Origin of the sequence: Streptomyces sp. NPDC048584, from assembly GCF_043199595.1 — a bacterium.
Taxonomy (GTDB): domain Bacteria; phylum Actinomycetota; class Actinomycetes; order Streptomycetales; family Streptomycetaceae; genus Streptomyces; species Streptomyces edwardsiae.
On record NZ_JBICWF010000007.1, the window covers coordinates 68,033 to 125,703 of the forward strand.

General features: G+C 70.1%; 34 protein-coding genes (1 of these 34 cut by a window edge). 27 read left to right on the forward strand and 7 right to left on the reverse strand.

Going from position 1 to position 57,671, the window contains the following annotated elements; translation table 11 throughout:
- Positions 1-129: 129 nt before the first annotated feature.
- The gene (gene aztA / locus ACGFR9_RS17225; protein WP_393208756.1) at positions 130-873 is read right to left on the reverse strand and encodes a zinc ABC transporter ATP-binding protein AztA; all 744 of its coding nucleotides are present in this window, start codon (positions 871-873) and stop codon (positions 130-132) included.
- A gap of 15 nt (positions 874-888) precedes the next feature.
- Between aztA and aztB the strand changes: the two genes are divergently transcribed.
- The 5 genes from aztB to ACGFR9_RS17250 all read left to right on the forward strand — a co-directional run bounded on the left by aztB (position 889) and on the right by ACGFR9_RS17250 (position 5,957).
- Entirely contained in the window at positions 889-1,773 is an 885-nt protein-coding gene (aztB, locus tag ACGFR9_RS17230) for a zinc ABC transporter permease AztB (protein WP_393208759.1), read from the forward strand.
- 10 nt (positions 1,774-1,783) lie between these two features.
- A complete protein-coding gene (locus tag ACGFR9_RS17235) occupies positions 1,784-3,019 on the forward strand; it encodes a hypothetical protein (RefSeq protein WP_393208762.1) in 1,236 nt (411 codons plus the stop codon).
- Entirely contained in the window at positions 3,016-3,966 is a 951-nt protein-coding gene (aztC, locus tag ACGFR9_RS17240; RefSeq protein WP_393208765.1) for a zinc ABC transporter substrate-binding protein AztC, read from the forward strand. Before ACGFR9_RS17235 ends, aztC begins: the two co-directional genes overlap by 4 nt.
- A gap of 88 nt (positions 3,967-4,054) precedes the next feature.
- Positions 4,055-5,254 carry a zinc metallochaperone AztD gene (gene aztD, locus ACGFR9_RS17245; protein ID WP_393208768.1) on the forward strand — a complete coding sequence of 400 codons (1,200 nt, stop codon included), beginning with the start codon at positions 4,055-4,057 and terminating at the stop codon, positions 5,252-5,254.
- Positions 5,255-5,327: 73 nt separating this feature from the next.
- Positions 5,328-5,957, forward strand: coding sequence for a class I SAM-dependent methyltransferase (locus ACGFR9_RS17250; RefSeq protein ID WP_393208771.1), 630 nt, complete (start codon positions 5,328-5,330; stop codon positions 5,955-5,957).
- Between the two features lie 38 nt (positions 5,958-5,995).
- Here the strand turns inward: ACGFR9_RS17250 and ACGFR9_RS17255 are convergent, their stop codons facing one another.
- Entirely contained in the window at positions 5,996-6,883 is an 888-nt protein-coding gene (locus tag ACGFR9_RS17255) for an NAD(P)H-binding protein (RefSeq protein WP_393208774.1), read from the reverse strand.
- A 63-nt stretch (positions 6,884-6,946) separates the two neighbouring features.
- On the opposite strand from ACGFR9_RS17255, the gene ACGFR9_RS17260 reads away from it, so the two are divergent.
- The 5 genes from ACGFR9_RS17260 to ACGFR9_RS17280 all read left to right on the forward strand — a co-directional run bounded on the left by ACGFR9_RS17260 (position 6,947) and on the right by ACGFR9_RS17280 (position 15,821).
- Positions 6,947-7,543, forward strand: coding sequence for a TetR/AcrR family transcriptional regulator (locus tag ACGFR9_RS17260; protein WP_393208777.1), 597 nt, complete (start codon positions 6,947-6,949; stop codon positions 7,541-7,543).
- Positions 7,544-7,759: 216 nt separating this feature from the next.
- Positions 7,760-10,879: a discoidin domain-containing protein gene (locus ACGFR9_RS17265; RefSeq protein WP_393208780.1), complete on the forward strand. Its 3,120-nt coding sequence runs from the start codon at positions 7,760-7,762 to the stop codon at positions 10,877-10,879.
- 280 nt (positions 10,880-11,159) lie between these two features.
- A complete protein-coding gene (locus tag ACGFR9_RS17270; protein ID WP_393208783.1) occupies positions 11,160-11,327 on the forward strand; it encodes a hypothetical protein in 168 nt (55 codons plus the stop codon).
- A 243-nt stretch (positions 11,328-11,570) separates the two neighbouring features.
- Positions 11,571-11,888, forward strand: coding sequence for a DUF427 domain-containing protein (locus ACGFR9_RS17275; protein WP_393209575.1), 318 nt, complete (start codon positions 11,571-11,573; stop codon positions 11,886-11,888).
- A gap of 849 nt (positions 11,889-12,737) precedes the next feature.
- Positions 12,738-15,821, forward strand: coding sequence for a tetratricopeptide repeat protein (locus tag ACGFR9_RS17280; RefSeq protein WP_393208786.1), 3,084 nt, complete (start codon positions 12,738-12,740; stop codon positions 15,819-15,821).
- A 58-nt stretch (positions 15,822-15,879) separates the two neighbouring features.
- On the opposite strand, the gene ACGFR9_RS17285 is transcribed toward ACGFR9_RS17280, so the two are convergent.
- Positions 15,880-16,794 (reverse strand): DUF4394 domain-containing protein, encoded by a 915-nt coding sequence (locus ACGFR9_RS17285; protein WP_393208789.1) that lies wholly within the window; start codon positions 16,792-16,794, stop codon positions 15,880-15,882.
- 282 nt (positions 16,795-17,076) lie between these two features.
- Here ACGFR9_RS17285 and ACGFR9_RS17290 point away from each other — a divergent pair, with 282 nt between their 5' ends.
- Positions 17,077-17,514, forward strand: coding sequence for an NfeD family protein (locus ACGFR9_RS17290; protein ID WP_393208792.1), 438 nt, complete (start codon positions 17,077-17,079; stop codon positions 17,512-17,514).
- Between the two features lie 28 nt (positions 17,515-17,542).
- Positions 17,543-18,646 (forward strand): SPFH domain-containing protein, encoded by a 1,104-nt coding sequence (locus tag ACGFR9_RS17295; protein WP_393208795.1) that lies wholly within the window; start codon positions 17,543-17,545, stop codon positions 18,644-18,646.
- Positions 18,647-18,702: 56 nt separating this feature from the next.
- On the opposite strand, the gene ACGFR9_RS17300 is transcribed toward ACGFR9_RS17295, so the two are convergent.
- Together ACGFR9_RS17300 and ACGFR9_RS17305 are read right to left on the reverse strand one after the other, a co-directional pair.
- On the reverse strand, positions 18,703-20,439 hold the full coding sequence (locus tag ACGFR9_RS17300; protein ID WP_393208798.1) for a VanW family protein: 1,737 nt from the start codon (positions 20,437-20,439) through the stop codon (positions 18,703-18,705).
- Between the two features lie 809 nt (positions 20,440-21,248).
- The gene (locus tag ACGFR9_RS17305) at positions 21,249-23,309 is read right to left on the reverse strand and encodes a glycoside hydrolase family 36 protein (RefSeq protein ID WP_393208800.1); all 2,061 of its coding nucleotides are present in this window, start codon (positions 23,307-23,309) and stop codon (positions 21,249-21,251) included.
- A 383-nt stretch (positions 23,310-23,692) separates the two neighbouring features.
- On the opposite strand from ACGFR9_RS17305, the gene ACGFR9_RS17310 reads away from it, so the two are divergent.
- The 15 genes from ACGFR9_RS17310 to ACGFR9_RS17380 all read left to right on the forward strand — a co-directional run bounded on the left by ACGFR9_RS17310 (position 23,693) and on the right by ACGFR9_RS17380 (position 54,905).
- Entirely contained in the window at positions 23,693-24,481 is a 789-nt protein-coding gene (locus ACGFR9_RS17310; RefSeq protein ID WP_393208803.1) for a GntR family transcriptional regulator, read from the forward strand.
- A 445-nt stretch (positions 24,482-24,926) separates the two neighbouring features.
- Complete coding sequence (locus ACGFR9_RS17315) at positions 24,927-25,103, forward strand: hypothetical protein (RefSeq protein WP_393208806.1); 177 nt, start codon at positions 24,927-24,929, stop codon at positions 25,101-25,103.
- Positions 25,100-26,266, forward strand: coding sequence for an SIS domain-containing protein (locus ACGFR9_RS17320; RefSeq protein ID WP_393208809.1), 1,167 nt, complete (start codon positions 25,100-25,102; stop codon positions 26,264-26,266). The genes ACGFR9_RS17315 and ACGFR9_RS17320 overlap by 4 nt, the downstream gene beginning before the upstream one ends.
- A 52-nt stretch (positions 26,267-26,318) precedes the next feature.
- Positions 26,319-27,311, forward strand: a complete 993-nt coding sequence (locus ACGFR9_RS17325; protein WP_393208811.1) for a BadF/BadG/BcrA/BcrD ATPase family protein — start codon at positions 26,319-26,321, stop codon at positions 27,309-27,311.
- Positions 27,308-28,246, forward strand: coding sequence for a DMT family transporter (locus ACGFR9_RS17330; RefSeq protein ID WP_393208814.1), 939 nt, complete (start codon positions 27,308-27,310; stop codon positions 28,244-28,246). Before ACGFR9_RS17325 ends, ACGFR9_RS17330 begins: the two co-directional genes overlap by 4 nt.
- A gap of 55 nt (positions 28,247-28,301) precedes the next feature.
- Positions 28,302-29,150, forward strand: coding sequence for a ketose-bisphosphate aldolase (locus tag ACGFR9_RS17335; protein WP_393208817.1), 849 nt, complete (start codon positions 28,302-28,304; stop codon positions 29,148-29,150).
- A 301-nt stretch (positions 29,151-29,451) separates the two neighbouring features.
- A complete protein-coding gene (locus ACGFR9_RS17340) occupies positions 29,452-30,552 on the forward strand; it encodes a peptidoglycan-binding protein (protein ID WP_393208820.1) in 1,101 nt (366 codons plus the stop codon).
- A gap of 163 nt (positions 30,553-30,715) precedes the next feature.
- Positions 30,716-31,318: a winged helix-turn-helix domain-containing protein gene (locus tag ACGFR9_RS17345; RefSeq protein WP_393208823.1), complete on the forward strand. Its 603-nt coding sequence runs from the start codon at positions 30,716-30,718 to the stop codon at positions 31,316-31,318.
- A complete protein-coding gene (locus ACGFR9_RS17350) occupies positions 31,315-32,547 on the forward strand; it encodes an MFS transporter (RefSeq protein ID WP_393208826.1) in 1,233 nt (410 codons plus the stop codon). Before ACGFR9_RS17345 ends, ACGFR9_RS17350 begins: the two co-directional genes overlap by 4 nt.
- Positions 32,548-32,714: 167 nt before the next feature.
- Complete coding sequence (locus ACGFR9_RS17355) at positions 32,715-33,056, forward strand: phosphopantetheine-binding protein (protein WP_393208829.1); 342 nt, start codon at positions 32,715-32,717, stop codon at positions 33,054-33,056.
- Between the two features lie 58 nt (positions 33,057-33,114).
- Positions 33,115-33,324 (forward strand): MbtH family protein, encoded by a 210-nt coding sequence (locus tag ACGFR9_RS17360; protein WP_393209578.1) that lies wholly within the window; start codon positions 33,115-33,117, stop codon positions 33,322-33,324.
- An 81-nt stretch (positions 33,325-33,405) separates the two neighbouring features.
- Positions 33,406-43,929, forward strand: coding sequence for an amino acid adenylation domain-containing protein (locus ACGFR9_RS17365; RefSeq protein WP_393209581.1), 10,524 nt, complete (start codon positions 33,406-33,408; stop codon positions 43,927-43,929).
- Entirely contained in the window at positions 43,929-52,640 is an 8,712-nt protein-coding gene (locus tag ACGFR9_RS17370) for an amino acid adenylation domain-containing protein (RefSeq protein WP_393208832.1), read from the forward strand. Before ACGFR9_RS17365 ends, ACGFR9_RS17370 begins: the two co-directional genes overlap by 1 nt.
- Positions 52,641-52,650: 10 nt before the next feature.
- The gene (locus ACGFR9_RS17375) at positions 52,651-53,244 is read left to right on the forward strand and encodes a TIGR00730 family Rossman fold protein (RefSeq protein WP_063829365.1); all 594 of its coding nucleotides are present in this window, start codon (positions 52,651-52,653) and stop codon (positions 53,242-53,244) included.
- Positions 53,245-53,339: 95 nt separating this feature from the next.
- A complete protein-coding gene (locus ACGFR9_RS17380) occupies positions 53,340-54,905 on the forward strand; it encodes an amino acid adenylation domain-containing protein (RefSeq protein WP_051713985.1) in 1,566 nt (521 codons plus the stop codon).
- A gap of 52 nt (positions 54,906-54,957) precedes the next feature.
- On the opposite strand, the gene ACGFR9_RS17385 is transcribed toward ACGFR9_RS17380, so the two are convergent.
- The gene (locus ACGFR9_RS17385; protein ID WP_030229196.1) at positions 54,958-55,614 is read right to left on the reverse strand and encodes a response regulator transcription factor; all 657 of its coding nucleotides are present in this window, start codon (positions 55,612-55,614) and stop codon (positions 54,958-54,960) included.
- Positions 55,611-57,671 carry the 3' portion of a sensor histidine kinase gene (locus tag ACGFR9_RS17390; RefSeq protein ID WP_393208836.1) on the reverse strand. Its footprint extends 33 nt past the window's final position, so 2,061 of the gene's 2,094 nt are visible here — the last part of the coding sequence; its start codon lies off the right edge, out of view — the gene reads right to left on this strand; its stop codon occupies positions 55,611-55,613. Before ACGFR9_RS17390 ends, ACGFR9_RS17385 begins: the two co-directional genes overlap by 4 nt.

Consider the following 57,671-nt stretch of genomic DNA (forward strand, 5'->3'; position numbering starts at 1 on the left):
GGCCGCTCGGGGCGGGCGGCGCGCGCCGCGGGGCCGCGCCCCCCGGGGCGCCCGCCCCCCCCCCCCCCCCGCGCCCGGGGGGGGCGCCCCCCCCCGCGGGGGGGGGGGCCCCGGCCCGGCCCCCACGCCTCATTCCGGCTGCCAGATCCGGGACAGGGCCGCAGGGCTGAGTACCCGCTCCGGTGAGCCCTGGGCGACCAGCCGTCCGTCGCTGAGGAGCAGGCAGACGTCGGCCGAGCGGGCGGCCTCCAGGTCGTGCGTGGCCTGGACGACGGTCGTGCCGTCGGCGATCAGGTCCGTCAGGAGGGTCGTGATCCGGGCCCGGGCTTCGGGGTCCAGCCCGGTGGTCGGCTCGTCCAGCAACAGCAGGTCGGACTGCTGGGCGAGCCCCTGGGCGATGAGCACGCGCTGGCGCTGCCCGCCGGACAGCTCGCCGAGTTGGCGGGCGGCGAGGCCCAGGACGCCCAGCCGTTCCATGGCGGAGTCGACCACGGTCCGGTCATGGCGGGTCAGCCGCCGCCACAGCCCCCGCTGCCCCCAACGGCCCATCTCCACGGTCTGCCGCGCGGTGAGCGGGAGCGCGTCGCCGACGGCACCGCGCTGCGGGACGAAGGCCGGCGGACGGCCCGGTGCGTAAGTGAGCTGCCCGGATGTGGCATCGATCACTCCGGCGAGAACCCCGAGGAGTGTGGACTTGCCGCTCCCGTTCGGTCCGACGAGCGCCGTCATGGCCAACGCCGGTATGCCGGCCGTGAGTTGGCGAAGCACCCGGCTGCCCGGATAGCCCGCTTCCAGACCGGTGACGCGAACGCGCTGATCGTTCGCTTCGGCGTCGGGGGATTCGAGGCGATGTTTGTTGAACATGATTGTCATTGTAGTGTTCGCCGCATGGAGTGGTTGACGGCCCCTTTCGAAGTGGCCTTTGTGCAGCGCGCCCTGTGGGCCGGGATGCTGGTGTCGGCGATCTGCGCCCTCGCGGGGACGTGGGTGGTGCTGAGGGGGATGGCCTTCCTCGGCGACGCCATGTCCCACGGCCTGCTGCCGGGCGTTGCGATCGCCGCACTGCTGGGCGGCAACCCGCTGGTGGGGGCGGTGGTGAGTGCGGCCGTCATGACGGCGGGTGTCACCGCCCTCGGCCGCACTCCGAGGCTGTCCCAGGACACCGGAATCGGCCTGCTGTTCGTCGGCATGCTGTCGCTCGGCGTCATCATCGTGTCCCGCTCGCAGTCCTTCGCCGTGGACCTCACCGGGTTCCTCTTCGGTGACGTACTCGCCGTACGCGAGAGCGATCTCGTCCTTCTCGGAGTGGCGCTGCTGCTGGCGCTGGCCGTCTCGGCGCTCGGTCACCGGGCCTTCCTGGCGCTGGCGTTCGACGAGCGCAAGGCCAAGACGCTCGGCCTGCGGCCCGGGCCGGCGCACGCCGTGCTGCTCGGCCTGCTGGCCCTGGCCATCGTGGCCTCCTTCCACATCGTGGGAACGCTGCTCGTCCTCGGTCTGCTCATCGCCCCGCCGGCGGCGGCCCTGCCCTGGGCGCGCAGCGTGCGGGGCGTCATGGTCCTGGCGGCGCTCCTCGGCGCGGCCGCCACCTTCGGCGGTCTGCTGCTCTCCTGGCATCTGAGCACCGCGGCCGGCGCGACGGTCTCGGCTCTCGCCGTCGCCCTCTTCTTCCTGTCCCACCTGGCATCCGGGATACGGCACCGGCGCCGCGCGGACATCCCCCGGCCCGCCACCGTCTCCGCGCATGCCCCCACGACCCGACCGAACGAAACCTGAGGCGATCCCCTTGTTCGTCCGAAAACACGTCACCTCCCTGACACCGGTACTCCTTTCCGCTGTTCTGCTGAGCGCGGGCTGCGGCGCCCACGACGACGAGCCCGGACCCGGGACCGGATCGGAGGGTGCCTCCGCCGCAGCCCCCCACGGCTATGTCGAAGGCGCCACCGAGGCGGCGGAGCAGCAGTCCCGGCTCCTCCTCGGCGACCGCGCCACCGGCGAGACACGGGTACTGGACCCCGTCACCGGCAAGGTCCACGAGACAGCCCGCAGAGCGGGGGTCACCGAACTCACCACGGACGGCCGCTACGGCTACTTCCACGACACCGACGGCATCCACGTCCTCGACAGCGGCGCGTGGACGGTCGACCACGGAGACCACGTGCACTACTACCGCGCGAAGATCCGGGAGGCGGGCGAACTCCCCGGCGGCACCGGCACGAGCGTCCGCGGCGACGCGGGCCTGACCGTGGTGACGGACGCCGGCGGAAAGGCGGGTGTGCACCCCCGCTCCGACTCCGCGAAGGGCACATCCGTCCGGCTTCCCGGCAGCTACGCCGGAGCCGTGGTCCCGTACGCGGAACACCTGATCGCCCTGACCCGCGACGGCGACGGCCCCGCACGGGCCGTCGTGCTCGACCGGTCGGGCAAGCGCGTCGCCTCCCCGGCGTCCGAGTGCGAGGACCCGCAGGGCGACGCGGTCACCCGGCGGGGAATCGTCCTCGGTTGCGCCGACGGCGCCCTGCTCGTCCACGAGGACGACGGCGTGTTCACCGCCGAGAAGATCCCGTACGGCGAAGACGTGCCGGATACGGAGCGGGCGACGGAGTTCCGCCACCGCCCGGGCAGCACCACCCTCACCGCCCCCGCCGGGAAGAACGCCGTCTGGGTCCTGGACGTGACCGAACATGCCTGGACCAGGGTGGAGACCGGCCGGGTGATCGCCGCGAACACCGCGGGCGAGGGAGCACCGCTGGTCGTCCTGGAGAACGACGGAGCCCTGCACGGCTACGACATGTCCAGCGGCGAGGAGACCGCCGTCACCGATTCCCTGCTGAAGGACGCCCCGAAGGCGTCGACCGGCAGCGCCGCGGCACCGGTGATCGAGATCGACCGGAGCCGGGCCTACCTCAACGACCCGTCGGGCAAGCGCGTGTACGAGATCGACTACAACGACGGCCTCCGTGTCGCCCGCACCTTCGATCTGGACGTCCGGCCGTCCCTCATGGTGGAGACGGGCCGATGAGCCTGCGCGCGAGGGCGGCGCGCGTGCGCGCCCTGTTGCTGACCCTGGTCGCCTTCCTCGTTCTCACCGCCACGGCGACCGGCTGCACGAGCGGCGGCGACGACCGGCCCCGGATCGTGGTGACGACCAACATCCTCGGTGACATCACCCGCGAGATCGCCGGCGACGAGGCGGCCGTCAGCGTCCTGATGAAGCCCAACGCCGACCCGCACTCCTTCGGCCTGTCGGCCGTGCAGGCCGCCGAGCTGGAGAACGCCGACCTGGTCGTCCACAACGGCCTGGGCCTGGAGGAGAACGTACTGCGGCACGTGGAGGCGGCCCGCGCGGCGGGCGTGGCCACCTTCGCGGCCGGTGAGGCGGCCGACCCCCTCACCTTCCACACCGGCGCAGCCGACGGGGCCGGAGAGCCCGACCCGCACTTCTGGACCGATCCCGACCGTGTTCGCAAGGCCGCGGGCCTCCTCGCCGACCGGATCGTCGAGCACGTCGAGGGTGTGGACGAGAAGACGGTCCGGGACAAAACGGCACGCTACGACGGACAACTCGGCGACCTCACCGCCTGGATGGAGAAGACGTTCGCCGCCGTCCCGGAGGACCGGCGCGCCCTGGTGACCAACCACCACGTCTTCGGATACCTGGCCGACCGCTTCGGCTTCCGCGTGATCGGTGCGGTCGTCCCCAGCGGCACGACACTCGCCTCCCCGAGCTCCTCCGACCTGCGCTCCCTCACGCAGGCCATGGAGAAGGCCCGCGTACGCACCGTCTTCGCCGACTCCTCCCAGCCCACCCGGCTGGCGGAGGTCCTGCGCCAGGAGATGGGCGGTGATGTGGACGTCGTCGCCCTGTACTCCGAATCCCTGACCGAGGAGGGCCAGGGCGCCGGCACCTACCTGGACATGATGCGCGCCAACACCACGGCCATGGCCGAGGGCCTCACCGGCGACTGAACGAACACACCCCCGCGGCCCGGCGGACCGAACGCCGGCCGCTCCACCCCCTGAACCGCCCTGCCCAGGGCCGGAGAGGAAACACACCATGAACAAGCCCACGCGCGCCCGAATGGTCATGGGCACGGCCCTCGCGGTGGCGGCATCGATGGCACTGACCGCCTGCGGCGGCAGCGACGACGCCTCGACCGGTGCCGCGCCGAAGCAGACCGGGAACAGCGGGACCGCCACGGTCGCCGACCCGCTGGTCGCCTCCTACGACGGGGGACTGTACGTCCTCGACGGCGAGACCCTGGAACTGGCGAAGACCATCGAGCTGCCCGGCTTCAACCGGGTCAACCCGGCGGGCGACCAGGACCACGTCGTCATCTCCACCGACACCGGATTCCGCGTCCTCGACGCCGCCCGCCAGACCTTCACGGAAACCGAGTTCAAGGGTGCCAAGCCCGGTCACGTCGTACGGCACGGGGGCAGGACGGCCCTGTTCACCGACGGCACCGGGGAGGTGAACGTCTTCGACCCCGCAGACCTCGGCGGCTCAGGCCGGCCGCAGGCTCGTACCTACACCTCCGCCGAGCCCCACCACGGGGTCGCCATCGAGCTGACCGACGGCGAACTCGTCAGCACCCTGGGCACCGAGGAGAAGCGCAGCGGCGCCCTCGTCCTCGACAAGGACGGCAAGGAGATCGCCCGCGCCGAGAACTGCCCGGGAGTGCACGGCGAGGCCGCCGCGAAGGACGAGGTGGTCGGTCTCGGCTGCGAGGACGGCGTACTGCTCTACAAGGACGGCGAGTTCACCAAGGTCGACGCCCCCGACGACTACGCCCGCACCGGCAACCAGGCGGGGAGCGACGCCTCCCCGATCCTCCTGGGCGACTACAAGACCGACCCCGAGGCGGAACTGGAACGGCCCACCCGCATATCGCTGATCGACACCCGCTCCGCCACGATGAAGCTGGTCGACCTCGGCACCAGCTACTCCTTCCGCTCGCTCGCCCGCGGCCCGCACGGCGAGGCACTCGTGCTCGGCACCGACGGCGTCCTCCACAGCATCGACCCGGAGACCGGAAAGGTGGAGAAGCGGATCGAGGCGGTCGGCGCATGGACGGAGCCCCTGGACTGGCAGCAGCCCCGGCCCACCCTGTTCGTCCGTGACCACACGGCGTACGTCTCCGACCCGGGCGAGCGCCAACTGCACGCCTTCGACCTGGAGTCGGGCAAGAAGCTGACGTCCGTGACCCTGCCGAAGAGCACCAACGAACTGTCCGGCACGGTGGCCGGCCACTGACCGTCCCTCTCTGCCGGAACGCCCGCCGACCCTCCGTCGGCGGGCGTTCCGCCACGGGTGCTAGCTTCCTCCCGTGGCGGAACACCAGGACGAGACCAAGGCTGCCTACGACGGCGTCGTCGAGCTCTACGCGTCGCTGTTCGCCGATCGGTTGGAGACCCACCCGTTCTCACGGAACATGATCCGCACGTTCGCCGAACTCGTGCGCCAGACGGGCAACCTGCGGGCAGCCGACGTCGGATGCGGGCCCGGGCATCTGACGGCCATGCTGAACGAACTCGGTCTGGACGCCCGCGGGTTCGACCTCTCCCCGGGCATGGTCGACCACGCCCGGCGGGCCCGTCCGGCGCTGCGCTTCGATGAAGCGACGATGGAGGCCCTGCCGGTCGGGGACGGCACGCTCGGCGGAGTGCTGGCGCACTACTCGATGATCCACACCCCACCCGGAGAAGTGCCCGCGTTGCTCGCCGAACAGGTGCGCGTCCTGGCGCCCGGGGGCCTCCTTCTGGTCTCGTTCTTCGCGACCGACGGACCGGAACCGATCTCCTTCGACCACAAGGTGACACCCGCCTACAGCTGGCCGGCGGACCGGTTCGCCGAGCTGCTGGCCGGGGCCGGCCTCGTCACGTTCGCCCGGCTGCTCCACGACCCCGCCTCCGAACGGGGCTTCCTCGACGCCCACTTGCTGGCCCGCCGCCCCTGAGGACGCCCGCAGGGCGCCCCGTTGACGGTTCGACGAGGTCACGCGCCCGCGGAACCCTCCGTGAACGCGGTGGCGTGGTCGGCGACCCATTGACGAAACGTCCGGGGCGCCGTCCCCAGGATGTCGGCCACCGAACCGGTGAGGTAGGCGGGCTGTCCGACCGCCGCGCTCCACGCGGTGAGCAGCATGTCGACGACCGGGCCGGGCGCCGTGGCCCGAGACATGCTCCGGAACTCGTCCGGCGTCATCTCCTCGAACGCGATCCGGATCCCCAGGGCGTCCGCGATGACGGCCACCTGCGCGGCCTGGGTGAGTGATTCGGGTCCCGTGAGGACGTAGTCGCCTCCGGCATGACCGTCCTTGCGGAGTGTCAGCGCGGCGACGGCCGCCACGTCGCGGTCGTCGACCGGCGCCGACTCGGCGGCGCCGTAGGGCCACCGGACGCCCTCACCGGTCCGGATCGCGGGCGCCCACCAGGCCGACGAGTTCGACGCGAGCATCCCCGGCCGGATGATCGTCGACTCGAGTCCGGTGGCCGCGATGAGCCGCTCGATGCCGGCGTGCAGCACGGCCACGGGATTGGGCTGCTGGAAGAAGGGGTGCGGCGTCTTGTGCGGGGAGGAGAGGAGGACGACCCGCCGTACGTGTGCTGCCAGCCGCTCGACGACCGCCGCGGCGGTCCGGGAAGGGGCGGTCCAGACGAGGAAGACCGCACCGGCGCCCCGCAGGGCCGGGTCGAGCGACTCGGGCACGGTGAGGTCACCCCTGAACACCTCGACCTCCGGCGGCAGAGCCGCCGTTGCCCTGGAGCGGCGGGTGAGGGCGCGCACCGGCACGCCCGCGTCGAGGAGCCGGCCGACGACGAGGCGACCGATCCGGCCTGTCGCCCCGGTCACGAGCACGGGAGGAATGTCTGTCTGTGTCATGACGCCCATAGAAACGTTACTCGGTTAAAAAAGCAACTCGGTAACGAATGTTACTCTGGTCGGATGAACGAACCGACGGGGCTGCGGGCCCGCAAGCGGGAACGGACGCGGGACGCCATCGGTGACGCGGCCGTCTCGCTGTTTCTGGAGCACGGCTTCGACCGCGTCTCGGTCAACGACATCGCCGCGGCCGCCGAGGTCTCCAAGCCGACGCTCTTCCGGTACTTCCCCACCAAGGAAGACCTGGTGCTGCACCGGTTCGCGGACCACCAGGGGGAAGCCGCACGCGTCGTACGTCAGCGAGGGCCCGACGCCGAGCCGCTGGATGCCCTGCGTCGTCACCTCCGCGCCGGCCTCGACCGGTACGATCCCGTCACGGGCCTCAACGATCACCCCGAGGTGGTGGCCTTCCACCGGCTGGTCTTCACCACCCCGAGCCTGGCGGGACGGCTCACGCGTTACCGGCTCGAGGACGAGGAGGCGCTGGCCGACGCCCTCGGAGAAGGCATCCAGGCACGTCTGCTGGCCGCCCAGGTGCTCGCGGTCCAACGGGTGCTCGCCCGCGCCAACTGGCAGAAGATCGCCGACGGCCGTACCGCCCACGACGTCCATCCCGAGGCGGTGGCCGACGCCGAGCTGGCGTTCGCCCGACTGCGATGAGGCTCCGGTCGAGCGTGCTCCGCAGGCCGATACGCGCGCTGCCCCCAGCCGGGTCGAGCCCGCCTGAGACACCCGGTGCGCACAAACCCGCCGAGGCACACCGAGACCTGCCCGCCGTACCCACTCGTTCCTCCACACCTCTTGACGTATCGGCACATGGGACCGAAGAATTCACGCCACCCCATGACAACGTTGTCTACGTGAGAGGTGCCGACAGTGCTGCCGAGATCCCCGATCAACCGCCGACGCTTCGTCCAACTCGTCGGCGCCGGCGCCGCAGTGTCGCTTCCCCTGGCCATGAGCGGCGGCACCGCTCGTGCCCAGGGACGAAACCACACGGCACCGGACCCGGTGGCGGAGACGTACTACCGCGTCCTGCTGAACCACACCCGCTGGTCGGAAACCCAGTGGGACGCGGCTCGCGGCTGTTACACCAACAAGGATTTCGGCTTCGCCGTGGTGCTCGGCCACGCCGTCCTGCTCACGCGCGGAACCTACGACGGTGACCGGGCCGGGATCGACGAGCGGACCCTGAAGGCCCGGACGATCGCCACGATCCGGCATTTCGCCGCGTCCAACAGGCTGACCGGCGGAACCGAATGGGGCCGGAGGCTGTTCTTCGACACCACCTTCCAGTCGTACTTCGTACTCGCCGCACGTCTGCTGTGGGACGACCTGGACGAGACGACGAGGTCCCGCGTCGCCACCATCGCCCGCGAACAGGCCGCATACACAGCCGGCTTGGGCACGGCCGACGACCCCGACTCCGGCAGCTGGACCCCGCGCGGACTGCTCGGAGGCCACCAGGGCGACACCAAGCTCGAGGAAATGGGCGTCTACGCGCAATCGCTGGCCCCCGGGCTGGCCTGGGCCGCGGACGATCCGCGGCACCCCGAATGGGCCGAGGCCTTCGGCGCGTGGTCGCGCAACGAGGCCGGCCTGCCCCCGGCGGACCTGGCCAACCCCGCCCGCGTGGACGGGGTCCGCGTCTGCGACAACACAGCGCGCAACCTGTACGACACCTTCATCGTCGAGAACCACGGCTCCTTCGGGCCTCACTACCAGGAGGAACTGTGGCGCACATCGGGACGGAACGCCGCTCACTTCATCACAGCGGGCCGGGCACTGCCCGAAGTGCTCACCAACCAGCCGAACGCCGACGAACTGTGGCGCACGCTGCTCGGAGTGATGAGTGACGCCGGTGAGCCGCTGATGCCCATGGTCAACGATCGCGAGCACCTCTACGGCCGTGACGTCATCCCCCTCGCGTTCCTCGCCCAGGTGGGCGGGGACCGAGCCGCCGCCAGGGCGGAAGTGGCACTGGCGGAGCGACTCGAGGCCTACCAGAGTTACCCGCCCGAGTTCAGGCTGGCGAAGTTCTCGGGTGAGCCGAAGTACGAGCCGGAGGCGCGTGCGGAGCTCGCCATCAGCTACCTCCTGCACCTGTGGGCGAACGACCGCGGCCGCACGGCCCGTCCCTTCTCCCAGGAGGAACTGTTCGAACGCGCCGCGGGGGTCACCGACTTCGGCCCCGGCCCCGGCCTGGTCTCGCACCAGACCGCCGCCGCCTGGGCGGGTGCCGTCACCAAGCAGGGCTTCCTGAAGTTCGCGTGGCAGCCGTCGCACGACGACTGGCTGTTCAAGCTCAGCGGGTCCACGGCGATGTTCCTGCCGACTACCTCACTGAGGGAGAGCGGCCGCCGGGTGCGGACGTACGCCGCGAACCGGGACGGGTTCGACGGCAGTGCCACCCTGCTCCGACTGGGAACGGGACACGCGGGATTCACCACGCTGCCCACGGGCGCCGTCGTCTACGCTACATCGGGCCTCGCGGCGGGCGAGGGCCGATTGGAGATCCACAATGTGACCATGCCCGGCGTGGCAGGCCTGACAGGTGCGCGGACCTATCGCTTCGCCGAGGGCAGTGCCATCGTCGCCTCCGCGGACTCCCGGCCGGCCACAACCGCCGCACGCGTCGACGAGGTCACCTTCCCGCGCACCGAGGTACGGCATCTGCGCATGCTCGGCGTGCGGCCCGACCCGGCATACGGCTACTCCCTCTACGCCTTCGAAGCCCGCGACGGGGCGGACGGCGCCGAGGCGGCCCGGGGCGGAACGGCCACCGCCTCCTCCTACGACGCGGGCAAGGAGCCGGGCCTGGCGGTGGACGGCAACGCCACCACGAGGTGGGCGGTCTCACGGGCGGACCGTCCCCGGGCGGACAGCTGGCTCGCTGTCGACCTCGGGTCCGCACACGCGGTGGACCGGGTCACGCTGCGCTGGGAAGCCGCCGCCGGGCGCGCCTACACCGTGCAGGGCTCGGCGGACGGACGTCAGTGGAGAGACCTCGCCTCCTGGCCCGTGCCCGAGGTCACCAGCCGGGGCGGCTGGCTCGACGTGGACGGCCGTGCCGGCCTGCTCGTGCGGGGCTCGGATCTGCCGCTGACCGTGTCCCGGGACGAGATCCTCCTGGCGGACGGCCCGGCCGCCCCCCTCCTGGTCGAAGGACTCCCCAATGCCTCGGCCCGTACCCTGCGCGAACGAGCCGCAGCACCCGTCCCCCGGGCGGAGGCCGAAGCCGTCCGCGCGGCCCTCACCGACGATCACCTCAGCCTGTTCAACCTGTCGGACGGAGCCGTGACCACACGCGTCGCCATACCGCAGACCGGTACCGGGAGGGTGCTGTTCGAGGGCCGTCAGACGCTGTCCGCGGACGGGACCGCGTACGAGGCCGAACTCGACGCGGCCGAAGCCCTGCTGCTCCCGCCCCGGCTGACCCTGCACCCTCTCACCGGCGGTCGTCTGCCGGCGGGGCTGCGAGCGCAGGTGGCCGACGGGGCGACGGTGCGACTCACCGGTCCGGCCTGCCGTGTGCGGGTGACCGCCCAGGGGTACAGCGAGGTGGCGGTGATCCGTCCCGGCCGTACCACGACGGTCACCGTGCGTCGGGCGACCGCCTACCCCCTGCACGATCTGGCGTTGGGGCGCACCGTGTTCCCGACCGGCCCCCTGCCGGCGGGCATGTCCGATCCCTCGGCCGCCGTCGACGGCGATCCGTCGACGGCATGGACACCCGGCCCCGATGGACGCATGGTCGTCGACCTGGGTGCCCCGCTCCGGGTCCGCGACATCCGCACGGACTGGACGGGCGGCCATGTCCCCTCCCTCCGAGTGGAGTTCAGCGGTGACGGCCTCGACTACACCCCGGCCGGGCAGCTCACCGGCCGGGGCCGCACCCGGCGCCTCACGACGGACATCACCGCGCGCTACATGGCCCTGGCGACCGACGCGGGAAAGGGGAACAACGCCCGGCTGATCAAGCTCTCCCTGCTGTGACGCCCACCCCCGCCGACACGGCCCGGACCTCCCCACACCCCGTCCGGCAGTGCGGAGGGCGGCCGGCGAACCGGTCGCGGCGCCGTCGGACCGCGGCCGGGGCCGGGGCGACGCGCCCGTCGTACGCCACTCACCGCGCCCCTCGCAGCGGCCGGCGGTGCGCTCGACATCCGGCGGGCGATTCGCAGCTCAGCGGTCCGGGGAGGCCGTCGTGTGTCTGCGGAGACGTTGGCCGGGCATACGGGCTTCACCCCGTTCTGCTTTGAGAGGAGCTCGTTTCATGCTCGGCATGGTTGCGGCGGTGCTGTTCTTCGTGTCGTTTCTGATCAACGCGGCAGACGTCAGCACCAACGACGTGTTCTCGTCGACCAACGTGATGCTGCTGGGGCTGACAGCCCTGGCCCTGCATGTGGCCGGGGTCGGTACCGGCTGGTCCCGCAGGCGCTGACCCCTGCTGTCCGCGGGCCCGGTGACAGATCGTCACCGGGCCCGCGGACCCGTTTCCGTGGCGGGACCCTGTTCCTCGTGGCGAACGGCGCGTTCTGTGCTGGTCCTTGGAGGAAGGTGTGAAGGTTTGCCGGGCCGCCATGCGTTCGCGCCCCCATGGGAAGAATCCGGCTCGCGGTCGTGCTGTCCGATGCAGATCAACCGACAGAGGAGGACGACCGTGGCTGAGGGACTTCCCAGGCGTATGGGGCATCGCATCACCGTCGAGCCGAGTGACCGGCATGTGCGGGCGGTGCGGGGCGAGCTGGTGCTCGCGGACAGTGACGGGGCGTTGGTGCTGCGCGAGCCGGGCTGTCCCGACGCGTACTACATCCCCGTCCAGGACGTACGCCTGGATCTGCTGACCGAATCCGATACGCGCACGCACTGCCCCTTCAAGGGGGAAGCGTCGTACTGGTCGCTCCCGGACGTGCCGGATCTCGTCTGGACGTACCGCGATCCGAAGCCTGACCTGGCCGAGATCAAGGGCCACCTCTGCTTCTACGAGGTGGAGGTGTCCTGAGCGGCTCATCGCCTGCCGTACGGCAGGCGGCACCCGGGCGGCGGTTCGGTCCCGACGCCGCACTCCGCACGGTTGCCTGACCTCGCCACAGACGGTAGGAGCCCGGCAGGTCCCGCACCTCCACGAAAGAGTGACCGCCTCGATACCGGCCTTGCGCACGTGTGCGGCGAGGAGGCCCGAGGCAACTGCCGACAGGCGTGCCTTCACCGAGGGGAGTCTGCCGGGCGGAAGCGTGACCTCGACGTGTATCAGCGTGTCGCCGTCCTGCCCCTCGTCCTCGTCGTGTGTCCCGACCCGGCTCATCGAGGCCGTGGACAGGCCGCTGGAGCCACTTGCCGTGGGAGGCGTCCCGGGGTACCCGGGCGCGCAGGACGGCGAGCAGGAACAGCGGACTGGCCACCGAGTTCCCCTGCCTCGGCCGTCGCCGAGATCGAGCGGGCGGGCTTCCGCGGTCCCAGCCGCCGGGGCACCCGGCACATTCGCCGGTGCGGCTTCGCCGAAGCCGGACTCCGCTCCCTGCTCACCGGCGGGAACCCGGCCGGACCGGTCGAGCCGAGTGTGTCGCCCCGGAGAGATCCGGCAGCAGGGCGAGGTGCGGGAGGAGCCCGGACTCACGACCGGTGCCCCTGTCCGGATGCCGGGCGGCGGAGGGATCCGGCGATGATCCGTGCAGGGCGGCGCCTGTCGAAGCCGACGAGCTGACGCACCCGAGTGCGGCAGGAGAACCCATGTCACTGGGCCGGATTAGGCCTTCCGGACAGGGTGATGACGGCGATAGAGAGGGGGAGCGGTGGGGATTTTGTGAACCTGTCAATCGGGGGGCCGATGCGCATTCAGGTACTCGGGCCGGTGTCCGTCTGGAGGGACGGCGCGCGGCTGGCCCTGGGCTCCCCCCAGCGTCGCGCCGTACTCGCGCTCCTGACCGCCTCCCGCGGCCGGCAACTGCCGTTCGCCGGCCTGGCGGAGGCCTTGTGGGCAGAGCAGCCACCGGCGAGCGCGCCGAACGTCGTCCAGACGCACATCAAGCACCTGCGCCGGTTGCTGGAACCCGGGCGGCCGCCCAGAGCGCCCAGCATCGTGCTGCCCCGTGTCGGCGACGGCTATGCGCTGCGTGTTCCCGATGATGCCGTCGATCTGTCGCGCTTCCGTGGTCTGGTCGACGCGGCGGACGCCGCGCGGCGTCATGGCGATGAGTCGCGGGCCAATGCCCTGCTGGCCGAAGCACTCGACGTGTGGCGCCAACCGCCGCTCGTCGATCTGCCGTTCCTCGCCTCCCACCCCGTGGTCGTCGCGTTGACGGGGGAGCGCGGCGGTGTGGTGGCGCAGTACGGGGACGCCATGATCGCGGCGGGAAGAGGTGCGGAGGCGCTGCACATCCTCCAGGAGGCGGCGGCCGCGCACCCCCTGGACGAGGACGCCCAGGCCCGGCTCATCCGCGTGTACGAGTCCGTCGGCCGACGTGACCAGGCGGTCGCCGTGTATCGGCGCAGCCGCCGTCGGCTGGCCGACGAACTCGGCGTCGATCCCGGGGCGGCCCTGTCGGAGGCCCTCTCCGCCGTGCTGTACAGCCGTCCGGAGCCTCCCCCTTCCGGGAGAGGACGAGCAGCGGGTCCGGCCCCCGGGCATCAAGCCGCGTACCCCGCGCGGCCACCGGCCCGCGCACCGGCGCAGTTACCGGCCGATGTCCCCGACTTCGCCGGCCGGGAAGCCGAACTGGGGGCGCTCGACCGTCTGCTGGACACGGCGGAGGAGAACACCACCGCGATGGCCGTCACGGTGGTCTCCGGCACCGCCGGCGTCGGCAAGACCGCTCTGGCCGTCCACTGGGCGCACCGGGCCCGTGGCCGCTTCCCGGACGGGCAACTCCACGTCAACCTTCGTGGATACGATCCCGACCTCCCCATGCCACCGGGCGACGCCCTGACCCGGTTCCTCACGGATCTCGGGATCCCCGGTGACGCGATTCCGCTCGACGTCGACGAGCGCACGAGCCGCTACCGGACCGAGATGGCCGAGCGGCGGATGCTGGTGGTGCTGGACAACGCGCTGTCCGAGGAACAGGTCCGGCCCCTGCTTCCCGGCTCACCGTCCTGCGCCGTGCTGGTCACCAGCCGGGACAGCCTGGCCGGCCTGGTCGCCCTGCACGGTGCCCGCCGCATCGGGCTGTCCGCTCTCGCGCGGACGGAGGCACTGGACCTGCTTCGTACGCTCATCGGCGACCGGGTCACCATGGAGCCGGGGCCGGCCGCGCTGTTGGCCGAGCAGTGTGTGGGACTTCCGCTGGCCCTGCGGATCGCCGCCGAACTCGCGGTGGCACGCCCGGAGTTGCCGTTGGCGGACCTGGCAGCGGAACTGGCCGACGAGCAGCGGAGACTGGACCACCTGGACGCGGGTGGCGACCCGCGTGCCGCGCTGCAGTCCGTGTTCTCCTGGTCGTACCGGCGTCTGCCCGCCGAAGCCGCCCGCGCCTTCCGGTTGATCAGTCTGCACCCAGGACCGGAGATCGACGCTCACGCCGCCGCCGCCCTCGTCGGCGTTCCGCCCCACGAACCGGACGGGCAGCCGGACCACGCGCCGGACGGCCGACGTGCCGCCCGCCCGGACGGGCCGGCCCATCCGGTCAGGACGCTGACCGTGCTGGCCCGCGCCCATCTCCTCCAGCCCGTGGGCCCCGGGCGGTACAGCACGCACGACCTGCTGCGTGCCTATGGCTACCGCCTCACCCGCACGCGCGATTCCGACAACGACCGGCAGGCGGCCCTGTCCCGGCTCTTCGACCACTATCTCGGTACGGCCGCGGCCGCCATGGACGCCCTGTACCCGGCCGAAGGACATCACAGGCCCGCGGTCGATCCCGTCATGGACGCCTCACCCGTCGCGGGCGACCCGGTCGCGGCACGAGCCTGGCTGGACGCCGAACGCCCCGCTCTCGCCGCGGTCTGCGCGATCGCCGCGGACCGCGGCGCAGGGCGGCACGCCGTCCAGTTGGCCGCCGTGCTCTTCCGGTACCTCGACGCGGGTCACCACACCCAGGCGCTGGAGATCCACCACCATGCCCTGCGCGCCGCGGAACGAGCCGGTGACGCGAAGGGGCAGGCCCACGCACTGACCAACCTCGGCTGCGTGCACTGGCGGATGGCCGACGCCGCTGCGGCCAGGGAACACCTGTTACGTGCCCTGGAGCTGCATGTGAGCACGGAGGACCGTGCGGGGGAGGCCAGGGCCCTGTCCAACCTGGGCAATGTCCACTGGCGCCAGGGCCACTTCCATGAAGCCGTCCGCTGCCATCAGCAGGCGCTCACCCTGTACCGGGAGACCGCGGACCGGGTGGGGCAGGCACGGACGCTGACCAACCTCGGCAACGTCCGGCTGCGGCTGGGCCTACGCGGGCAGGCGGCCGACGACCAGCGGCAGGCCCTCGTCCTGCACGAACTCACCGGCGACCGGATCGGTCGTGCCCGCACCCTCTGTCACCTGGGCAACGCGTGTCTGGAACTGGGCCGGTACGACGAGGCCGCCCGCTGTCAGCAACAGGCCCTCGCTGTCTTCAGGGAACTCGGCCATCCCGGCGGCGAGGCATACGCGCTGTCGGGCCTCGGCGACGTCCGACTGCGGCAGGGCGCGTTCGAGGCCGCGATCGAACACCATCGGCGTGCCCTCGACCTGTTCCGGGAGAACGGGGAGCACTACGGCGAGGCGTCCGCGCTGAACGGGCTCGCCGAGGCGCTGTACTCCGGCGGTTGCCACGACGAGGCTCTCGCCCACTACTCCACCGCCGTGACGGTCGCGGCCGGCACCGGGGAACACGACCAACTGAGCCGCGCCCGCGCCGGCGTCGACCGGACCCGGCACACCCTCGAACTCGGAGCCGGAGCCGCCGCGCCGACGTCACCGGGGCAACGGCCTCGTCCCGTGTCCGAACCGGCCGGGTAGCCCGGTGAGCCCGCCCGACAGCGGGAGACGGGCCCACCGGACCGTCCCGCCCCGGCCCTCAGGGACTGGTGTCGAGGGCGACGGCCACGTCGCCGATGGTCAGCGGGAACCACGGATCGTCGGTGGCGACGGCCGTCGCGGTACCCGTGAGCACGTCGACGGTGTAGAACGTCGTCAGGGTGCTGTTGGGGGGCGTGACAGCGGCGAAGCCCGTGGCCGAGACGGTCTTGCCATTGACCAGGTCGCTGTAGATGTCGAAGCCCGCGTTGGAGCCGGCGTCCACACCGAGCTTGCCGGTCGGGGCCAGCGTGCCGTTGTTGGCCGGCGACTGGACCACGACCTGGTCCGTGGTCGTGTTGAGATCGAACAGGGTGGTCGCCGTCTCCCCGTTCAGGTCGTTGTTCGTGTAGGCGGCGGCGGTCACTCCCCTGGAGACGTTCTCGACGCCGGGTGTGGACAGGACGGAGTCCTCCGCGGTGTGGCCGGCGGCGGGGGAGGCGCCCGCGGTTTTGTCGTCGATGTTGTGGCGAAGGTTCTGGCCGTTGTCGCTGATCACCCGCAGCCGGTTGGCGGCCGGATTGAAGTCGACCCCGAAGTTCGTCCCGTACAGCGGAATCGTGAGCTGGGAGACCTTCGTGACCACGACGTCCACGGTCTGCGGCGGCGTTTGGATGGTGTAGACGCCGCCCTGGTTGCCGACGCCGTACATGAGGCCGTTCTGGACGCGGAAGTCGATTCCGACCAGGGCGGTGTCGCCGCCGAGTCCCTTGACGATCCGCACCCAGTCGAGCACGTCGGGTCTGTCGGTGGTGAAGGTGGCCATCCGTGTGCCGTCACTCGTGATCGCGAACGCCCGCAGCGAGGCGACCTGGGCCTGAGCCGTACTGCTGCCCGGAGCGGTGACCGCGACGAGGGCCGCGGTGGACGCGACCGTCACGGCCGCGGCGATCTTCTTCCTGATCCCTGTGCTCATCGGTGCATCCTCCCGTTGGACATGGCGTGGTGCGGGAAGCGCGGCAAGGTGCCGCTGGGCCGAACCGTTGGCCGGCGGGCACAACCTACGAGCGGGCACTGGACATCCACTGGACAGTGATTGAACGTGGCCGCGCGAGCGCGGTCGCACCGCTGGTGAGCACTGTCGTTCCCCTCCGGGGCCGTGAGCCGACGATCAGGAACGACTGCTGCCGCGTGTCTGTCCCGTCCCGAGTTCCGGGCGGTAGCTTGGTGGAGAAGGCCCCTGAAGGAGGGCGATTCGATGCCGTGGTTCGTCTGGCTGTTCGCCGCTGCGGCACTGGGTGCCGCGGAGTTCTTCACCTTGACACTGGTGTTCGGATTGCTGGCCGGTGCCGCGTTGGTCGCCGCCGTGGTCGCGGGAGTGGGCATCGGTCTTCTCGGCCAGCTCCTGGCCCTTGGCGCAGCGGCCGCGGCGGGCCTCGTCATCGTTCGTCCCTTCGCGTTGCGGCACATGGAACAGCAGCCCCTCACCTACGAGGGCACTGACGCGCTGATCGGCAAGCGGGCCGAGGTCATGCGGGAGGTGACCGCGACACGGGGTCTGATCAAGCTGTCCGGCGAGGAGTGGTCGGCCCGGGCCTTCGACGAAAGCCTGGTGATCCCGGTGGGAGCGCTGGTGGATGTCATGGAGATCGAGGGCGCCACGGCCATCGTCTACCCCCGCGAGCTCCTTCCCTGAGCGGTGAACACACAGCAATGGAGGCACTGTGGACCCGGTTGTCGTCCTCGCCCTGGTGGCGGTCATCGTCGTCGTCTTTCTCGTGGCCTCCACCGTGCGGATCGTCCCGCAGGCGCGCCGCTACAACGTCGAGCGGTTCGGCCGGTACCGCCGGACACTGCAACCCGGCCTGAACCTGGTCGTCCCGGTGGCGGACCGCATCAACACCAAACTCGACGTACGCGAGCAGGTCTACTCGTCCGACCCCAGGCCGGTGATCACCGAGGACAACCTCGTGGTGAACATCGACACCGTGCTCTACTACCAGATCACCGATCCGCGGGCGGCGGCCTATGAGGTCGCCGACTACCTGCAGGCGATCGACCAGCTCACTGTGACCACGCTCCGGAACGTGATCGGCAGCATGGATCTGGAGGAGACGCTCACCTCGCGTGAGGAGATCAACTCCCGGCTGCGCGCCGTCCTCGACGACGCCACCGGCAAATGGGGCATCCGGGTCAACCGCGTGGAGATCAAGGCCATCGACCCCCCGCACACCATCAAGGAGGCGATGGAGAAGCAGATGCGGGCCGAGCGGGACAAGCGTGCGGCCATCCTGCACGCCGAAGGGGAGCGGCAGGCCAAGATCCTCACAGCGGAGGGCACGAAACAGAAGGACATCCTGGAGGCGCAGGGAGCGCAGCAAGCCATGATCCTGCGGGCGGACGGCGAGGCGAAGGCGGTGGAGCTGGTCTTCCAGGCCGTCCATCGCAACAACGCCGACCCGAAGGTCCTCGCCTACAAGTACCTGGAGACCCTGCCGCACCTGGCGAGCAGCGACAACAACACCTTCTGGGTGATCCCGGGGGAGCTGACCGAGGCCGTTCGGACCGTGACCCGGGCGTTCGGTGATGAGTCGGCGGCGGCCCCTCACCCATCCGCGCAGCCCGGGGAAGCGGCCGGTGCCGGCGACACGTCGGAGGAAGGCCGCACTCCGGAGCTCGCCGCAGGCTGGACGGCCGCGTCCGACGCCGCCGCGGCGGCCGACGAGGCCGGGAAGCAGGCGGCGGCCGCGGTGAGTGACGCCAAGGCGGAGGCCGAGGCTGCGAAGTCGCCCCAGACTCCGCGCCGGGGGGCGGCGGGAGGCGGGTGAGTCCCGCCCGGAGGTGACCGAGCACGACAGCTGTGCGGCCGGCCCCGAATTCGCCCTCAGGGCTCGCGCGGCGTCGCTTCGCAGATGATCTCGTTGCGCGGGGTGTAGCGCGTGTGGAACGGCTCCCGCCTCACTTCCCCGCCGTCGGTGTGGAACACCCGTTCCACGGTGACGTCGAAGCCTTCGAGCGGGGTCTGCGGTACGCACTGCTCGTCGCCGCTCACCTTCGTCCCCGGCTGCCGTACGTCGGTGCGCGGCCCCTTGACCGAGGTGATCTCGTCGTACTTCTTCGTGCCGAGGAAAGTGATGGTCACCGAGGTGTCGGTGGACGCGGCCTGGATGTAGACGGCCCTGCCCGAGTCGTTGGCGAACCTCAGATCCAGGCTGCCCCAGGCGACCGTCGCCTCACGGCCCTCGGGGTAGCGCTCGATGTAGAAGGAGTGGGCGCCGTGCTCGACAGGCTTCAGGCCCGCGAAGAACATCGCGTTGAAGACGGTCGTGGCCACCGCGGAGACACCTCCGCCGGGTGCCTTGGTGTACTGGTCGTCGTAGATCATGATGCCGTCGACGAAGCCGTTGGCCTTGGTGCGTTCGCCGACGGTGCGGTTGAAGCTCCAGGTCTCGTCCGGCATGACCAGGGAGCCGTTGATCAGTTCCACCGCCCGGCCGACGTTCGTCGTACGGTAGGCGGCCGGTTCGAAGTCGACGGTGAAGGACGACAGCTTCTCGGTCAGCCCCAGCCGCGCCGCGTTCTCACGGGTGAGCTCCGGCTGGGTCCGCCGCGCGTCCACCTCGCCGGTGCGGGCGGCGCCCGACTCGGTCAGCAGGGGGAGTACGGCCTTGCCGAGAGCCTTGTCGGTGACCTCCACGGCGGATACGGCGTCCGCGGTCACCGCCACCTTGTCGCCGTCCAGCCCCAGCCGGGCGTTCCGCGGCGTGCTGGGGAGATCGTTCAGCGCGCCGGTCACCACGGGGGCGGCACGCAGACCCTTGGTGTCGAGTTCCGGGGTGAGCCTGCCGGTGTCGTCCGGCCGCATCGCCAGGTAGTCGTCCAGAACGGTCGGGAGGAGCGTGAACCTCTTGCCGCCCGCGGTGAGCGTGACCGGTGAGGACATCGCCGGCTGTGCGAACTCGCGCACCGCCCGCCGCACCTCTTCCGCCGTGACCTCGGGCCGGGTCTCATGTGAGGGCAACTCCGTGACCGAGTCGGCCGTGCCGCGCAGAAAAGGGGCGCGCAGGGCGCCGATCGAGGCGTCCACGTCCAGTGCGTACCCGGTACGCGGGACGGTCTGCTCGACATGCCCGCCGACGAAGGACACGGTGCCGTTCCGGGCGTCCTGGTCGAGGCTCTTCGCCAGCTTTCCGAGAGCGGCCCGGGCCTTGCTCTCGTCCACCCGCACGACCGGTTCGATCTCACCGCCCGACCGGAACAGCCCGCCGATCGCGCTCACCGGATCGGCGCCCGCGGACACCGCCCGGTCAAGGGTCGCCCCGATGTCGAAGGCGAGCCCCGCACGCCGCGGGTCGACCGTGCCCTCGCGGTCGCCGAGCTGCACCGCCAGCTCCCGCGGACCGGCCGCCACCAGGTGCCGCTCCAGCTTCCGGGCCGCTTCCTCACGGGTCAGGCCCCCGATGTCCACGCCGCGCACCGTGGTCCCCGCCTCGATCTCACCGCCGGCGAGCAGCAGCCCGGCGAGGTACAGACCGCCGACGCCGACGGCCAGCGCACCGCCCGCCAGGGCGACGGGCGAAAGAGCGGCTGTGCGGGGGACGAAGGGTATTCGGGGGCGCATGGGTCTCCTGGACGAACGGCGAAACGTGCGCCCGACATCGCGGCAAGGTGAGTGAGGACAGTGGCACAGGCTACCCACAACCGGACGTCAAAAGGTATATCGAAGGTCACATGGGGCTTTTTTGATCATCAGGCCCTTCTGGATCATTGGTCCGAGCGACGAGTGCAGGAGTGCGCGGCCTCTCGTCCCGGTGCTCCGGCACCGTCCGAACCGGGAGGCGGTGCACTACTGACAACGTTTCCTGCACGGGTGACAACGGTTCCCGGCCGAGGCGGACCTCCGGCCGGGAACACGGAAAGGTGCACATCGGTGAGGCGGCCTTGTTCGGCCACGCTCATGGTGACGGTTCTCCTCCTGCTCCCAGGCTGTGCTGATGAACCGCCGTAGCGCGCGGAGTCGATCGTCTCCAGCGGCTCGTGTGGTCCAGTTCGTCCCGCAGTTCGGCGGCTCCGGCGGTGCGTCCGGGACGTCGGTGACGGTGGCGGAGGAGCGCCGGAAGAGAGCGGTCCGGGGGTGGGCCATCTCGTGGCCGACCGACCCGGGGAGAGGAGCTCCAGGGACGCGTGCCTGTCGTGCGGCTCGTCGCAGTACGACCACGGCTCGTCGGCGGGCCACAGGAGCGGCCCGCCGACGGAGCTGTCGTGCACGGTCGGCGCCCCGGGCCGCGGATGCAGCCGGATCGCCCTGCGCGCCGACGGGCCGGCCGAGGGAAGAGCGCGGTGACGTCGACCGGCCGAGGCGGGGTGGTGAATACGGCGTTCACGGCGGTGATGCTGCCGACAGCCGCTGACTCGGGTCCACCGATCCCGTCAGCCGATGGGATCGGCCACGATGAGCTGGAACCCCGTGAAAGCCAGCTTCACGGTGTTGTGACGGGCATCGACGGTTCCGAGCGACGCGCCGCTGAACGGGTCGGTCAAGCGGTATCTGCGCCGCTCCAGACCGCGCAACTCGACCGTCCCGTCCCATCGAGGGGCGTAGAACGCGAAGTGCAGGGTCGCGCCCTTGGCCACGACATGCGCCTCGGGTTTGTCGAAACCGATGTCGTACAGATCGCCCCGGTACTCGCCGGTGGGCAGCATGTTCTCCTCGTACAGGTTCACCCACCGGCGCCAGAGAATCTCTCTTTCCGGCGTGAGCACGATGCCGTCGTCCGGGCCCGCCGGGTAGGTGAACTTGGTCGACAGGACGGCTCCCACACCGTAGCTGGAGGCGAAGTCGTCGCCGCTGTCGCTCAGTTCGACATGGTCGCCGGCATAACTGCCGCCCTCACCCATCAGCGCCTTCATCGTCTTGCCCTTGGTCCGGACCTGGTAGGACGACAGTGGGTCCGAGCTCGGGTACTGGTCGGTGTAGGGCAGGTTGTGGAAGGCGAAGGCGGTGCCGCAGGGGCACAGTTCGATGACCGCGTCGCGGTTCACATCGTGCGCGGCCTCGTGCACCGCCTTCCAGAACTGGGCCAGCCCCTCGGTCGATTCCTCGGGGCGGGCGTGCCCGTGTGCCGGGTTGTGACAGGGTGCGACCGCGTTGAGGTGCTGGCCGTCGATCTTGAGCCCCTCATAGCCCCAGTCGCCGATGAACTTCCTCACCTGCGCGACGAAGTAGTCCACGGTCGGCCGGTACGCCGGGCACAGCGTCCAGGCGTCCCACCAGCTCACCCGCTGCTTGTTGCCGTCGCGGTCCAGCAGCAGCATGTCGGGGTGGTCCCTGTAGAGGTCGCTCTCAGGGTCCGCTGCCAGTGGGGCCCACCACAGACGCGGCCGCAGGCCGGCGTCCCGGATCTGCCCCGTGAAGACGCGCATGTCCGCTTCGCCCCGCGGGAACTTCCGCGGGTTGAGGTCCCAGTCGCCCTCGTTGGTCTGCCAACCGTCGTCGAGCACAGCCCACTTGAGGCCGACCTCACGCACCTTGGGAAGGGTGCCGATGACCTGTTCGACGGTGAAGTCGCGCTCGTAACCCCAGGCGCACCAGATGGGCTCCACGGCGGGTTCGAGCGTCCTGGGCGCGCGCTGGCCGACGTCACTCATGTAGTCGCGGTAACGCTGGAGAGGCACGAAGTGGTCACCCGGGTGGGCTGTCAGAAAGGTGGTGTCCGTGGTCAGCCGCCGGCCCGGCTTCAAGGTCACAGGGGCGTCGCCTTCGACGGCGAGGCTCGCTCCGTCCGCCGTTCTGCGAACCGGTAGACGCAGCATCCTGGCCACGGGTTCGACGTGCCCGACGGAGAGGCCGGCGCCCGGGCGCCACACGGATACCAGCGGGGTGCCGCCGCCGTAGTCGGAGGCGTCCATCCCGAGCGAGTTCTCCTGGTGGAACCCCTCGGTCATCGGCCGCACCCAGTCGCGGCGGTCCTCATACGTCGTACCCGAGAAGGTGTAGAAGCCGCGGGGGACCTCCAGGAGCTCGTGCGCTCCGCTGCGCCACCCGGTGACGGCCAGGTCGGCGCCGGACGCGTTGGTGTAGGTCACCTTCATGACGATCATCCCGGTCAGACGCCGGAAGGAGGTCAGCTCCAGCGTCTTCCGTACGCCGGTCACGGATTCGCCCCAGACGGTCACCTGGACGCCTGCGCCGTGCAGAGCGTGCCTGGTGCTGCGGACCCTGTGCCTGCGGTAGGCGAACTCGTCGATCGTCGTGTCGCCCAGAAGAAGGGCCTCGCCGGCGTCGAAGCGCGTCACGTCGACGCCTTCCAACGCCACCCGGCTGCGCAGTTGGTCGTCGAACTCCAAGGTGATGGACGTGTCGCCGACCCCGACGACATCGGGATCACGGTTCGGTGCGGCGGCCGCGGCTGTGGCGTTGCCGGCCACGGCGGGGAAGGCGGCCAGGCCGGCACCCCCCAACGCCACCTTCAGTACGCTTCGCCGGTTCATATCCGTCATCTCGAGCTCTCTTTCGGCAATGTCGGACGGCTTTCAGGCTCGCCGTGCGTCAGCTGGACGGGTGGACGACGTGCGTCGGCGTGCTCGCGACCGGGCGGACCGTCCGCGCGCAGCGGCAGTGCGATATCTGGTCTGTGGTCGGTCTACGGTCGGGCGCTGGGCTGGATAGGGGTGGGGATCGGCGGTGGCGCACACGAGATCGTGGAAAGCCGAACCACGTGTCGGAGTGCTCACCGAGAGTGGTCTCGACCCGCCGTCGACGGCGGCAACGGGAGGGCGTCCCGCGTGGCATGCTGTGAGAACGTAGGTGGTATGCGAGTGGCATGTCAATGGTTCAGCGGCAGGGTTGGCGACGGAACCGGTATGCTTCTGGTATGACCGATGCGAGAACGCCGATGCCCAGGGGCCTGTTCGCCGACGACGTCCTCCCGCTGTACGAGCGCACAGCCGCCCGGCTGCTCGAAGACCTGCGTGCCGCCGCTGCCCGACCCGGCGACCGGCTGCCCTCCGAGCGCGCGCTGACCACTCGGTACGAAGTCTCGCGCGTGACACTGCGAGCCGCCCTCGCCCAGTTGGAGTCGCGAGGCATCGTGCGGCCGTCCTCGTCGCGCGGGTGGTTCGTCGCCGAGCCCGGCCTGTTCCCCGACGCCACGGCGGCGTCCGCCTCGACGGCCCCCCAGGTCCAGGGTTTCGCCGACTACGCCCAGGCCAACGGCCTGACGACGGCCGGCAAGGTGCTCTCCGCCACCGTCCGCCCGGCCACCGTGTCCGAGGCCGAACAGCTCCGGATCGCCCCGGGCGCCGACCTCTTCGACCTCCACCGGCTGCGCTTCCTCGACGGCCTGCTGGTGGTGCTCGAGCACAACCGCCTCCCCTTGGCGGCCTGCCCGGCCCTGGCCGACACCGACTTCAACAGCGCCTCGCTGTACGCCACCCTGCGTGCCGCGGACCCGCCGCAACTGCCGCGCGTCGCCGACTACTCCGTCGAGGCCCGCCACCCGACGGCGCGGGAGATCGAGTTGTTCGAGATCGGTGACACCATGCCGATGCTCGTCGCGACCCAGTTGACGTCCAACCAGGACGCCCGCCCGATCGAACTGACCGTCCAGGTCTACCGAGGGGACCGCTACCGGTTCCGGGCCTCCATCACCAACCAGACCTGAATGATCACCGCAGGACCCTCGCACCGGCCTCGCTGTCGCCGACATCTGCGCGCAGCGGGGCCGGTGCCGTCTCGCGCTCGCCTACGCGACGCCGGGCGGCGGCATCGATGAACCGTCCCGCCCGCGCCCGACAGCCGCAGAGACTGCCGACGAGCGGTCCGCGGACCGGGGACTCCCCGCCGGCTCGGCGCCGCGCGACGCCGCGAGCGGCGACCCCTCGATGACGTCGGATTCCGGCAGGACAGGCCGCTTGTGCCGGCCGCAGCCCAGTGTGCTCAAGGACGACCACCCGGCCGTCCTGGGGACCGTAGCCGCCGACACCTGAGACCAGAAGCATACCGATAGGGGCTATTGACCACCCTGAATAGGACCACTACTGTCCCACTCGAGCTCCGGCCCATCGAGGTGATGGTGCCCGGCATGCACATTCGGCAAGGGGTGGGCGATGCACAGCCCGTTGGATGAGGTGGTCCGACGCCGGCAGACCGGACGGCCGCAGCGCACCATCGCGGTCGCATGTGGTCTGCCACCGGACCGTGTGGTTCTCGGCGGCGACCACCTCTGCGACGTACCGCGCGACTACGGCCGCAATTCCCATCCGAACCAGAAGGAGCACGTGTGACCACGCTCCCCGGCGCACTGTCCGTCGGCGACGGCGCTGCCCACACCGTCCGTGAGATCGTCCAGCAGCCGGCCCTGTGGAGGGAGGTCGACCGGGCCGTCACGGCCTCCCGGGCATCGCTGGACGCGTTCCTGCGTCCGCTCATGGCGCGCGGCGACCTGCGTGTGGTGCTCACGGGCGCCGGCACATCCGCGTTCGCAGGACAGGTGCTCCAGCCGGCTCTGACGCGGCGCCTGGGGCGGCGCGTCGACGCGGTCCCCACCACGGACCTCGTCGCCGACCCGCGCGGTTGCCTCGCCGAGGACCTGCCGACGCTGCTGGTGTCCTTCGCGAGGTCGGGTGACAGTCCGGAGTCCGTGGCCGCCACCGCCCTGGCCGACCAGGTTCTCTCCGAGGTGCATCACCTCGTGATCACCTGCAATGAGCGGGGCCGACTGGCGCGCGAGCACGGGGAGCGGCCGGAGTCCCACGTGCTGCTGATGCCTGCCGAGTCCAACGACCGCGGCTTCGCCATGACGTCGAGTTTCACGTGCATGACGCTCGCGGCGCTGCTGGCCCTGGGCGGGGACGCGTACGACGGGGTCGCCGAACGCCTGGCCCGGGCAGCCGAGTCGGTCATCGAGGCCGGTGCCGTCGACCGCACCGTCGGCGCCCTGGTGGACCGGGAGCCCGGGCGCATCGTCTTCCTCGGCAGCGGCCCGCTGAAGGGTCTCGCCGAGGAGTCGGCGCTGAAGGTGCTCGAGCTCACCGGCGGCACGCTCACGGCCGTCGGGGAGTCCTCGCTGGGATTCCGGCACGGCCCCAAGGCGGTGCTCGACGAACACTCGGTCGTCATCGTGTACCTGTCGAACGATGCATACACCCGCCGGTACGACCAGGACATCGTCACGGAACTGCGCGGAGATCTACCCGCCGGCAGTGTCGTCACGGTCTCCGCGGACGGCTCCGGCACGGGAACGGAGAGCGGAGCCACCGACGACTGGCCGCTGCCCGGCCTCCACGACGTCGAGGATGTCGCCCTGGCACTGCCGGCCGTGGTGTACGCACAGCTCATCGCGCTGCGCGCCTCCCTGCGCCAGGGCCTGCGGCCCGACAACCCGTTTCCCTCGGGCGAGGTCAACCGCGTGGTGCGGGGCGTGATCCTGCACTCCCTGCAGAACTGATCGAAGGAATCAAGGGCGCGGATCGAGGGCGCCGGACGCGGAGGTAACGACGATGTTCCTGGGTGTCGACGGCGGCGGTACGAAGACCGCGTTCTGCCTGGTCGACCGGTCCGGACAGATGGTGGCGCGAGCGCGGGCGGCAAGTTCGTACTACTTCTCCCACGGCATCGGTCTCGTCGAACGGGTACTGAAGGAAGGCATCGACGCCGTCTGCGCGGCGGCCGAACTGTCCCCGGCCGACATCGAGTACGCCTTCTTCGGCCTGCCCGGTTACGGGGAGGCGGCCCACGATCTGCCCACGCTGAACGCGACACCGCGAGCGGTGCTCGGGCACGACCGCTACGCGTGCGACAACGACATGGTCTGCGGCTGGGCGGGTTCGCTCGGCGCGGTCGACGGCGTCAACGTCATCAGCGGCACCGGCTCGATGACCTACGGCGAGCGGTCGGGCCGGGGTGTACGCGTCGGCGGCTGGAGCGAGATGTTCGGCGACGAGGGATCGGCGCACTGGATCGCGGTCCGCGGCCTCAACGCCTTCTCGCGGATGAGCGACGGCCGGCTCCCCGAGGGCCCCCTGTCCGAGGTGCTCCGGCGCCACCTCGATCTCGCGTCGGACCTCGACGTGATCGACGTCGTCCACAACCGGTGGCAGGGCGACCGGGGCCGGATCGCCGCACTCAGCCGCTCGGTGACGGAGGCTGCCGCTCTCGGCGACGAGGTCTGCGCGGCGATCCTCGCCGAGGCCGGCCGGGAACTCGCCCTGCTCGTCGAAGCCACCCGCGAGCGGCTGGAGTTCGGCCCGGACGAGGCCGTCCCGGTCTCCTACTCCGGTGGCACCTTCGGCGCCGCCGTGGTGCTGGAGGCGTTCACCACCGCACTGAAGAGCGGCTTCGCCGGCTACGACCTGCGACACCCCCTGTACGAGCCTGTCGTAGGAGCTGCCCTGTACGCGGCGAAACTCGCCGGAACCCCGCTCGACCGGCCCGCGCTCGACGCGCTGCGCACGGCCTCCGGATCCCCCGCCCCAGGAGAGGACGACCGATGAACAACGGTACGAGAAGCTGGATCCTGTACGCATCGCTGCTGGTGCTGTTCTGGGGTGTATGGGGCGCCTTCTCGAGCGAGCCGAACAGCAGGTACGGCTACCCCAACGAGATGATCTACGTCATCTGGGCCTTCACGATGCTCATCCCCGCGTACTTCGCGATGCGCGGCAACAAGTTCGACCGCCGGCCGATCGCCGCGATGTACGGACTGATCGCGGGACTGACCGGCGCCGGCGGACAGTTGCTGCTGTTCCAGGCGCTCGCCGACGGCCCGGCGTACCTGATCTTCCCTCTGGTGTCGCTCTCCCCGGTGATCACCGTCCTCATGGCGACGGTCCTGCTGCGCGAACGCATCACCCGCCTCGCTGTCGTGGGCGTAGTGGCGGCACTGACATCGATCGTGCTGCTCAGCATTCCCAGCGGCGGGGGCGACTCCGACTCGCACGGCCCGTGGCTGCCGCTGGCCGTCCTGATCTGCGTCGCCTGGGGTGTACAGGCCTTCTGCATGCGCAAGGCCGCACTCGTCGGGGTCAACGACGCGACGACCTTCGGGTGGATGACCATCAGCGGCCTGCTGCTGGTGCCGGTGGCGGTCGCGGTCATGGGCGGATTCCCGTCAGGCGCCCCCTGGCAGGCGCCGGCACTCACCGCCGTGACCCAGGTCCTCAACGCGGTCGGCGCCCTGTTCCTGGTCATGGCGTTCAGCCGGGGCAAGGCCACGGTGGTCGCCCCCGTCACCAACGCGCTGGCCCCGGTTCTGACCATCGTGCTGTCCCTGGCGGTCTATCGGACGCTGCCCAGCGTGTGGGCCGGCATCGGCATCGTGCTGGCCCTGGCCGGCTCGACCCTGATGGTCTACAGCGACGAGAGGAGCGGCGAGAGCTCCGTGGCACCGGGTGCGGCCGACGGTGACGTGAGTCCTGCCATGCGGTAGCCCCGAGCACCCGAACCGACCGTCGAAGCAACAGGAAAGCGAGGGGAACACCCCCATGTCCCTGGTTCCCACGCGCGAACTCGTCGAGAGGGCAGCCGCTGCAGGCCGGGCCGTCGCGGCGTTCAACGTGATCACGCTGGAACACGCCGAGGCGATCACCGCCGGAGCGGAGGCCGCAGATCGTTCGGTGATCCTGCAGATCAGCGAGAACGCCGTGCGGTTCCACGGCGGCCGAGTCGGGCCGATCGCACGGGCCGCGGCCGAGGTCGGCACGGCATGTGACGTCGACGTCGCGCTTCACCTGGACCATGTGACGGACATACGGCTGCTGCACACGGCAGCCGACGCGGGGTTCTCCTCCGCGATGTTCGACGCCGGGGCGCTGCCCTACGCCGAGAACCTCGCCGCCACCCGCGCCGCGGTGCGGTGGGCTCACGGCGCGGGCCTGTGGCTGGAGGCCGAACTCGGCTATGTGGGCGGCAAACCGGACGCCCCCGCGAGCGCCCATGCCGCCGGGGTGCGCACCGACCCGCGGGAAGCGGCACGGTATGTCGCGGACACCGGCGTGGACGCCCTGGCCGTCGCCGTCGGCAGCAGCCACGCGATGACCGAACGCTCCGCGTCCCTGGACCACGCGCTGATCCAACGACTGCGGGATGCCGTGCGCGTGCCCCTGGTGCTGCACGGTTCGTCGGGCGTCGGCGACGACGAACTGCGCCGAGCCGTCCGGGCGGGCATCGTGAAGGTCAACGTTGGCACCGCCCTCAACATCGCCTTCACCCGTGCGGTCCGCGAGACGCTGACGGCGCGGCCCGACCTCACCGACCCCCGCCCCTACGTCGCCCGGGGCAGGGAGACGATGGCGGAGACGGTACGTACCCTGCTCGGGGTGGTGAGCGGCTGAACACCGCCCGTTCGCGGCGGGGCGGCACGATCAGTCCTCCGTGACTCACCTTCCGCGCGATCCGCCACCACCTGCGCCCGTCGACGCCACCTCAGCGGGAGTGTCGACCGACGCGAGCGCATATTGTCCGGGTCACGTCACTGACTGATGCCGCTTTCCCACATCGCTGGGCCCGGACCCCGGTTCCTGCCATCGTGATGCCCGTCGGGAAACACAGGCGCCCCCGGTGAACCACCAACTCTCCAGGCGCTGTTCGACCCATTCGGGTCGACGACCCACACCAGGACGATAACGGGGAACCATGTCTCTTCGCACTCGGCTCACGCGCCGCGCGCAGCTCACTCTCATCGGCCTCACCGCCGGCGGTGTCGCGGCTGCCGCGATCGCCGTAGTACCGTCCCTCGCCGACAACGACTCCTCGAAGCCGGTGACGGTCGCCGCGCAGAAGGACGCCGCCTACGGGCCCGAACCCGAGGCCGACAGCGAGCTGGTCGCCCAGCCCAACGAGCTGACGGCCATGGCCACGGCCTCGCTCTCCCCCGACACGATGATCAGCCGGGCGCGTACCTGGCTCACGGCCAACGGCGGAAAGCCGGTTCCCTACAGCATGGAACGTGTCTGGAAGGACGGCTACCGCCAGGACTGCTCCGGCTACGTCTCCATGACGCTGGGACTGGGGAAGCCGGGTCTGAACACCGTAGGTCTCGCCGATTCCCGAAACGGCGTCACCAAGCGGCTCGGCAGCGTGAGCCAGCTCAAGAAGGGCGACCTGCTGATCGACCACCGGACTGATGACGGCGACTTCCGACACGTGGTGATCTTCGAGAAGTGGGCCAACGCGTCGCACAGCGCCTACTGGGCATACGAGCAGCGCGGCACGTACGGCACGACCCACCGGCAGCTGAAGTACGGGATCGGCAACGACCATTACGACCCCTTCCGCCCGGTCAAGCTGGGTGGTGGCGGCGGTGGCGGCACGCAGCCGCCGGCCCCGAGTGTCTCCTGGCCGACCCTCAAGAGCGGCTCCCAGGGCGCAGACGTGCGGTCCGCCCAACAGTTGCTGGCCTCGCGGGGCTACACACTCGACGTCGACGGCGTCTTCGGTCCGAAGACCCGCTCCGCGGTGATCCGGTTCCAGAACTCGCAGTCCCTGGCCGCCGACGGCGTCGTCGGCAAGAACACCTGGTCCAAGCTGATCAGGACCGTGCAGTACGGCTCGTCCGGCCAGGCGGTGAAGGCGGCCCAGACACAGCTGAACGTCTACGGCCACGGTCTCAAGGTGGACGGTGCGTTCGGCGCGAACACGAGGTCGGCGGTGGTCGCCTTCCAGAAGAAGCACGGCTTGCAGGCCGACGGCGTCGTCGGCCCGCAGACGTGGCGCACCCTGCTCGGCAGCCGCTGACCCGAACGGCCCCGACGGCTCCTCCCCCATCGCACCCGCGACGGGGGAGGAGCCGTCACCGTCGGCACCTCGCGCGATGTCCGCGAAATACGTCCCAGCTGTCGCTCGCGGCTCATGGAAATAACTCTTTCGAAAGAGTACTTTCTATGGCTAGAGTGGCGCCATGTCCGAACAACCGTCCCGCGTCATCGCTGATCCGCGTGCCCTGATGGCCATCGCGCATCCCCTACGCCTCCGCATCCTCGAGGCCCTGGCCCTGCACGGACCGCTGACGGCGACCGACGTCGCGCATCATGTCGGCGAGAGTCCCGCGAACTGCTCCTGGCATCTACGGCAGTTGAACAAGTACGGCTTCATTGCCGAGGCGGGCGGCGGCAGCGGCCGGCAGCGGCCATGGCGCATGGTCGTAGACGCTCATCGGTGGGGGGTCGGCGAAGAGAGTCCCGAACTGGCGAGGGCCGGGGACGCCGCATCGCAGGTGCTGATCGATCTCGAGTATCGCGCCCTGCGCGAATGGCTGACGACTCGACGGCAGGAGACGCCCGAGTGGCGTGATGCCGGTTTCTTCAACCAGGCCGTGGGCTGGTGCACGCCCGAGGAGTTGGACGATCTGCGGACCAGCCTGTCCGAGCTGTTCGCGCCCTATCTGGGACGTATCGAGGAAGCTTCGGCCCGCCCGGCCGGATCTCGACCCGTCCGGCTCATGGGCTGGGGAATCCCGGCCGCGACATCGGAACCCGGAGACGGGACGGAGGAGCGGACGTGAAGAGCTTGTTGGGCAGGCGCGGCTTCCGGACGATCTTCGTTGCGCTCACCGTGAGCATGCTGGCCGAGTCGGTTCTCATTCTTGCTCTGGGGGTCTGGGTAAAGGAACTGACCGGCTCGGACGGGCTGGCAGGCGCCACCTTTCTCGCGTTGAGCGCCCCCATGCTCGTTGCTCCGCTGGCCGGTTGGGTCGTGGACCGGATTCCACGCCGGGTGATCTTTGTCGCGCTGAATCTGATCACCGCCGGCTTACTCCTTCCGTTGCTTGTGGTCCGTCAGGAATCCGATCTGTGGATCGTGTATACGGTGGCTGTCGGCTACGGCCTCTCGTACATCGTGCTCGGCGCGACGGTCAGCGCCTTGGTGCCCGAGTTGGTGCCGGCGGATCTGCTCCCGGAAGCCAACAGCGCCCTGCAGACGGTCAAGCAGGCGCTGCGGCTCCTGGGGCCGTTGATCGGGGCCGGACTGTTCAGTCTCCTGGGCGGCGCGAAGCTTGCCGCGGTGTGCGCCGTGTGTTTCCTGGTGGCCGGTGTCGTCGGGATGCTGCTGGGTGCCGGTCAACAGGTGGTCCGGATTCCGGAGACTGCCGACCGTCCGACCTGGTCGAGTGAAGTCGGCGCTGGGCTCGCGCACTTGGTGCGAGATCCCGTGCTGCGGAAGGTGGCCGTCTGTTCGGCACTGAGCATGATCGGTCTTGGCGTGGGGGAGAGTCTGTACTTCGCGTACGTCGATCAGGGCCTCGGCAGGGACGCGGCCTTCCTCGGAGTGCTGGTCTCGGCGCAAGGCGTGGGGGGAGTGGCGGGCGGAGTCGCTTCGGCGCGCATAGTACGGCGGTTCGGCGAGGTCGGCGCGGTAGGCGTCGGTATCGCGTTGTTCGCGCTGGGGAGCCTCGCACTGATCCAGCCGACGCTCTGGCTTGCGCTGCCTGCCTCCGTGCTGATCGGAATGGGTCTTCCGGTTTCCATGGTCGGTACGAACACGCTCTTGCAACGACGTACTCCGGCCCACCTTCTAGGGCGCGCGGCGACCGCACTGGACGCGCTCGTGAGTGGGCCTCAGGCGCTGGCGATCGGTGCGGGCGCCGTTCTCGTGGGCGTGGTGGACTATCGGCTCCTCTTCGCGGTGACCGGGGTGGCGATGGCCTGCGTCGGCGGACAACTCTGGATCGCGCGCCGTCTTGCTCAGCCGGCTGTTCCTGCCGCGCCGGCCAGGGCCGACTTCCCGGGGTGACACCGGTGGTGCCGGGGCACGCCGATACCTGGGGCGGAGAGCCTTCTCCGGGACACCGCCCGGCACGGGGCCGACGGGATGCAAATAGGTCGCCGAAAGCGCGACGATAGGGTCCGTGTCTAGCTTTCTCTTGCTCAGATGGGTGAAACCCGCAGCGAGGAGAGGCAATGACGGAATCGGTCGCAGATGCCGCGGATGCACGACGTATGACGCCGCGCACCCGTCATGAAGAGCTTCTCTTCGGTATGTGGCAGGAAGTCCTCGGCCAGCCGGAAATGAGTGTTGAGGATGACTTCTTCGTACTCGGGGGAAACTCTCTCCATGTCATCCGCCTCATCTCGCGCCTCGGCGAACAGACGGGGGTGGATTTTCCACTCCAGTTCGTGCACGACTATCCGACTGTCGCGGAGGGTGCGGCCCGCCTCGACGTGCTGGCGGCGAAGAGCGGGGGAGTGCTCACAGAGGATTCCGTCGCTGGTGAGTTCCGCCGGCACCGTGATGATTGGTGAGGCGGTACGGGATGAGCACAGCATTCCCTCGTCGACGACGACCGGACAGGAGAAAGCGATGACGGACAGCGGAGATCTCCGTTACCTCGTCGTACGCAACGACGAAGAGCAGTATTCGATCTGGCCCGAGGGCAGGGATCTGCCGGCGGGCTGGCACGCCGAGGGGAAATCGGGGAGCCGCGAGGAATGCCTCGAGCATATCGAAGCGGTCTGGACCGACATGCGGCCGCGCAGCTTGCGGATCCGGATGGAATCCGCCGACGTCTGACAGCGTCGGTATCCCGTTTTTCCTTGATGATGAACCCGTAGTGAGAGGGCTGGAATGAGCGCTTCTGGCATGGATTCGACAATGGGGCGGTCCGCGGGGCGCTCGGGTTCGGGCGGCGGTTCGTTCCTCCCTCTCACACCGACGCAGCACGGGATTTGGCTGCACGAACAGCTGCTGCCGACCAATGCGGTCTACAGCGTGAACCGTGCGATATGGCTCTACGGGCCACTCGACGTCGTGGCCCTGCGCTCGGCCTTCGAGGATGTTCTGCACCGTCATCCGGTTCTCTCCGCCGTCGTACGGGCGGATCCGGAACCGGGCCTGCTGATGTCCACGCCCTCCGAGAGCGCCTTCCGCGTGGTCGATCTGACGGGTTTCCCGGCCGGGGCGGTGCGTGAACACGCCGGCGAGATGGCACGGCAGGACCTGACACGGCCCTTCGACACGGCTGCGGGGCCCCTCGTCAGGGTGCTGTTGTTCCGGCTCTCCGACGCCGAACACCTCTTCGTGTTGAACGGCCACCATCTGGTGCTTGACGGGATATCGGTACGAGTGGTGGCGCGTGACATCGCCGCTGCGTACGAGCAGGTGGTCACCGGCCGGCCATGCCGACCCGCGGTCCAAGCCGCCCAGTTCGCGGAGCACGTCCGGACACAGGCCGACTCTGCTCCGAGCCGTGCCCCGGCCGTTGACGAGTGGGCGGAATCGCTCAGAGGCCTGCCCGCGACACTGGACCTGCCACGGGACCGGCCCTGGCCCGCGACTCCTTCCTACTCCGCCGGCTCGGTGTCGGCGTACGTTGACACCGAACTCGCCTCCGGCATGCGGAAGATGGCGGTGGCACAGCGGGTCTCGCCCTTCACGGTGGCGCTGGCCGCCTTCTCGCTGGTGCTGAGCCGCTACAGCGGGGAGGAGCGATTCGCGCTCGGTACGACGCTCGCTGGGCGCATCGCCTCCGAGCTGGACGAGACCGTGGGCATGCTTGCCAACACGGTGCCCCTTCCCATCGATGTCTCGGGCGCTCCCACCGGCGTCGACCTGCTCCGTCGCGGGCGGTCCGCCGTGCTCGAGGCTCTGAGCCGGCAGGACGTCTCGTTCGCCCAGATCGTCGAGGCGCTGTGTCCGGAACGGATGCCGCACCGAACTCCTGTGTTCCAGGTCGCGATCCAGTACGAGGACCTGTCCGGCGAGGTCTGGTCCCTCAGCGGGCTTCGTTCCGAGAGGCTCCGGCTTCCGCAGGAACTGACCCAGTTCGAACTCACCCTCCTCGTCACGGAGGAAGCCGACGGGATCGCTCTGTCCCTGGAGTACCGCAAGGACCTCTTCGAAGCGGACTCGCTGGACCGGATGCTGAGACACCTGATCACGGTGCTGGAGCGGCTTGTCGAGACACCTGAAGCCCCCGTCTCCGTGCTGTCGGCGCTTCCGGGTCCGCAGAGGGATCTCGTGTTGCGGCAGTTCAACGCGGAATCGGCCGCAGCCGGGGAGCACGACGCCGAACAGGGCGTCGGGCAGCGGATCGACCGCGTCCTGCGGCATGTGGCCGAGGCGGGTCCGGATCGCATCGCGGTGGTCCAGGGGGCCGAGGAGTACACCTACGGCCGGCTCTGGTCCGACAGCCGGGCCGTCGCGGCGGCCCTGCGCGCCCGTGGAGTCCGCCCCGGTGAAGCGGTCGGTCTGCTCGGTGTCGCCGGCTACGAGGCCACGGTCGCCATGGCCGGGATCCTTGTGGCGGGCGGTCACTATGTACCGCTCGACCCGACGTTCCCCGGTGACCGGGTCGTGCACATGCTGTCGGCGACCGGGGCGCGGCATCTGGTCACGGCCGCGGGCAGCGTGCCGGCCGGGGACCCGGGAGTGCGGGTGCACGCTCTTGATGACCTCGTACGGGACGGGCGGGACACGGCGGAGCCGCCGCTGCTGCCCGCCGGGCTCGATGGAGACCTCGCCTACGTGATCTTCACGTCGGGGACGACCGGGGCACCCAAGGCAGTGGGCGTCCCGCACCGCGGAGTCCTCGGTACCGTGTTGCGTCCCGGATCACTCCGGCACGGCCCCGACGACGGCATCCTGCTGCACCTGACGATCGCGTTCGACCCGACGGTCTACATGCTCTGGAGCGCGTTGCTCACCGGCGGGAGGGTGGTCACCCTCGATCCGGAGGCCACGTCGCTGGGCCGGCTGGCCGAGCGCATCTCCCGGCCGGACGTCACGGTGGCCGGCCTGACGCCCGCCCATTTCGGAGTCGTCGTCGACCATCACGCCGACGCCCTGCGCGGCCTGCGAAGGGTGCTGGTCGGTGGTGATGTGCTCCCCGTTCGCCAGGCGCGGCGGATGCTGGCCGAACTGCCCGGCACCGACCTGGTCAACGTCTACGGACCCACCGAGAACTCGATCATCAGCACCGCGTCACACGGGCATACCTGGGACCGGAGCGCGTCGTCCGTGCCCATCGGCCGCGCGGTCGCCGGGACGTCCTGCTACGTGCTCGACCCTCGGATGGAGCCCGTGCCGCTCGGCGCCGCGGGCGAACTGTTCGTCGGCGGCGACAGGCTCGCCCGCGGCTACCTCGACGAGCCCGGACTGACGGCGGGGAAGTTCCTCCCCGACCCGTTCGGCGACGAGCCGGGAGCCCGTATGTACCGCACCGGCGACCAGGTTCGCTGGCGCGCCGACGGACAGCTCGAATTCATCGGGCGTATGGACAGCCAAGTGAAGATCCGTGGGTACCGGGTCGAACTCGGGGAGGTCGAAGCCGCGCTCGTCGAGCACCGGGACGTCCGTCAGGCCGTGGTGACCCCCTGGGACCATCCCACCGGCGGGAAGCGCCTGGCCGCGTACCTCGTGGCCGACAGGGGCGCGACGCTCGACGAGGCGGAAGTACGGCGTTGGCTCGCGCGGCGGCTCCCTCCGTACATGGTGCCGTCGAGTCTCTGTGTCCTCGACGAGATTCCCCTCAATCAGAACCAGAAGCCCGACCGGAAGAGGCTGCCGGCCCCGGATTCCGCCGGGGAGTACCGCGGTCGCCGTGCACCCCGTACGGAAGCGGAACGGTGTCTGGCCGACATCTGGAGTGACGTCCTCGGCCTCGAGCATGTCGACGCCGAGGACGACTTCTTCGCCCTGGGCGGGGACTCCCTCCTCGCGATGAGGGTCGCCGCACGGGCGACCGAGACGGGATACCGGGTAACGGCGCACGATGTGTTCAGCCATCGCACAGTGGCGGGTCTGGCCACGGTGACGGCGGGGGCGGAGCCGCACAGCGGCCCGGCGACCCTGGTTCCCGCCGGCCCTGACACGGTCGGCCGGGACTTCCCCCGGTCCGGTCTCGACCGCCGGCAGACGGGAGATCTCCTCCGGCGCATGTCCGCAGCCGACCCGCGGATCACCGTCGATGACGTGGAGGACATCCATCCGTTGTCCCCACTCCAGTCGGGCATGCTCTTCCACTCCCTCGATGACGCTGAATCCCGGGGATACCTGAGGCAGTTCACCTTCGAGACCCCCGATGACCTCGATCCGACAGCCCTCGGCCAGGCGTGGACGACCGTCGTGCGCCGGCACGACGCCCTGCGCACCACGTGCGTGATCGACGACGTGCCGCAGCCGCTGCTCGTCGTCCACCGCCGACTCGTCCGTCCCTTGGCGGTCGTGGACCTGACGGCGGCGCGGGAGGTCACGTCTCGACTGCGAGACGCCTTGCTGACAGAAATGGACCGTTGTGCGCTGTCGGCGTCCGTGCCCGCGCACCGGCTCGCCCTCGTCATGCTTCCCGACGGCCGGCATCGCCTGGTCTGGACGGTCCACCACCTGCTCGTCGACGGGTGGAGCATCTCGCTCGTCCTCGACGAACTCTTCACTCTCTATCAGGAGATGTCACACGGCGGCCCGCAGTCGCTCTTGTCGGAGGCGGTGTCGTACCGGGGGTTCGCCGAGTGGTTGGGGTCGCGTGATGTGGGGGTGGATGAGGAGTTCTGGCGGGGTGTGCTGGGTGGGGTGTCGTTGCCGACTCCGTTGGTGTTGGGGCAGCGGGGTTCGGGTGTGGGTGGTTCGGGTGTGGTGCGTGGTGTGGTGGGTTCGGAGGTGGTGGAGCGTCTGGAGGGTGTTGCCCGTGGGTTGCGGGTGACGATGAGTTCGGTGGTGCAGGCGGCGTGGGGGTTGGTTCTGCATCGGTATTGCGGGTTGTCGGATGTGGTGTTCGGTTCGGTGTCGTTGGGGCGGTTCGCCGATGTTCCCGGTGTGGAGCGGATGGTGGGGCTGTTGATGAACACGGTGCCGGTGCGGGTGCGGGTGGATGGTGGGGAGTCGGTCGGGGAGTTCCTGTCGGGTGTGCATGAGCGGTTGCTGGCGGTGCGGGAGCATGAGCACAGCGCGTTGGTGGACATTCAGCGGTGGGCGGGTGCGCCGGCCGGTGCGCCCCTCTTCGACAGCATCGTCGCCTTCGACAAATTCGGTCCGCGCAGCCGTGCCGCCGGTGAAGCGTTCCCTCCGGTGGACGACGATGCCGAAGTGCCGGACATGGGGCACCCCCTGGTCCTCGAGGTCGATGCCGAACACGGCCTCTCCCTGCGCCTGGTACACGAGTGCGCGTCGTTCGACGAGGCGTCGGCGAAGAGGGTCCTCGATCATCTGGTCACCGTGCTGGAAGAACTGGCCGGGGACCCGAATGGGACGGTCGCCGACGTGGGTCGGACGTACGGAGCCGGGCGACAAAGCGCCGGCGACGCGGTACTCCCGCCGGAATCCTGCCTGCACGAATTGTTCGAACGCCAGGTTCGTCGCGCGCCCGAGGCGGTTGCGGTCGTGTGCGGTGAGGAGCGGCTCACCTACCGGGAGCTGAACGAGCGGGCCAACCGTCTCGCGCATCACCTGAGGGACCTGGGCATCGCCGCCGAGACCGTAGTGGGCGTCTGCTTGGAGCGGGGCCCCGAACTGATCGCCACGCTGCTCGCCGTGCTGAAGGCCGGAGGAGCCTATGTCCCCCTGGACCCGGCACATCCCGCCGACCGCCTGGGGTACATGCTCCATGACACAGCGAGCCCTCTGGTGATCTCCACGTCGGAGACCGCGGAGCGGCTCGCCCAGGTGTACGACGGCCGGCTCGTGGTGCTCGACCGGGACGCCGGGACTGTCGCCGCCCGTTCCACGGACAACCTCGAAGCCACCTCCGCGGGGCCGGGCACTTCGGCGTACATCATCTACACCTCCGGTTCCACCGGTTCGCCCAAGGGTGTGTGTGTCACGCATGCCCAGGTGACGCCACTCCTGGCGCAGGGCTCCAGGTACTACGGCTTCGGCCCTGATGATGTGTGGTCGCTGTTCCATTCCTATGCGTTCGACGTGTCCGTATGGGAGATGTGGGGTGCGCTCGCCTTCGGGGGACAACTCGTCGTGGTGCCCTTCGACACCGCCCGATCCCCCGACGACTTCCTCGACCTGCTGGTCCGGCACCAGGTCACCGTGCTGTGCCAGACACCCTCCGCGTTCCGTCCGCTGGCCGCGGCGGCGGGTGCCGATGATCCGCGGATCCGGCGGCTCGCCCTGCGCGCCGTGGTGTTCGCGGGCGAACGCCTCGACATGGCTTCACTCACCCCGTGGGTGCGTCGTCTGGGTCTGGAGCGGCCCGCGCTGGTCAACATGTACGGCATCACCGAAACCGTCGTCCACACGACCTACCACCGCATTGCCGAGCACGACATGGACGCGGACGGCGGGAACCCGATCGGCCGTCCTCTGGGAGACATGCAGGTCCATCTCCTCGACGAGTACGGCCGGCGCGTCGCCCCGGGAGAAGCGGGGGAGATATACGTCGGCGGGGCCGGAGTGGCGCGAGGATACCTGGGCCGTCCCGCACTGACGGCCGAGCGATTCGTACCGGACCCCTTCGGGCCGCCCGGAGCACGGCTCTACCGCAGCGGTGACCTGGCCCGCCGGCGTCCTGACGGCAGCCTGGACTTCATCGACCGGATCGATGACCAGGTCAAGATCCGCGGCTATCGTGTCGAACTCGGCGAGGTGCGGACCGTGCTGGCCGCCAGGCCGGGAATCCGGGACGCGGCCGTGGTGATCCTGGAGTACGGCCCGGGCGACCGCAGACTCATCGGGTACGTGGTGCCCGAGGACGGCGAGGTCCCCGACGTCCGGGCGTTGCGTGCGGCGCTCGCGGATCGACTGCCTTCCTACATGGTGCCGGCCTCCTTCGTCGTACTCGAGGCGCTGCCGCTGACCGTCAACGGCAAGTTGGACCGCCGGGCCCTGCCCGCCCCGGAGCCCCGAAGGCCCCGGACGGGCGAGGACCGCGTCCCCCCTCGAGGACCGGTCGAGCAGAAGCTTGCCCGTGTCTGGGCAGAGGTCCTGGGGCTCGACGAGATCGGCTCCCATGACAACTTCTTCGAGTTGGGCGGCAATTCGGTCCTGGCGATTCAGGTCGCGACTCGCGCCGCAACCGCCGGGTTGCTCATGAAGCCGCGGCAGCTCTTCGCCTTTCCGACCATCGCCGGACTGGCCGAGGCCGTGACCGAGCCCGCGGCCACGCCCGGTGCCCCGCCGCCCCGGCATCATGAACCGTTCCAGCTCTCCGGCCTCGATCGTGAAGGGATCCGGGAACTGGCGGTCCGGGCCCAGCGGGAGACCGGTCTGGTGCTGCTGGCCGATGCCTATCCACTGTCGCCACTGCAGTCGGGCATGCTGTTCCACACCCTTTACGACCCTGATCCCAGCAGCTACGTGCGGCAGTTCCTCTACAACCTCGACGGTGATCTGGACTGGAGCACCTTCGAGCTCGCCTGGCGCGAGGTGGTGGACCGGCACACCACTCTTCGGACAACCGTTGCCTGGCAGGACCTGCCGCAACCCCTGCAACTGGTATGGCACGACGCGACGCCCGTGGTCGTGCTGGACGACTGGTCACATCTGGACGAGGCGGAGCGCGCGCAGGCCCTCGAGGAACTGATCACCAGCGACTGTGCCGAGGGCTTCGACATCGGTGGCGGCCCCGCTCACCGGCTGAGGCTCATTCGCACCGGTGAGCGGACTCATCAACTCCTGTGGACCGTGCACCACATGCTCTTCGACGGGTGGAGCGTCCCCGTCGTCCTCGGTGACCTGCTCGCCGCCTGCACCGGGCTCCGCCGGAACGACACCGCACCGTTGCTGTCGGAGGCGGTGTCGTACCGGGGGTTCGCCGAGTGGTTGGGGTCGCGTGATGTGGGGGTGGATGAGGAGTTCTGGCGGGGTGTGCTGGGTGGGGTGTCGTTGCCGACTCCGTTGGTGTTGGGGCAGCGGGGTTCGGGTGTGGGTGGTTCGGGTGTGGTGCGTGGTGTGGTGGGTTCGGAGGTGGTGGAGCGTCTGGAGGGTGTTGCCCGTGGGTTGCGGGTGACGATGAGTTCGGTGGTGCAGGCGGCGTGGGGGTTGGTTCTGCATCGGTATTGCGGGTTGTCGGATGTGGTGTTCGGTTCGGTGTCGTTGGGGCGGTTCGCCGATGTTCCCGGTGTGGAGCGGATGGTGGGGCTGTTGATGAACACGGTGCCGGTGCGGGTGCGGGTGGATGGTGGGGAGTCGGTCGGGGAGTTCCTGTCGGGTGTGCATGAGCGGTTGCTGGCGGTGCGGGAGCATGAGCACAGCGCGTTGGTGGACATTCAGCGGTGGGCGGGTGCGCCGGCCGGTGCGCCCCTCTTCGACAGCATCGTGGTCGTGGAAACCCCCTACGACACGGACGCCCTTACCACGGAGGAGCTGGCGCTCACTCCCGTTCGGGCCGGCGGCAGCCCTGCCACGGGTTATCCGCTGGTCCTGCAGGTGGACGCCGATCGAGAACTGTCCTTCCAGCTGTTCTACGCACAGGAGTCGTTCGACGACGAGACAGCGGAGAGAACGCTCGCCCACGTGGTGCAGGTCCTCGAAGGGCTGGCCGAGGACCCCGGGGGACCGGTGGCGGGGATCAGCTTGCTGCCGGCGGCCGAGCGGCAGCTGGTCGTCCGGGACTGGAATGCCACCGATGCGGACTTCCCCCGTGATGCCTGCCTTCAGGAGCTGTTCGAACGCCAGGTGCGCCGTGTGCCCGAGGCGGTCGCGGTCGTGTGCGGTGAGGAGCGGCTCACCTACCGGGAGCTGAACGAGCGGACCAACCGCCTCGCACATCACCTCAGGAATCTGGGCGTCGGCCCCGAGACCGTGGTCGGCGTCTGTGTGGAGCACGGCGTGGACATGCTCGTCGCGCTGTGGGGAATCGTGAAATCCGGCGGCGCGTATGTGCCGATGGATCCCCGGCATCCCGCGGAACGCCAGGTTTTCGCGCTGTCCGACGCGGCCGCCGAGGTCGTGGTCACTCAGGAGGCCCTGGCCGAGCGGTTCGCCGGCAGTGAGTCCGCGGTGGTCCGCATCGACGCGGACTGGCCCCGGATCGAACAGAGGCCGGCCGTGGATCCTCCGGTGCTGGGATCCGCCGACAATCTGGTGTACGTCATGTACACCTCCGGTTCCACGGGCAGACCCAAAGGGGTCATGATCAGTCACCGCGGACTGATCAACTATCTCGCCTGGGCAACCGAGGGCTACGGTCTCGAGGGCGCGTCCGGCGCTCCGATGCTGGGGTCCATCGCCTTCGACCTGTCGGTGCCGAACTTCTTCCTGCCGTTGACAGGCGGCAAGGACGTGACCCTGCTGCCCCCGGACGACCCGATCGCCGGTCTCTCGGAACTGCTCACGCGTCCCGGTGACTTCAGCCTGCTGAAGATCACTCCCGCTCACCTGGATGTGCTGCGCGGTGAGCTGCCACCCGGAGCGGTGGATTCGGTTCGTACCTTCGTGGTCGGCGCCGATGAGATGAGGCCGGAGACCGCCGCGGCGTGGCGCCGCATCGCGCCGGGGGCGCGGATCATCAATGAGTACGGCCCCACCGAGACCGTCGTCGGCTGTTCGATCCACACGGTGCCCGACGACGTCGGGTACACGAGCCTGGTCCCGATCGGGAAGCCGATCGCCAACACGCGTATGTACGTGCTCGACGACCGGCTGAACCCCGTTCCGATCGGTGTCGTCGGCGAGCTGTACATCGGCGGTGAGGGAGTGGCCCGGGGCTACCTGAACCGTCCCGCGCTGACCGCGGAGCGCTTCCTGCCGGACCCGTACAGCGATGCTCCGGGCACCCGCTTCTACCGCACGGGCGACCTGGCCAGGTTCCGGGCGGACGGGGAACTGGAGTTCCTCGGCCGGATCGACCACCAGGTCAAGATCCGAGGCTACCGGATCGAACTCGGCGAGATCGAGGCCGGATTGCTTCGGCACGCCGCAGTGCGCGAGGCCGTGGTCGCGGCCCGCGAGGACCAGCCCGGTGACAAGCGGCTCGCCGCCTATGTGGTTCTCGAACCGGGCCGGTCGACGGGCGCACCGGATCTGCGGGACTTCTTGCGGCAGACCCTGCCCTCCTACATGCTGCCGGCCAGTTACACCGTCCTGGACGCCATCCCACTCAGCCAGGGCGGAAAGGTCGATCGAAGGCTGCTGCCCGCCCCCGGTCTCCACAGGACGGACGTGGCCGCGTCCGGGCACACGGCTCCCACAACGCCGACGGAACACACGCTCGCGGGCATCTGGACCAGCGTGCTGCGGCTGGACCGGGTGGGCATCCACGACAGCTTCTTCGAATTGGGCGGGGACTCGATCAGTGCCATCGCCGCCGTCGACAAGGTGCGTGCGGCCTTCGACGTCGCGGTCCCCCTCGTCGCGTTCTTCCAGAATCCGACGGTGGCCCAGATGTCCGCCGCCCTGCGCGACCTCATGACCCGGCAGCGTGACGGCACTCTGATTCGGCTGCGCCGTGGCGAGGGCGGCTCGCCGCTCTTCCTCTTCCCGGCTCAGGGCGGGTTTGCGACCTCCTATCTGGAACTGGCCGGGCTGCTCGGCCCAGGACAGTCGGTGTACGCCCTGCAGTCGGTCGGGGTCGACTCCGGCGAGAGCCCGCTCACCAGTGTGGAGGCGATCGCTCGCGCGGGGCTGCGGTCGATCCGGGAGATCCGTCCCACCGGCCCGTACCGGCTCGCGGGCTGGTCCTTCGGCGGACTGGTGGCCTTCGAAGCAGCGCGGCAGCTGGAGGCGGCCGGCGAGACCGTGGACCTGCTCGGCATCGTCGACACGCCGGTGTTCCGGCCGCGGACCCGGCGCAGCGGCTCCGCCGGCGGCCTCAGGGAACAGCTCATGGAAGTGGCGGCAGAGCTGAAGCTCTTCGAGCAGCGGCTCGAAGAGCGTTCGGAGGAGGAACTCCTCGAGGAGATCCTGCGCCACGAGCGCTCCGGAAGCCGCATGTCCAACCTGGCGGACAGCGAATCGGTACGGCGGATGGTGCAGGTGTACACGGCCAATGGCGCGGCCACGAGCGCCTACCGGTACGACGGTGTCGTGGCGGCCGACATCCACCTGCTGCGCAGCGAGGAGCAGGGGAGCGGGCTCATGGACGAGGTCCGACCGGAGGAGTGGCAGGCGCTGACCACCGGTGCGGTGAAGGTCTACCCGGTGCCGGGCCGCCACGCCGAACTGCTGGAGGTCCCCCAGGTGCGGCACGTGGCGGACGTCCTGTCCGGAATCCTGAAGAACGGAAGTGAAGGCTGATGGCTGACGGTCACCGCGGTTCGGGACATGGGCTGGATCGCGTCGCGGCCGGGCAGCAGGAGATCGCCGGCGCCTTGAACGACACGGTCGTGGACCTGCCGCCGCGTTCTCTGCCCGAGCTGATCCACCAGCAGGTCCTGGCCACACCCGAAGCGACCGCCGTCTCCTGCGGAGACGAGTTGACGTACGCCCGGCTGTGGGAGCAGGCCGGGCTGGTGGCCGGACGGCTGCGCGCGGAGGGCATCGGCCCGGGCGATCTGGTGGGTGTCGCCATGGAGCGCGGGACCGCGCTGGTGGTGGCACTGCTCGGTGTCCTGCGCTCCGGTGCCGGCTATGTGCCCCTCGACCCGGATCTGCCGCCCGCCCGGCTGGCGCGTACGGTCGGGCACGCGGGCCTGAGGACGGTGCTGACCGACGGAGAGCGCCCGGAATGGCTGCCGTCCGACGGGGTGGTGGTACTGCGTCTGGGCGAAGCGGAACCGACGGCCGGGCCCGGCCCCGCCACCTTCAGCGCGCCCGACCCCTCCTCGGTCGCCTATGTGATCTACACGTCCGGGTCGACGGGCCTGCCCAAGGGCGTCGCCGTCCCGCACTCCGCGCTCGCGAACTTCATGTGCTCGATGCGCGAAGCCCCGGGCCTGGACGCGTCGGACGTCCTGGTGGCCGTCACCACCGTCTCCTTCGACATCGCGGCACTGGAGCTCTTCCTCCCCCTGGTGGTGGGCGGACGTGTGGTCGTCGCGAGCAGAGCGCAGGCCACGGACCCCGCACTGCTGGCCGACCTGATCACTGAGGCCGGCGGAACCGTTCTGCAGGCCACACCGGCGACGTGGCAGTTGCTGAGGGAGGCCGACTGGCGTCCGCCCCAGGGCTTCACCGTGCTCTGTGGCGGAGACCGGCTTCCCCCGGACCTCGCCGGCTGGCTGACCTCCCTGGGGAGTGCCGCGTGGGACCTCTACGGACCGACCGAGACGACCATCTGGTCGGCCGCCGGACGACTCGGGGACCGCGGGCGAACCGTCGACTGGAGCCCGGTCGCCAACACGAGCGTGCACGTACTGGACACCGACATGCGTCCCGTCCCCTTCGGGGAGCAGGGCGAGGTCTACATCGGCGGTGCGGGCCTCGCCCTCGGCTACATGGGACAACCGGCCCTCACCGCCGAGCGGTTCCTGCCCGATCGCCTCTCACCCGTACCAGGACAACGGCTCTACGCGACCGGTGACCTGGGCCGCCGCCGCGACGACGGGACCGTCGAGATCCTGGGACGGGCCGACCATCAGCTGAAGGTCCGCGGATTCCGCGTCGAGCCGGGAGAGATCGAAGCCGCGATCCTGGGCCATCCCCAGGTGCGGCAGGCCGTCGTCGTTCCCCGCCGGGAAGAGGGACGCGACCAGGGCCTCGTGGCCTATGTCGTTCCTGCCCCCGCGGACGACAGCGGCACGGTACCCGACGCGGCCGGTCGTCATGCGGCGGACGGTGAGCGGGGGGACGGTCCGCCGGTCGTCGGCGTCGATCCCGCCGGGCTGAGCGGCGCGGACCAGCTCAGGAGCGCCATCGACGCAGCCCTCGACCGGGTGGCGCCAGGGGGGCAGGTGATCATCGAGGGCGTGCGCGACCTGCGTCTGCTGACGGCCGAGGCCGTGGTGGCGGAGGTGTCCCGGCGCTCCCCCTACGACAGTTGCGCGTCGCTGGCCGGACAGGTGGACCAAATACTCACCCTGACCGACGAACTCGCCGTGGACCCCCGCTTCTTCGCCGAAGTCCAGCGGCTCTCGGACCGCGTGGCCAGGGTCGACATCCATCCGGACCCCGGGACGGAGACGGAGCGGGAGGGCCCGTTCCGCTACCGGGTGGTCATCCACAGGACGGCGGACGCGGTGGCCACCGCCGCGGATCGGCCGAGTCGTCGGACGCACCGCGACTTCGCCGGCACGACGATGTCCTCCCTCGAGGCCATGCTGCGCTCGGCTCCCGGTGACTTCGCTCTGCGGGGCGTCCCCGATGCCCGACGGGCCTTCGCCGTCGCCGTGGCGGAGCGACTGTCCCGTGCGGACCACGGTGAGGTCCTGGGCGGGTTGCTGGAGGCGGCCCGGGACTGCGACCGGGTACGCACGGCCCTGGACCGGCAGGCGGTGCAGGCTCTGGCCGAGCGCCTCGGTTTCCACGTGACGGAGGTCCTGTGCGGGGACGGAGGCCCGGACGAGTCGGATCTGCTCCTTCGGCGTGCCGGCACATCGGACCGGCCGGCCCCCGCTCGGGTGGAGCCTCGCGGAGCCCCGGCGCCCGCGCCGGCCCCGGACGAGCTGCGCGGGATGGTCAACGACCCGGCCCGAGCGCGACGGCTGCGGCGCCTCGACCGCGCGTTGCGGTCCTTCCTCACCGACCGGCTGCCCGCGTACATGGTGCCGGGCGAATTCGTCGTCGTGGAAGGGCTTCCGCTCAACGCCAATGGCAAGATCGACCGCACCCGCCTGCCCCTGCCCCTGTCCTCGGCGGGACGCAGGCCCTCGGCCCCACCGGTCTCAGAGGATCAACGACTGGTCGCGCGCCTGTGGGGCGAGGTGCTCGGCCACGACGACATCGGGCTCGACGACACGTTCCTGAACGTGGGCGGTGACTCGGTCCGCGCAGTCCGCGTCGCGTCTCTCGCCCGCCGGGCGGGCTTGGACATGCCGGTGGCCGACGTGCTGAGGCTGCCCCTGAAGCAGTTGGCCGAACTCGTGGCGCCGGGCCCGGACTCTCCCGGCGCGTCGTCCGCTGTCCGTGCCGCCGACGAGCCGGCGGAGGCCGGTGTTCCCGGCTCGCCGTATCCGCTGACGTCGACGCAGGCCGGCATGCTGTTCCACAGCCAGTACTCCGCGGGCACGGCCGACTACTTCCAGCAGACGGTCTACCGGATCCACGGGCCGGTCGACACCGACGCGCTGCGCACGGCATGGGAGACGGTGGCACGCCGGCACTCGGTGCTGCGGAACGTCGCCGAGTGGGAGGGACTCGCGGCTCCGCACCAGAGAACGCTGCCGGACGCAGTCCCTCCGCTCCGAGTGGTGGAACTCCTCGGCGTCGACGACCGGGAGGCGGCGCTGAACCGGTTCCTGGAGGAGGACCGGGCCACAGGGTTCGACATCGCGAGCGAGCCGCCCTTCCGGCTCACCCTGATGCGCTGGTCGCACGAACTGACCGAGATGATCCTCAGCTACCACCATCTCCTACTGGACGGATGGAGCCTGCCCATCCTGGTGAACGAGGTGGAACGGTTCTATGCGGCGCGCCCGGACGGCGAACCCCCTCTGCCGGCACCCGCCCCCTCCTACCGGCGGTACGTGGAGTGGCTGAGGGACCAGGACCACGAGGCAGCGCTCACGTACTGGCGCGAGCGCCTGTCCGGATTCACAGCTCCCACCCCGATCGCGCTGGGCCGCCCCGACTCCACGGCCGGGGACACCACCGGCGAGGTGACCATCACCCTCCGCGGAGACCTGGCACGCCGGCTGGAACTCGTGGGACGCGCGAGCGGGCTGACCCTCGGCTCGGTCTTCCACGGCGCCTGGGCTCTCCTGCTGTCCCGCTACAGCGGGGAGGACGATGTCGTCTTCGGGTCGACCGTCGCCGTGCGCCCGGCGACCCTCCCCGGTGCCGATGAACTCGTCGGCCTGTGCATCAACACCGTCCCGGTGCGGTGCCGCACGGCGCCACAGGCGGCACTCGACGGATGGCTGCGCGACCTTCAGGAACGGATGGTCGAGGGGCGGAGCTACGACTACGCGGCGCTCGCGGACGTCCAGGCCGCCAGCGAGGTCCCCCGTGGCACCTCCCTGTTCGACAGCCTGGTGGTCGTCGACGGTTTCGCAGCCCCCTCCGGGACGCTTCCCTCCGACAGCGAACTGCGCATCGAGCCGGTGGGAACCGTCGAGTCCACCGGCTACCCACTGGTCGTCATGCTCGAGGCGGGGGACCGCCCGACCATTCGTCTGCGCTATCGGCGCAGCCGTTTCGATCACGCGGCGGTCTCGGCGCTCGCCGGTCACCTCCATACCGTCATGAGGGCGTACGCCGACAATCCTTCCCGGCAGCTGGCGGACATCTGTCTGCTGGCGCCGCACGAGTGGAGCGAAGTCGTCGCCGGCTGGAACCGGACGCGGGCCCCCTACCCCGCGGACATGACCTTGCCGGGGCTGTTCACCCGTCAGGCCGCGGCTACCCCGCACGCCGTGGCCCTGCGGTTCGGCGACGCCGCGTGGACGTACGAACAGCTCAACCAGCGGGCCAACCGCCTCGCCCACTGCCTACGGGCGCGCGGAGCGGGGCTGGAGACCCTGGTCGGTGTCCTGACGACCAGGACGCCGGACATGGTGGTCGCCATGCTCGCCGTCATGAAGGCGGGCGGCGCCTATGTCCCGCTGGCCTCCGACAACCCCCCCGAGCGACTGGCCCATGTGGTCCGGGACGCCGGACTGCCGTTGGTGATCGCCCACGCCGGTCTCGTGGGCGGACTGGACCTCGGTTCCGCCGAGCTCTGTGTGCTGGACACCATGGAGGAGGAACTGGACCTCTCGCCCTCCGGTGACCCGGCCGAGCTGGCCTCGCCCGACAGCCTCGCCTACGTGATGTACACATCGGGGTCGTCCGGCCGGCCCAAGGGGGTGATGTGCCACCACCGGGGTCTCGTGAACTACATCCACTGGTGCTCGCGCCACTACGCGGACCTGTCCGACGGCGGAGCACCGGTGTTCTCCTCGTTCGGCTTCGACATGATCGTGCCGAATCTGTATGTGCCGCTGATCCTCGGCCATCCGGTCCATCTGATTCCGGAAACCAGGGACCCTGAACGGCTGGCCGACCTGCTCCTGGCCCAGTCGCCCTTCGGCTTCGTCAAGTTGACCCCCGGCCATCTCGAACTCCTGTCCCAGCGAGTGTCCCCGGAACAGGCCCGCGGCCTGGCCGCCGTACTCGCCGTCGGCGCCGACGGCTTCCCGGCCAGCGTTCTCGAAAGCTGGCGCGCGCTCGACCCGGACACGCGAGTGATCAACGAGTACGGACCGACGGAGGCATCCGTCGCGAACTCCGTCCACGTGGTGAGCGGATCACCGGCCGGCGATCTCGTTCCCATCGGCAGGCCCATCTCGAACACGACGCTCTATGTGCTCGACGAGGGCATGAACCCGCTTCCGGTCGGAGTTCCGGGAGAGATCTACATCGGAGGCGTGTGCTGCGCTCGTGGCTACCGGAATCACCCCGGCCGGACCGCTCAGCAGTTCGTTCCCGACCCCTTCTCGGACCAGCCGGGCGGGCGGCTCTACCGAACCGGTGACGTGGGCTACTGGCACCCCGACGGCAACCTTCAGTTCGTGGGACGGCGTGACCACCAGGTCAAGATCCGCGGCTACCGCATCGAGACCGGGGAGGTCGAGGCTGCCCTGGCCGCGCATCCCCGAGTACGCCACGCCGTGGTCTCGGCGCCCCCCGGCGCCAGTGGCCGGCGGCGGCTGGTCGCGCACGCGGTGGCCGACCCCGGCGCACAGGTCGGTCGCCAGGAACTGCGCGACTGGCTCACCGAGCGGCTGCCCCCGTACATGCTTCCGTCGGTGATCGTGCTGCTGGACGCCATGCCTCTCGACTCCAACGGCAAGGTCGACCGCAAAGCGCTCGCGGTGCTGAGCGCGGCCGATACGCGCGAGGACGCGCCGTCCCGAGGGCCCGCCGGCCCTCTGGAAGAGCGGATCGCCGCCATCTGGCAGCGGGTCCTCGGCGTCGATGAACTGGGAGCGCACGACAACTTCTTCGCACTGGGAGGGGACTCCATCCTCACGATGCAGATCGCGGCCGAAGCCCGGCGCGCGGGGCTGAGGATCACTCCGAAGGACATCTTCCTGTACCCCACCGTCGTGAGTCTGGCTCCACACGTGACCCCGGACAGTCCGTCCGAGGTGGCCGCAGCCACTGAAATCGTCGATGCCACAGGTCCGTTGCGTCTCACCCCCGTCCAGCAATGGTTCCTGGACCAGGACTTGACCGACGCCCACCACTACAACCAGTCCGTGCAGCTGGAGTTGGACTCCCCGGACCCGGTGGCCCTGGAGTCCGCGCTGCGGGCCGTGATCGACCGGCACGACGCGCTGAGGCTCCGTTTTACGCGATCGCCGGATGGCTGGCATCAGACGGTCGTACCGAGTGAGGACAGTTTCCGACTCCGGGTGGTGACAGCCACGGACCGGGACGGGCGGCAGGGGCCGCTCGACGACGAGGCCGATCAGCTGCAGGCCTCCCTCGATGTGGCCCGGGGGCCGCTCGTGGCGGCGGCTCTCTTCGGTCTCGGCGACGACCGTCCCTCCCGCTTGCTGATCACCGTGCACCACTTGGCCGTGGACACGCTTTCCTGGCGCTCGATCCTCGTCGACCTGGCCGAGTCCTACGAGGCGGCACTGAGGGGCGAGCCGTGGTCCCCCCCGGCGCCGCCGACGACCTTCAGCCACTGGACGCGCTCACTCGGCCGGTACGCGGACGAGGTCGCCCCGGCCCTCGACCAGGCCTACTGGATCGGGATGCTCACGGACATCCCGCGGCTTCCCCGTGACTTCCCGGGCGGCCGGCACACTGTGCGGCGGACGGGCACGGTGACGGCACGCCTCTCCTCCGAGGACACCGCCGCGCTCACCGGGATTCCGGCGTCCGGCCGGATGCGGGTGGACGAAGTACTGCTGACCGCGCTCGCCATGACGCTGCAGGAATGGGTCGGTGAGGCCGTACCGGTCGATGTCGAGCGCCACGGACGGGAGCACCCCGTCACGGGTGTCGACGTCGGAGAGACCGTCGGCTGGTTCACGTGTGTTCACCCGGTGCGGCTGCCCGTCCCGCTGACGGGGGAGACGGGGCGCGACACGGCTGCGGCGGTCACGACGGTCCGGCAGCTGTTGCGCTCGGTACCCGGTGACGGTTTCGCCTACGGAATCCTCCGCCATCTGACCACAGGGCCCCGATACCAGAAGCTTCGCGAACTTCCCGATTCCCCGATTCTGTTCAACTACCAGGGACAGATGGACCGTTCGCACGTGAGCCGGGGCCCACTGCGCGTCCTGCCGGGGACCCTGGGTGCGGAGAGAAGTCCCGATCAGCGGCGCAGCCATGACATCGAGATCGAAGCGGCGGTCAAGGACGGCGTACTCGAGACCGAGTGGATCTTCTCCGGCGACCGGTTCCGCACCGGGACCATCCGAGAGGTGGCCGAGACATTCACCCGCCGCCTCAGCGAGGTCATCCGTCACTGCGACGGGAACCGGAACATCTTCACCCCCTCGGATTTCCGGCCGGCCGGCATGAGCCAGCGGACGCTGGACGCCCTCGTCGCCGCTCATCCGGGCATCGAGGACGTGTTCCCCCTGACTCCGGTCCAGCAAGGGATGCTCTACCATTCCCTCCTGCATCCCGACAGTGCGCACTATCAGGACCAGCAGGAACTGCGTCTCACCGGGCGCATAGACGTCGACGCCTTCCGCGGTGCGTGGGGCGACGTCAGCGCCAGGCATCCCCTGCTGCGTGGCGCGGTCGTCTGGCGCGGGGTGCCTCAGCCCGTCCATGTCGTGCGGACCGGGAACGACATATCCACGCGGGTCTTCGACTGGCGCGGTGAGGCGCCCGAGGACATGGGCCACAACCTGCGGACCCTGGCCTCCGCTGAACGGGCCGAGCCGTTCGCGGCCGACGGCACAGCCCCGATCCGGCTGGCACTGGTCCGTGTCTCGTCGGACCAGCTGATCGCGTTCATGACATATCACCACCTCCTGCTCGACGGCTGGAGCGTGGCGCTGATGCTGCGTGAACTGATGGAGTGCTACAGGGCGCGGCTCGCCGGTGAGGTGGCCGCCCTGCCCCCGGCCACGTCGTACCGCAGACACGTGGAGTGGCTGGCCTCCCGTCCACCCAAGGATGCGGAGCGCTACTGGCGCGGAGTCTTCGACGGTGCGGTCCGCCGTCCCATGCCGTCCGTGGCTCAGGACGACCCGGGCGGCACCGGCACGGGCTCGGTGGAGGCCACACTGGGCTCCACGGCCACGGAGGCGTTGCGCCACCTCGCCTCGCGCTGCGAAGTGACCCTGGGATCCGTAGCGTTGGCCGCCTGGGGCATCGCCCTCAACCACCTGACGGGACGCCAGGACATCACGGTCGGATCGACGTTCGCCGTGCGGTCGCCGGAGATCGACGGGGTGGAGACGATCGTCGGACCGATGATCAACACTCTGCCCCTCCGGCTGGCGATCAGGACGGAGGGCACCGTGACGGAACTCCTCAAGGATGTGCAGGCACGCCATCTCGACATCAGGGAATACGGTCACAGCGCGCTCACGGACGTCAATGCCTGGAGCGGTGCACCGCCACGGACAGCCCTGTTCGACAGCATCGTCGTCGTCGAGGGGTACTCGGACCAGCTGGACGACGGATCGGGTACGACGCTCTCCATCGGAGAGATCACCGAGAGTACCGGTTACCCCCTGACCCTCTGTTTCAAGGATGCCGAACGCCTTCGGCTCCGGCTCCTGTTCGATCGACGCACCCACTCTCCGTCTGCCGCGTCGGCCGTGATGGCCGCGGTGGAAGGAGTTCTCACGGATCTGGCGGCGTCCCCCGGGGGACACCGGCGGGTCCGTGACGTACTCGGGGCCGAGCGCCCGCCGATGGCCGTGCGGGCCACCCTTTCCCCCTCGCGGAGCTGAGAGTCGACTCATGTCAGCGAGCTCGTTCGACACAAGTGAGGCGCGAGCCTCGAAGCGACTGGCCATCTGCGTGTTCTGCGGTGTCGAAGCCGGGCAGGACGCCGGGACACAGCGGCTTGCCGGTGAACTCGGCGCGCACATCGCGGGCCGGGGCCACCTGCTGGTGTACGGCGCCGGCGGCAGTGGTCTCATGGGTGCCGTGGCCAGGGGCGCATCGCGGAGCGGCGGCCCGATCATGGGAGTCCTGCCGGCCTCCCTCCACGAACGTGAGCATGCCGCGGGGGCTCCCGTCCAGACACTGATGCTGACGCGGGACCACACCGACCGCAAGCTGCGGATGATGGCCAGCGCCGATGCCTTCATCGCCCTGCCCGGTGGATACGGCACGCTGGACGGCATTCTCGAGGTGGCGACGCGGGCGCAGCTCGGACTGCATCGCAAACCCCTGGTGCTGCTCGACTCCGGTGGATTCTGGGAGCAGTTCCGAGACCTCATCAGCGCAATCCACCACAGGGGATTCGTGGTGGCCGACACGCCCCCGTTCGAACTCGCGTACACGGTGCAGGAAGCCATGCGCATGGTTGAGGACAAGGTGACGACATGACGAGGCGTTCCGCCCCGGCCACCGCGGCCCACACAGAGCCGGGACACGGCACAGCCGACAGGCGTACGCCTGATGACCCTGCAGCGGAAGGCCGGGTGCCGGCCGCGTGGAACGACACGGTCCATCCACTTCCCGAGCTGAGTCTTTCGCTGCTCTTCGAGGAGCAGGCCACCAGGACGCCGACAGCACCGGCTGTCGTGTACGAGGGCGTCACCCTCACGTACGCCGAACTCAACACACGGGCGAACCGTCTCGCCCGCTTCCTGGTCGAGCACGGAGCGGGGCCGGAGACAGCGGTCGCCGTGGCGCTGCCACGGTCGGTGCTCCTGGTGGAGTCCGTCCTCGCGATCCTCAAAGCGGGCGCGGTCTACTTCCCCCTCGGACCGGAGAACCCCCCGCCGCGCACGGAACTCATGCTGACCAGCGTCCGGCCGGCGATGGTCCTGACACTGCGCCGGGCCGCAGACAGACTCACGCGGGGCGGGACGACCCCGTTGGTGCTGCTCGACGACCCCGACACCGTGCGGACGGTGGCGGCCCAGCCCGGATGGGCACTGACCGACAGGGACCGAGGAGGCCCCCTCACCTCGCTGGGGGCGGCGACGCTGATCTTCACCTCCGGCTCGACGGGTGCTCCCAAGGCAGTGGTGAACTCCCATGCGGGACTCGCCAACCGGCTGTTGTGGATGCAGTCCGTGTTCGCCCTCACCGGGCAGGACCGGGTCCTGCACAAGACGCCGATCGGATTCGATGTCTCCGTCTGGGAACTGCTCTGGCCCCTGTCGGTCGGGGCGACGCTCGTGGTCGCCGTACCCGGGGGACACAAGGACCCCCGCTATCTGGCGCGTCTGATGCGGGACGAGCGCATCACGACCGTGCATTTCGTGCCGTCGATGCTCGGCCTCTTCCTGGAGGAGCCCACGTCGGCTGCGGCCCGAGGACTGCGGCGTGTCGTATGCAGCGGGGAGGCCTTGAGCCCCGCACTGCAGAGGAGATTCCAGGCGCGGCTGAACGTGCCCCTGTTCAATCTCTACGGACCCACCGAAGCGGCCATCGACGTGACCTGGTGGAACTGCGCGGAACAGCGGAATCCGAGGGTGGTGCCCATCGGACGTCCCATCTGGAACACCCGGATGTACGTACTCGACGCGGAGCTGAACCCGGTTCCGATCGGCGAGCCGGGGGAACTGTTCATCTCCGGCACCGGACTGGCACGGGGATACGCGGGCTGCCCCGCTCTCACCGCCGAGCGGTTCCTCCCCGACCCGCACGGTCTCCCCGGCACACGGATGTACCGCACCGGCGACCTTGCACGCTATCGGCAGGACGGGGCGTTGGAGTACCTGGGCCGCATCGACGACCAGGTGAAGATCCGTGGCTTTCGCATCGAACTGGGCGAGGTCGAGGTCGCTCTCGGTCTTTGCGCAGGGGTACGCGGCTGTGCGGTCGCGGCCGTGGAGCGAGCGGGCCGGGACAAGGAGCTCGTAGCCTGCGTCGTGGCGGAGACCGGAACCACACCGGAGCCGGCCGCGCTCCACGCCGAGCTGGCCCGGACGCTGCCGGCCCACATGATTCCCGCCTCGTTCGTCTTCGTGCCGCGGCTGCCGGTCAACCGCAACGGCAAGCTGGACCGGGCCGCCCTCCCCGCGCTGGTCGGCTGACCACCACTGAGACGGCCGGGTGGGTCCCCCCGCGAGTCCGACGGCCTCTTCCTCAGAGGTCTTCCACATCGACCAGGCCGTCCTGGATGGCGCGTGCCACCAGGCTTGCCTTGGTCCGCGCGGGGCGGCCGACGTTCGCGTACTTGATCCGCACCCGGTCCAGATATGAGTTGACCGTCCGAACCGAGATGTTGAGCCGCTGCGCGACCAACTCCTTCGATTCGGACTGGAACCACTCGATCAGAACGTTCTCTTCGCGCGAGGAGAGCCGGGGGCGGTCCGCGCGGGCGTTCGTACCCAGCGCTCCGGCGAGTGCCGGCGGCATGTAGGGACGCTCGTCGGCTGCTGCCAGTGTCGCCTCTACCAGGTGGTCCCGGCCCTCGTTCTTGGTCAGGAACGTCGCGGCTCCCAGATCCAGGCAGTTGACCGCCGTCGCCTCGTCGTCACGCATCGAATACACGACGACCTGCCGTCCTTCGTCGACGAGGCGGCGAAGGCCGCCGAAGGCGGGCCCGCCCTCCTTGAGCTGCAGATCCAGGATGACGACATCGGCCGTACTGCCGGGCGCGGTCCAGGCATCCCGGACCGAGTTGCCGGTCGCGACCACGTTGATCGGCCGCCGCGACGCGGCGCACCATGCCTCCACCCCCGAAAGGATGGCGGGGTGGTCGTCTATGGCGATCACGCTCACCGGGGAGTTGCTCGTCATGTCAGGTCGACTCCGGAGGTGATCGGCGCTTCCCACATCGTTTCCACCCACACACTCCCTCGGTGTGCACCTTTCGCCAGAGCCACCTTCGAGGCCGAGGCGCGGTGGTGCGCCCGAACCAGGTCTCCCGTCCGGCGGCCGTCGGCGAAGTCCTGGCCGACGACACTCACTCGTACCGCCCGAGGAGTCCATACGACGGTCACCCGCGCCGTCGTGCGGGTATGGCCGAGAACCACGGCCACCGGGTCGATCAAATCCCTGCGCACTTCCACAGGCACCTCCTTCCGCCGGCCCCTTATGGCCAGGCTCACCGTCACTCCCTGGTGCTCGGCCACCTCGACGCACGCCCGCAACTCGTTCAGCAACGGGTCGGCGACGGCGTCGCTCTCCGCGAACAACCGGCGCATCCGGGCGGCTTCCACGCCGCACCGCAGCCTGACGTCGTCGTCATGCGGGCTCAGCACACCGTGGCCAAGGCCTGCCAGCAGCGGCACCGTCGTGGCCGTCAGGGCGCGGTAGCGCTCTTTGTGATCACGCTGCATGCCTTCATGGATACGTTCCCGGGTACGCAGTTCTTCCTCCCGTGCGGCCGCGCTCCCCGCTGCCGGCGCCCCGTCATGGAGCAGATGCATCAGCAGCACACCGACGGAGAACTGGAAGCCGCAGGTGGATACGGTCGAGAGACCCATGCCGGTCGACTCGGCGACGGTCGGTGAGCCCAGTACAAACATGGCCAACGTGTTGAGCCCGACATGCGCCCCGAGGAACACCGCGAGGACCCTGACCCGAAGGTCCGCCAGCAAGAACAACGCGTGCCAGCCGATGAGTCCGAACACCCAGTCCTCGGGGCCTGCCAGGCGTTCCGGCGGGAGCGTGAACGCGCCTGTGGCCGAGACCGCCAGCACCGCGCCCACGCTCCATCCGCGCACCCTCGGCGGGATCCGCCTGCCACGCAGCAGATACGCGCCCCCGGTCGCGGCGACGGCGGCGAGACAGATGAAGGCCGATGTCTGTGCCCACGCCGGACCGTACACGTCCTGGTGGGCCGTGAGTTGGCCCAGGGAGACGGTGAACTGCGCCACCAGACTGATCAGCAGTGCCGCCAGTCGGGCCCCTTGAAGCAGCTGGCCGCGGATGAAGCGAACGACAGCTGCGCGCTGTGCCCGTGCGCCGGGCGGACCGGGCAGGCCCGCGGCCCGCGTTCCGTCTGTCGGCGGTGACGCCGGAGGCCGCTCCTGCCAGCGCCACTGAACGCGGGTCCCGGCGCCGGGTCGGGAGGCAACGGACGCGGAGCCTCCGACCGCCTTCATCCTGCCGACGATCGAAGCGGAGATCCCCCTGCGCCGAGCGGGCACGGATTCCGGAGCGAAGCCCCGTCCCGCGTCGGACAGTTCGACGACGACGGCCCCGTCCTCCGTCCACGCCCTCAGCTCCGCTTCGCGTACCCCGGCATGGCGTGCCACATTGGCGACGGCCTCCCGGACCCCGTTGAAGATCGCGAGCCCGGGGCCCGACGGAATCGCCAGCGGGCCGGTGACGAGCAACTTGACCTGGACCCTGGCCTGTCCCACGCCCTCGGGCACACAGCCGAGAAGCACCGAGAGATCAATGCTCTCCGTCCCGAATCCGGGCATGGCGGACAAAGCGTCCAGATCTCGTGCGGCGCGCAGAGGCAGCCATGACCAGTCCTGGTCGTCGCCCTGGGAGACCATCAGCAGCGTCGCGCACGCCGTATCGTGCAGGGTCGCCAGGTGTTCGCGCTCGGTCGCCCGCCGCGCGGCGGCGACCTCGGCCTCCCGGCGCAACGCCGCCCTGGTGGCGGCCGACCGATCGGCCGCCCTGGCCCGCGCCCGGACGATGACATGGGCGCCCCTCGACAGACCCACCTCCACCAGCATGCGTGCCAGGTGCACCGCATCGGCGCCGTGCGCGGGTGATGAGAACATATCGCCCAGCGCGCAGACGACGGCCCCCAACGCGGCCAGGGTGAACCCGACCACCGGACGCGTCGCCCATTCGTGCTGGAAGGTGATGACGCTGATGCCGACGATCGCCTC

What these genes read in the sequence shown, in the direction of transcription:
- ACGFR9_RS17375 (WP_063829365.1), top strand. Translation starts at nt 52,651, where the DNA reads ATGTCAGCGAGCTCGTTCGACACAAGTGAGGCGCGAGCCTCGAAGCGA.
- ACGFR9_RS17285 (WP_393208789.1), bottom strand. Translation starts at nt 16,794, where the DNA reads ATGAGCACAGGGATCAGGAAGAAGATCGCCGCGGCCGTGACGGTCGCG.
- ACGFR9_RS17300 (WP_393208798.1), bottom strand. Translation starts at nt 20,439, where the DNA reads ATGCGCCCCCGAATACCCTTCGTCCCCCGCACAGCCGCTCTTTCGCCC.
- ACGFR9_RS17360 (WP_393209578.1), top strand. Translation starts at nt 33,115, where the DNA reads ATGACGGACAGCGGAGATCTCCGTTACCTCGTCGTACGCAACGACGAA.
- ACGFR9_RS17365 (WP_393209581.1), top strand. Translation starts at nt 33,406, where the DNA reads ATGGGGCGGTCCGCGGGGCGCTCGGGTTCGGGCGGCGGTTCGTTCCTC.
- ACGFR9_RS17315 (WP_393208806.1), top strand. Translation starts at nt 24,927, where the DNA reads ATGCACAGCCCGTTGGATGAGGTGGTCCGACGCCGGCAGACCGGACGG.
- ACGFR9_RS17370 (WP_393208832.1), top strand. Translation starts at nt 43,929, where the DNA reads ATGGCTGACGGTCACCGCGGTTCGGGACATGGGCTGGATCGCGTCGCG.
- ACGFR9_RS17260 (WP_393208777.1), top strand. Translation starts at nt 6,947, where the DNA reads ATGAACGAACCGACGGGGCTGCGGGCCCGCAAGCGGGAACGGACGCGG.
- ACGFR9_RS17355 (WP_393208829.1), top strand. Translation starts at nt 32,715, where the DNA reads ATGACGGAATCGGTCGCAGATGCCGCGGATGCACGACGTATGACGCCG.
- ACGFR9_RS17330 (WP_393208814.1), top strand. Translation starts at nt 27,308, where the DNA reads ATGAACAACGGTACGAGAAGCTGGATCCTGTACGCATCGCTGCTGGTG.
- ACGFR9_RS17270 (WP_393208783.1), top strand. Translation starts at nt 11,160, where the DNA reads ATGCTCGGCATGGTTGCGGCGGTGCTGTTCTTCGTGTCGTTTCTGATC.
- ACGFR9_RS17255 (WP_393208774.1), bottom strand. Translation starts at nt 6,883, where the DNA reads ATGACACAGACAGACATTCCTCCCGTGCTCGTGACCGGGGCGACAGGC.
- ACGFR9_RS17345 (WP_393208823.1), top strand. Translation starts at nt 30,716, where the DNA reads ATGTCCGAACAACCGTCCCGCGTCATCGCTGATCCGCGTGCCCTGATG.
- aztC (WP_393208765.1), top strand. Translation starts at nt 3,016, where the DNA reads ATGAGCCTGCGCGCGAGGGCGGCGCGCGTGCGCGCCCTGTTGCTGACC.
- ACGFR9_RS17340 (WP_393208820.1), top strand. Translation starts at nt 29,452, where the DNA reads ATGTCTCTTCGCACTCGGCTCACGCGCCGCGCGCAGCTCACTCTCATC.
- ACGFR9_RS17290 (WP_393208792.1), top strand. Translation starts at nt 17,077, where the DNA reads ATGCCGTGGTTCGTCTGGCTGTTCGCCGCTGCGGCACTGGGTGCCGCG.
- aztA (WP_393208756.1), bottom strand. Translation starts at nt 873, where the DNA reads ATGACAATCATGTTCAACAAACATCGCCTCGAATCCCCCGACGCCGAA.
- ACGFR9_RS17310 (WP_393208803.1), top strand. Translation starts at nt 23,693, where the DNA reads ATGACCGATGCGAGAACGCCGATGCCCAGGGGCCTGTTCGCCGACGAC.
- ACGFR9_RS17385 (WP_030229196.1), bottom strand. Translation starts at nt 55,614, where the DNA reads ATGACGAGCAACTCCCCGGTGAGCGTGATCGCCATAGACGACCACCCC.
- aztD (WP_393208768.1), top strand. Translation starts at nt 4,055, where the DNA reads ATGAACAAGCCCACGCGCGCCCGAATGGTCATGGGCACGGCCCTCGCG.
- ACGFR9_RS17305 (WP_393208800.1), bottom strand. Translation starts at nt 23,309, where the DNA reads ATGAACCGGCGAAGCGTACTGAAGGTGGCGTTGGGGGGTGCCGGCCTG.
- ACGFR9_RS17325 (WP_393208811.1), top strand. Translation starts at nt 26,319, where the DNA reads ATGTTCCTGGGTGTCGACGGCGGCGGTACGAAGACCGCGTTCTGCCTG.
- ACGFR9_RS17275 (WP_393209575.1), top strand. Translation starts at nt 11,571, where the DNA reads ATGGGGCATCGCATCACCGTCGAGCCGAGTGACCGGCATGTGCGGGCG.
- ACGFR9_RS17335 (WP_393208817.1), top strand. Translation starts at nt 28,302, where the DNA reads ATGTCCCTGGTTCCCACGCGCGAACTCGTCGAGAGGGCAGCCGCTGCA.
- aztB (WP_393208759.1), top strand. Translation starts at nt 889, where the DNA reads ATGGAGTGGTTGACGGCCCCTTTCGAAGTGGCCTTTGTGCAGCGCGCC.